General features: G+C 71.5%; 38 protein-coding genes and 3 pseudogenes (1 of these 41 running past the window's edge). 20 read left to right on the forward strand and 21 right to left on the reverse strand.

Going from position 1 to position 57,671, the window contains the following annotated elements; translation table 11 throughout:
* The 3 genes from ADL03_RS23870 to ADL03_RS23880 form a co-directional block, all read right to left on the reverse strand.
* Window positions 1-1,880 (reverse strand): type I polyketide synthase (locus ADL03_RS23870; protein WP_157529148.1); only part of this gene is annotated, 1,880 nt, incomplete at its 3' end.
* A 56-nt stretch (window positions 1,881-1,936) separates the two neighbouring features.
* Complete coding sequence (locus ADL03_RS23875; protein WP_053735769.1) at window positions 1,937-3,217, reverse strand: CdaR family transcriptional regulator; 1,281 nt, start codon at window positions 3,215-3,217, stop codon at window positions 1,937-1,939.
* An 8-nt stretch (window positions 3,218-3,225) separates the two neighbouring features.
* Window positions 3,226-4,794: an aspartate aminotransferase family protein gene (locus ADL03_RS23880; protein ID WP_053735770.1), complete on the reverse strand. Its 1,569-nt coding sequence runs from the start codon at window positions 4,792-4,794 to the stop codon at window positions 3,226-3,228.
* Between the two features lie 177 nt (window positions 4,795-4,971).
* Between ADL03_RS23880 and ADL03_RS23885 the strand changes: the two genes are divergently transcribed.
* The gene (locus tag ADL03_RS23885) at window positions 4,972-5,334 is read left to right on the forward strand and encodes a DUF4440 domain-containing protein (RefSeq protein WP_053735771.1); all 363 of its coding nucleotides are present in this window, start codon (window positions 4,972-4,974) and stop codon (window positions 5,332-5,334) included.
* A 63-nt stretch (window positions 5,335-5,397) separates the two neighbouring features.
* On the opposite strand, the gene ADL03_RS23890 is transcribed toward ADL03_RS23885, so the two are convergent.
* The 4 genes from ADL03_RS23890 to ADL03_RS23905 are packed head-to-tail and all read right to left on the reverse strand — an operon-like array spanning window position 5,398 to window position 8,917.
* Window positions 5,398-6,585: an acyl-CoA dehydrogenase family protein gene (locus ADL03_RS23890; RefSeq protein ID WP_053735772.1), complete on the reverse strand. Its 1,188-nt coding sequence runs from the start codon at window positions 6,583-6,585 to the stop codon at window positions 5,398-5,400.
* A gap of 52 nt (window positions 6,586-6,637) precedes the next feature.
* Window positions 6,638-7,099, reverse strand: coding sequence for a hypothetical protein (locus ADL03_RS23895; protein WP_053735773.1), 462 nt, complete (start codon window positions 7,097-7,099; stop codon window positions 6,638-6,640).
* A 3-nt stretch (window positions 7,100-7,102) separates the two neighbouring features.
* Entirely contained in the window at window positions 7,103-8,065 is a 963-nt protein-coding gene (locus ADL03_RS23900; protein ID WP_053735774.1) for a ribonucleotide-diphosphate reductase subunit beta, read from the reverse strand.
* Between the two features lie 54 nt (window positions 8,066-8,119).
* Window positions 8,120-8,917: an AfsR/SARP family transcriptional regulator gene (locus ADL03_RS23905; RefSeq protein WP_082373424.1), complete on the reverse strand. Its 798-nt coding sequence runs from the start codon at window positions 8,915-8,917 to the stop codon at window positions 8,120-8,122.
* A 272-nt stretch (window positions 8,918-9,189) separates the two neighbouring features.
* On the opposite strand from ADL03_RS23905, the gene ADL03_RS23910 reads away from it, so the two are divergent.
* Window positions 9,190-10,791: an FAD-binding oxidoreductase gene (locus ADL03_RS23910; RefSeq protein ID WP_053735776.1), complete on the forward strand. Its 1,602-nt coding sequence runs from the start codon at window positions 9,190-9,192 to the stop codon at window positions 10,789-10,791.
* Between the two features lie 22 nt (window positions 10,792-10,813).
* Here the strand turns inward: ADL03_RS23910 and ADL03_RS23915 are convergent, their stop codons facing one another.
* On the reverse strand, window positions 10,814-11,749 hold the full coding sequence (locus ADL03_RS23915; RefSeq protein ID WP_053735777.1) for an AraC family transcriptional regulator: 936 nt from the start codon (window positions 11,747-11,749) through the stop codon (window positions 10,814-10,816).
* A gap of 80 nt (window positions 11,750-11,829) precedes the next feature.
* Here ADL03_RS23915 and ADL03_RS23920 point away from each other — a divergent pair, with 80 nt between their 5' ends.
* Window positions 11,830-12,675 (forward strand): NAD(P)H-binding protein, encoded by an 846-nt coding sequence (locus ADL03_RS23920; RefSeq protein WP_053735778.1) that lies wholly within the window; start codon window positions 11,830-11,832, stop codon window positions 12,673-12,675.
* A 63-nt stretch (window positions 12,676-12,738) separates the two neighbouring features.
* Here ADL03_RS23920 and ADL03_RS23925 read toward each other — a convergent pair whose 3' ends face one another.
* From ADL03_RS23925 to ADL03_RS23935, 3 genes are read right to left on the reverse strand one after another with little or no spacing between them, the layout of a single operon-like run.
* On the reverse strand, window positions 12,739-13,779 hold the full coding sequence (locus tag ADL03_RS23925) for a sporulation protein (RefSeq protein WP_053735779.1): 1,041 nt from the start codon (window positions 13,777-13,779) through the stop codon (window positions 12,739-12,741).
* A gap of 28 nt (window positions 13,780-13,807) precedes the next feature.
* Window positions 13,808-14,860 (reverse strand): hemolysin family protein, encoded by a 1,053-nt coding sequence (locus tag ADL03_RS23930; protein ID WP_053735780.1) that lies wholly within the window; start codon window positions 14,858-14,860, stop codon window positions 13,808-13,810.
* Window positions 14,857-16,155: a hemolysin family protein gene (locus tag ADL03_RS23935; protein WP_053735781.1), complete on the reverse strand. Its 1,299-nt coding sequence runs from the start codon at window positions 16,153-16,155 to the stop codon at window positions 14,857-14,859. Before ADL03_RS23935 ends, ADL03_RS23930 begins: the two co-directional genes overlap by 4 nt.
* A gap of 131 nt (window positions 16,156-16,286) precedes the next feature.
* Here ADL03_RS23935 and ADL03_RS23940 point away from each other — a divergent pair, with 131 nt between their 5' ends.
* Window positions 16,287-16,685, forward strand: a complete 399-nt coding sequence (locus tag ADL03_RS23940; RefSeq protein ID WP_053735860.1) for a MerR family transcriptional regulator — start codon at window positions 16,287-16,289, stop codon at window positions 16,683-16,685.
* A 58-nt stretch (window positions 16,686-16,743) separates the two neighbouring features.
* Here ADL03_RS23940 and ADL03_RS23945 read toward each other — a convergent pair whose 3' ends face one another.
* Window positions 16,744-17,025, reverse strand: coding sequence for a DUF3040 domain-containing protein (locus ADL03_RS23945; RefSeq protein ID WP_053735782.1), 282 nt, complete (start codon window positions 17,023-17,025; stop codon window positions 16,744-16,746).
* A gap of 100 nt (window positions 17,026-17,125) precedes the next feature.
* Here ADL03_RS23945 and ADL03_RS23950 point away from each other — a divergent pair, with 100 nt between their 5' ends.
* Window positions 17,126-17,422, forward strand: coding sequence for a GlsB/YeaQ/YmgE family stress response membrane protein (locus ADL03_RS23950; RefSeq protein ID WP_197288602.1), 297 nt, complete (start codon window positions 17,126-17,128; stop codon window positions 17,420-17,422).
* Between the two features lie 197 nt (window positions 17,423-17,619).
* Here ADL03_RS23950 and ADL03_RS23955 read toward each other — a convergent pair whose 3' ends face one another.
* Window positions 17,620-18,180 carry a snapalysin family zinc-dependent metalloprotease gene (locus tag ADL03_RS23955; protein ID WP_053735783.1) on the reverse strand — a complete coding sequence of 187 codons (561 nt, stop codon included), beginning with the start codon at window positions 18,178-18,180 and terminating at the stop codon, window positions 17,620-17,622.
* 575 nt (window positions 18,181-18,755) lie between these two features.
* Here ADL03_RS23955 and ADL03_RS23960 point away from each other — a divergent pair.
* The 13 genes from ADL03_RS23960 to ADL03_RS24020 all read left to right on the forward strand — a co-directional run bounded on the left by ADL03_RS23960 (window position 18,756) and on the right by ADL03_RS24020 (window position 27,894).
* Window positions 18,756-19,037 carry a hypothetical protein gene (locus ADL03_RS23960; protein ID WP_053735784.1) on the forward strand — a complete coding sequence of 94 codons (282 nt, stop codon included), beginning with the start codon at window positions 18,756-18,758 and terminating at the stop codon, window positions 19,035-19,037.
* Between the two features lie 150 nt (window positions 19,038-19,187).
* Window positions 19,188-19,562, forward strand: coding sequence for an antibiotic biosynthesis monooxygenase (locus tag ADL03_RS23965; RefSeq protein ID WP_053735785.1), 375 nt, complete (start codon window positions 19,188-19,190; stop codon window positions 19,560-19,562).
* Window positions 19,559-20,167 (forward strand): SchA/CurD-like domain-containing protein, encoded by a 609-nt coding sequence (locus ADL03_RS23970; protein WP_053735786.1) that lies wholly within the window; start codon window positions 19,559-19,561, stop codon window positions 20,165-20,167. The genes ADL03_RS23965 and ADL03_RS23970 overlap by 4 nt, the downstream gene beginning before the upstream one ends.
* Window positions 20,164-20,553 carry a cupin domain-containing protein gene (locus tag ADL03_RS23975; protein WP_053735787.1) on the forward strand — a complete coding sequence of 130 codons (390 nt, stop codon included), beginning with the start codon at window positions 20,164-20,166 and terminating at the stop codon, window positions 20,551-20,553. Before ADL03_RS23970 ends, ADL03_RS23975 begins: the two co-directional genes overlap by 4 nt.
* Window positions 20,550-21,806: a beta-ketoacyl synthase gene (locus ADL03_RS23980; protein WP_053735788.1), complete on the forward strand. Its 1,257-nt coding sequence runs from the start codon at window positions 20,550-20,552 to the stop codon at window positions 21,804-21,806. The genes ADL03_RS23975 and ADL03_RS23980 overlap by 4 nt, the downstream gene beginning before the upstream one ends.
* Entirely contained in the window at window positions 21,803-23,059 is a 1,257-nt protein-coding gene (locus ADL03_RS23985) for a beta-ketoacyl synthase N-terminal-like domain-containing protein (protein WP_053735789.1), read from the forward strand. The genes ADL03_RS23980 and ADL03_RS23985 overlap by 4 nt, the downstream gene beginning before the upstream one ends.
* Window position 23,060: 1 nt before the next feature.
* Window positions 23,061-23,309: an acyl carrier protein gene (locus ADL03_RS23990; RefSeq protein ID WP_053735790.1), complete on the forward strand. Its 249-nt coding sequence runs from the start codon at window positions 23,061-23,063 to the stop codon at window positions 23,307-23,309.
* A complete protein-coding gene (locus ADL03_RS23995; RefSeq protein WP_053735791.1) occupies window positions 23,306-23,764 on the forward strand; it encodes an SRPBCC family protein in 459 nt (152 codons plus the stop codon). Before ADL03_RS23990 ends, ADL03_RS23995 begins: the two co-directional genes overlap by 4 nt.
* Entirely contained in the window at window positions 23,749-24,078 is a 330-nt protein-coding gene (locus tag ADL03_RS24000) for a TcmI family type II polyketide cyclase (protein ID WP_053735792.1), read from the forward strand. The genes ADL03_RS23995 and ADL03_RS24000 overlap by 16 nt, the downstream gene beginning before the upstream one ends.
* Complete coding sequence (locus ADL03_RS24005; RefSeq protein WP_053735793.1) at window positions 24,071-25,621, forward strand: FAD-dependent monooxygenase; 1,551 nt, start codon at window positions 24,071-24,073, stop codon at window positions 25,619-25,621. Before ADL03_RS24000 ends, ADL03_RS24005 begins: the two co-directional genes overlap by 8 nt.
* Window positions 25,618-26,283: a SchA/CurD-like domain-containing protein gene (locus tag ADL03_RS24010; protein ID WP_053735794.1), complete on the forward strand. Its 666-nt coding sequence runs from the start codon at window positions 25,618-25,620 to the stop codon at window positions 26,281-26,283. The genes ADL03_RS24005 and ADL03_RS24010 overlap by 4 nt, the downstream gene beginning before the upstream one ends.
* 131 nt (window positions 26,284-26,414) lie before the next feature.
* Window positions 26,415-27,554, forward strand: a complete 1,140-nt coding sequence (locus ADL03_RS24015) for a hypothetical protein (RefSeq protein ID WP_053735795.1) — start codon at window positions 26,415-26,417, stop codon at window positions 27,552-27,554.
* 115 nt (window positions 27,555-27,669) lie between these two features.
* Window positions 27,670-27,894 (forward strand): hypothetical protein, encoded by a 225-nt coding sequence (locus ADL03_RS24020; RefSeq protein ID WP_157529152.1) that lies wholly within the window; start codon window positions 27,670-27,672, stop codon window positions 27,892-27,894.
* 367 nt (window positions 27,895-28,261) lie between these two features.
* On the opposite strand, the gene ADL03_RS24025 is transcribed toward ADL03_RS24020, so the two are convergent.
* Window positions 28,262-28,870: a hypothetical protein gene (locus ADL03_RS24025; protein WP_053735797.1), complete on the reverse strand. Its 609-nt coding sequence runs from the start codon at window positions 28,868-28,870 to the stop codon at window positions 28,262-28,264.
* 690 nt (window positions 28,871-29,560) lie between these two features.
* Here ADL03_RS24025 and ADL03_RS24030 point away from each other — a divergent pair.
* On the forward strand, window positions 29,561-29,998 hold the full coding sequence (locus ADL03_RS24030) for a nuclear transport factor 2 family protein (protein WP_053735862.1): 438 nt from the start codon (window positions 29,561-29,563) through the stop codon (window positions 29,996-29,998).
* A gap of 26 nt (window positions 29,999-30,024) precedes the next feature.
* On the opposite strand, the gene ADL03_RS24035 is transcribed toward ADL03_RS24030, so the two are convergent.
* Both ADL03_RS24035 and ADL03_RS24040 read right to left on the reverse strand, forming a co-directional pair.
* Window positions 30,025-31,293 (reverse strand): glycosyltransferase, encoded by a 1,269-nt coding sequence (locus ADL03_RS24035; RefSeq protein ID WP_053735798.1) that lies wholly within the window; start codon window positions 31,291-31,293, stop codon window positions 30,025-30,027.
* Complete coding sequence (locus ADL03_RS24040) at window positions 31,290-33,527, reverse strand: glycoside hydrolase domain-containing protein (protein WP_369809020.1); 2,238 nt, start codon at window positions 33,525-33,527, stop codon at window positions 31,290-31,292. Before ADL03_RS24040 ends, ADL03_RS24035 begins: the two co-directional genes overlap by 4 nt.
* A 245-nt stretch (window positions 33,528-33,772) precedes the next feature.
* Here ADL03_RS24040 and ADL03_RS24045 point away from each other — a divergent pair.
* A pseudogene (locus tag ADL03_RS24045) lies at window positions 33,773-34,129 on the forward strand (Lsr2 family protein).
* 3 nt (window positions 34,130-34,132) lie between these two features.
* Here the strand turns inward: ADL03_RS24045 and ADL03_RS24050 are convergent.
* From ADL03_RS24050 to ADL03_RS24060, 5 genes and pseudogenes are all read right to left on the reverse strand, one after another.
* Window positions 34,133-35,362, reverse strand: a complete 1,230-nt coding sequence (locus ADL03_RS24050) for an MFS transporter (protein WP_053735800.1) — start codon at window positions 35,360-35,362, stop codon at window positions 34,133-34,135.
* Window positions 35,359-40,872: a non-ribosomal peptide synthetase gene (locus ADL03_RS48635; RefSeq protein WP_197288603.1), complete on the reverse strand. Its 5,514-nt coding sequence runs from the start codon at window positions 40,870-40,872 to the stop codon at window positions 35,359-35,361. The genes ADL03_RS24050 and ADL03_RS48635 overlap by 4 nt, the downstream gene beginning before the upstream one ends.
* Window positions 40,873-40,924: 52 nt before the next feature.
* Window positions 40,925-48,406, reverse strand: a pseudogene (locus ADL03_RS50260) (amino acid adenylation domain-containing protein); the annotation flags it as partial.
* Window positions 48,407-48,533: 127 nt separating this feature from the next.
* Window positions 48,534-54,947, reverse strand: a pseudogene (locus ADL03_RS50265) (amino acid adenylation domain-containing protein); the annotation flags it as partial.
* 14 nt (window positions 54,948-54,961) lie between these two features.
* A protein-coding gene (locus ADL03_RS24060) for a non-ribosomal peptide synthetase (protein WP_053735801.1) crosses the window boundary here: on the reverse strand, window positions 54,962-57,671 show its end. 11,063 nt of this gene lie beyond the right edge of the window; the window shows 2,710 of its 13,773 coding nt (coding positions 11,064-13,773); its start codon lies off the right edge, out of view; its stop codon occupies window positions 54,962-54,964.

The following is a 57,671-nucleotide window of genomic DNA, read 5'->3' on the forward strand; positions in this document are numbered from 1 at the left end:
AACGACACCGGCTGCACCACATCAACCCGATCCAAACCCGGCGCACCCGCCACACACCGCACCACATCCACCACAGACCAGTCCACAAAGGACGACAACACCTCGTCACACTCAACCAACACCGACCGGAACACCGACGACGACTCCAACAACCCCGCCGCCATCCCCACCCACTGCGCACCCTGACCCGGAAACACGAACACGGCCCGGCCGGACCGCGCCCGGTGCACCTCGGCACGACCGTCGGCGACCGCCGCCAGCGCCGCGGTCAGCGTCTCCCGGTCGCCGGCCACCGCGGCACGGTGCTCGAACCGGTCGCGCGCCGTCGCCAGGGTGAGGCTCACGTCCGCCGGGTGCAGGCCGGGGAAGCGGGTGACGTGCTCGGCCAGCCGCGCGGCCTGGGCGCGCACCGCTTCCTCGCTGTGCCCGGACACCACCCACGGCACGACATCCGGAAGATCACCGACCACGACCGACTCGACCGCCGGCGCCTGCTCCAGCACCACGTGCGCGTTCGTGCCACTGATCCCGAACGACGACACACCCGCCCGGCGAGGCCGACCCACCTCCGGCCACGCACGCGCCTCCGTCAGCAACCGCACCCCGCCAGACGACCACTCCACCTGACGCGTCGGCTCATCCACGTGCAAAGTGCCGGGCAGGACACCGTGACGCATCGCCTGCACCATCTTGATCACACCACCCACACCGGCCGCCGCCTGCGTGGCCTGCGTGTGCCCGATGTTCGACTTCAACGATCCCAGCCACAGTGGACGGTCCGCCGCACGACCCCGACCGTACGTCGCCAGCAACGCCTGCGCCTCGATCGGATCACCCAGCGGCGTACCCGTTCCATGTGCCTCGACAACGTCCACATCGGACACCGACAACCCCGCGGCCTCCAGCGCCGCACGGATCACGCGCTGCTGTGACGGACCGTTGGGCGCGCTGAGCTGGCTGCTCTTGCCGTCCTGGTTCACCGCGCTGCCCCGGACCACAGCGAGCACCGGGTAGCCGAGTCGCTGTGCGTCCGACAGCCGGGCGAGCACGAGCGTGCCGACGCCCTCCGACCAGCTCGTGCCGTCGGCGGAGTCGGCGAAGGACTTGCACCGGCCGTCCTTCGCCAGTCCCCGCTGCCTGCTGAAGTCGATGAAGAAGCCCGGTGTCGACAGCACCGCGACGCCGCCCGCCAGCGCCAGGCCGCACTCACGGCCGCGCAGTGCCTGCGCCGCGAGGTGGATGGCCACCAGCGACGACGAGCACGCGGTGTCCACCGTGACGGCGGGCCCCTCCAGCCCGAGGGTGTAGGAGATGCGGCCGGAGGCGACGCTGAGCTGGTTGCCGGTGACGAGGTAGCCGTCGGCGGCCGCGACCGCGGGGTTCAGCAGGCTGGGTCCGTACTCCTGCGCCATGATCCCGACGAACACCCCGGTGTCGCTGCCGCGCAGGCTGCCGGGCGCGATGCCCGCGTCCTCCAGCGCCGTGTACGCGGACTCGAGCAGCAGCCGTTGCTGGGGGTCCATCGCCTGGGCCTCGCGCGGCGAGATGCCGAAGAACTCGGCGTCGAACTCGTCCGCGTCGTGCAGGAAGCCGCTTTCCCTCACGTAGGACGTGCCCGGCCGGTCAGGATCCGGGTCGTACAGCGCGTCGAGGTCCCAGCCCCTGTTCACGGGGAAGCCGGTGACCGCGTCCCGCCCGTCGGCGACCAGCCGCCAGAGCTCGTCGGGGTCGCGCACGTCGCCGGGGTAGCGGCAGCTCATGCCGACGATCGCGATGGGCTCACCGGCCGCGGCGTCCAGCTCGCGGATGCGCTCGCGGGCGTTCTTGAGCTGCACGGTGACCTTGTTGAGGTAGTCGCGCAGCTTCTCGGCTTCCGCCACGGCGGTTCACCTTCCTCGTGCTCGTGCGGGCTGGGGTGCTCGTGGTCCGGCGGTGGTCAGGCCGTCGCCGCGCCGGGTGGCCCCGGATCGCCGGTGCCCAGCACCTCCGCCAGGTGCAGGGCGGCGTGCAGCTGGAGGCGGTTGTCGGCCAGCGGGCTGCCGCGCAGCTGTTCGGCCTTCTTCACCCGGTACAGCACGGTGTTCTTCGCGACGTGCAGGTGCCGGGCCGCGACCGCGGGGCTGCGGTCCTCGTCGAGGTAGCTCTTGAGTGTCGCCCGCAGCACCCGCGCGGCCGGGGTGTCCGCGGCCAGCGGGCCGAGCTGGCGTTCCACGAAGGCGGCCGCGGTGGTCTCGTCCGCGGCCATCAGCGCGACGAGCTCCAGCGCGCGGTACTCGTGCACCGCGGTCGTACCGGACCTCGACCCGAGCCGGGCCGCCGTCTCGGCCTGCAGGTGCGAGGAGCGCATCCCGCCCGGTCCGGCGGCGGGAAGTCCCACCGCGGCGCGCACGTCCGGGGGCAGCGGCACGTCGGCCAGCACCGCGTCCGCCACCGGTTGCGCGCCCCACGCCCACAACCCCGTGGCGCCCACCGGTACCAGCAGCCGCGCCACGCAACCCGCACGGGCGAGCAGGTCCAGCGCGGCGCGCTCCAGGTCCGCGTCGCACCGGTCCGCCCGTTCCGACCACACCAGCACGGCGAGGTGGCGGCGGGTGATGTCGTAGCCGAGCAGGCGGGTGGCCTTGTCCGCGTGCACGGACTCACCGCGCACCAGCGCCCGGACGAGCTCCCTGCGGCGCGCGACCAGCCCGCCGTGCCAGGTCTCCCGAGCCCGCAGGAACCCGGCCGACACCAGGGTGCACAGGGTGTGCACGGCGTCGAACAACGCCTCGGACAGCTCGTACATCACCGTGACGGGCTCGTGCGCCTCGTCCAGTTCGCCGCACCGGCCCATCAGGTCCTGGGTGATCCGGGCGTGCGCCATCCGGACGAGCGCCAGCGAGCAGTCCAGCTCGAACCCGCGTTCCACGTGCGTTCGCACCGCGGCCTCGACGCAGCGGGAGAACTGGTCCGGCAGCTGCCGGGCCCCGTCCAGCCGCAGCGCGCACCACAGCGCGACCAGCTCCAGGAACGCGTGGTCCTCCGGCACGAGCCGGACGCCCGACCCGGCCAGCTCGGTGGTGACGGCCGTCCGCAGGCCGCGGCCGGTGGACACGGCCCAGCCGACGACGTCCGGCCCGCAGTGGGCGACCGCTTCGTCGATCACCTCGGCACGACAGGCGGGTTCGTCGTGCGTGCCGGACGTGGCGGAGAGCAGCAGCCGTGCGGTGTTCGCCATCGCGCCCCCTAGAAGACTCGCCTGCCGGCGAACGCGGTGAGCCCCTGGTCGTCGCCCGCGCGCAGCAAGGCGCACAGCGCGCGCAGTCCCGTGGCCAACCGGTCGATCTCCTCGTCGGTCACGTGCACGGAGGGCTGCAACCGCAGGGTGTTCGGGGCGCTGCCGGTCGGGAACAGCCTGATGCGGTGCTCGTGCAGCAGGTAGCCGCTGGCGAGGAACCCGAACTGGCCGGCGGCCTGCAGCTGCGCGGCCAGCGCGGAGTCCGACGTGGACAGATCGTTGAACTCGATGCCTTGCAGCAGACCGAGTCCACGCACGTCGGCGACGATGTCGGGGTAGTCCGCCCGCACCGCCCGCAGCGCGGAGGCCAGCCGTGCGCCGCGCTCGGCCGCCTTGCGGTAGAGCGCGCCACCGTCGGCCTCCAGCAGCTCCAGCACCGCGGCGGCCACGGAGGTGGACAGGCCGTCCTTGGCGAACGTCGAACTGTGCACCATCTCGAACTCCGGCCGGTACCGGGAGGCCCGCACCAGGGTCGCGGAGAGCTTGACCAGCCCGCCGCCGAGGCTCTTGGACAGCACGTAGTAGTCGCCCAGCAGGCCGATCTGCGAGGAGGCGAAGAAGGTCCCGGTGCGGCCGGTGCCGCTCTGGATCTCGTCCACGACGACCGGGCACCCGAACTCGGCGGCCAGCGCCTGCACCTGCTTGGCGAACTCCGCGGTCAGCGGCACGATGCCGCCCTCGCCCTGCACCGGTTCCAGCAGCAGTGCGCCGAACACGGGCACGTCGCGCCGCACGACCTCGGCTCGCGTGCCGGTGACCGCCAGGTCGTACGCGGCGACCCGCGCGTCTTCGAAGACCGCCCGCAGCGCGTCCTGGTCGCCGGTCGGGGCGAAGACCGCCTGCACGCCGAGCGACGCGAACGGCAGCCGGTAGTCGCCGTTGTGGGTGAGCTGGATGGACCCCATCAGCTTGCCGTGGAACCCGCCCGTGAGCGCGATGAGCCGGGGCGGGGAGGCGAACGCGGTCTCGTTGTGCCGGCGCACTTCCGCGACCACGTCGTCGAGGCTCGTCCCGGCCGGCAGCCCCAGGAGCGAGGCGTCGACCTCGGCGGGCGCCGCGGCCGGCGCGAGACCGAGGTGCTCCTCGATCTCGGCCCGCAGCGCGCCCACCCGCAGCACGCGGTCGAGCTCCGCGTGCTTCACCGCGACCTCGATGCCCTCGGCGCCGCTGTTGGCGAACACCCCGAAGTACGGTTCGTCGGTGTGGAACTCCCGGTGCAGCACCCGGTTCAGCGTCTGCACGACCTCATGCGCCTGCGGCCGCAGCGACAGCTGCGTCAGCACAGGTGCCTGACGCTGGAGGAGCTCGGTGAGGTGGGCGACGAGCTCCGGGTTGTTGTGCCCCAGCAGCAGGGCGCCGAACCCGCCGAGGAAGTCCGTCACCGGGATCTCGGCACCGTCCACGCCCTTCGCGTACACCGTGTTGCCGACGGCCCGCACGTATTCGACGTCCAAGCCGACCGCACCCGTCGCCTTGTGCAGGACGCCATCGACCAGCTCGCTGACTTCGGACGTCATGAACCCTCCTCGTTCGTCGGCCTCAATTGATTCTTTCGAACGCCACTAACCGGCCGCTAACGATTCCCAGAGCGATTTCTCGGGTTAGTGGGCGATTAGCGCGAAATTATGGTGGAGAGCGAACGGGACTTTAACCTTGCGGCAGCGGAAACCATTCCGAGCACGGAGGAGCGGCGGATGTTCGCGGAAATCCAGCAGAAGTACAAGGACGCGTTCAACGCGGGTGACGTCGACGGGGTGCTCGCCACCTTCATCGACGACGGCGCCACGGTGGTCGAACGCGGACTCGCCCTGCCCAAGAGCGGTGACCTGCGCGAGGCGCTGGCGGGCTACTTCGCCGAGTCCAAGCCCCAGGTCGACTTCGAGTTCGTCCACACCTACCTCGCCGGCGACATCGCGCTGGTGGTGACCGACTGGTCGCTGGACGAACTCGGCGAGGACGGCGCCCGGCACACGCAGAGCGGGCGTGCCACCGACGTGCTGGTGCGCGAGGACGGCCAGTGGAAGTTCGCCATCGACAACCGGTTCGGCTCCAGCTGACCTGCCGACGCCACACGGCTCGCCCACCGACCGCGGTGGGCGAGCCGTGTCGTGTGCGGCCGCTCAGTGGATGACCGAGACGGGTTCCTCGGTGCCCAGCAGCGTCCGGCTGTAGTCCTCGAACGCCACGAACTTGTTGAAGTGGATGTGGTGGCTGCCCACCTCGAAGTCCCGCCAGTACCGCTGCAACGGGTTGGCGCTGGCGAAACCGCCGGTGCCGCCCAGGTCGAGGATCCTCATCAACGCCTGGCGCGCGGCTTCCAGCGCCGAGACGCCGTGCCTGCGCGCCCTTGTGCGTTCCTCGCGCGACATGGAGCCTGCCGCCCTGGCCCTGTCGTAGATGTCCGACGCGGTCAGCATGTGCTGGTAGGACGTGTCCACCAGGTGCGTGGCCTCGCCGAGCCACTGGCGCGCGACCGGCGAGTCCAGCGAGGTGGCGTAGGTGGTGTCGATGAGCGGCTTGCCCTTCTCCAGGATCGCCCGCACGACGTCCAGCGCACCGTGCACGGCACCGACGAGCGAGGCGATGGACCGGTGCGCCACCGCGGCGAACGTCTCCAGGCTGGGGAAGTTCGTCAGACTGCCCTGCGGGGTGACCTCGTGCTTGATGACCCGGCTGTCCGGCACGAACAGCCCGTCGTACTCGACGGTGTGGCTGCCGGTGGCCTGCATGCCCGCGACGTGCCAGGTGCGGTCGATGCGGCCGTCCCCGGGCGGGGCCGCCATGGAGATCAGCTCACCGGTGGGCTCCCCGTCGGCGACGACCGGCACGACCGCGAGGATCATCCAGTCGCCGATCTCGCAGCCGGAGATCGTCGGGAAACGGCCGGAGACCCGGTAGCCACCGTCCGCACGGGTCGCGGTGGCACCGTGGTGCCCGCCGTTGGCGCACACGTACACGTCCGGCGAGGCGCCGAACATCTCCTTGGCGCCCTCCGCCGAGACGAGACTGGACAGCGTCTCGGCCGCGCCGGTGATGCTGACCAGCCAGCCCGCGGAGGCGTCACCCCTGCCGATCGCGGCGATGACCGCGGTCTGCGTCCGGATGTCCAGCTCGTCACCACCCAGCCACCTGGGCACGCTCATGCGGAAGAACCCGTTGTCGCGCAACGCGTCCGCGCACTCCGCCACGATGCCGCGGTCCTCCTCGCCGCGTGCCGCGTTGGCGCGCAGGAGTGGGATCAGGCCGTGGGCCTTGTCGACCAGCTCTTGAACTTCGGGCGCATATCCCAAATCCAGGTCCGTGGACACGCCGTTCTCCCCTTCAGGTCGTGTGGATTTCCACTCATCGGTGGCAGGGCGCTCACTCGAAGCTGGTGGGCACCTTCTCGAGCACGGCCAGGCACTCGATGAAGAAGAAGACGGCACGGAAGAACATCAGGATGTTGCCGTGGACCAGCCGCAACTGCTTGTCCACCACCATCCGCTGGTGGTTCAGCTCGCCGGCGAGGAACCGCCGCCAGGTGTCCCCGGTCCCGACGATCACGAAGTCGGCGGACACCGGCTCGCCCGGCGCGACGATCCCGGACTTGGCGCACTTGCCCTTCTCCCAGGTCAGGTGGAGGTAGGTGGTGCGGCCGTCGCGCTCCTGCACGCCCAGCGCCCAGGTGTGGGAGTACACGCCGCGGGTGGCGTTGATCCACTCCCAGTAGCTCTCCTGCTTGCGGGCCAGGGTCTCCTCGCTGGGACCGCGGTCGAGCCGCTCCCGCACGGTCTCCGCCCACTCCTCGCTCAGGAAGCTGTGGGTCTGCGTCGTCGTGGTCATCGGTCAGCCTCCCGCGATCTCGGGCTGGATGTTGTTCACCATCTCCTGGATGTCCGGCGGCAACGAGATGCCCACGTCGGACAGCTTGTTGTTGACCTGCCGGATCATGAACTGGACGACCTCCTCCTCGGAGAAGCCCAGCGGCTCCAGCGGGGCGGGGACGCTCGCGCCGCCGTTCATCGCCAGCTCGGTGCGCAACGTCTCGTGGATCTCGTGCAGCAACCGGGGGTCCTCCTGCACCGAGTCGCGCAGGAACCGCATGCCGAACTGGACGTGCCTGGCCTCGTCACGGCAGGAGGCGATGAACCCGGTGTAGTAGCCGGGCAGGTAACCCTTGTTGCGGCAGTAGCTCAGGGTCAGCTTCATGATCGTCAGGGCGAGCACGCCCTCGATCCACAGGAAGTAGGCGGTGGCGAAGCGCACCCGCTTGGCCGGGTCCGCCGGGTCGAGGCGCAGGTCCTCCGTCAGGTAGGACAGCAGGCCGAACGCGCCCACGAACGTCTCGGGCACGTGCGGGAACGACGATTCCAGCAGGTCCTCGACCGACTCGCCGGGCAGGCCGACGACCTCGCGGTAGAACCGGTCGAAGAACAGGGTGTGCCTGGCCTCGTCCTCCAGCTGCGTGGTGAGGTACATCTTGGCCTCTTCGCTGCCGGTGAGCATGAAGATCGGCAGCTCGACCTCGACCTGGCGCTCGGCGTGGTGGAACGCGGCGGCGATCTCGGTGAACGCCTTGCGCTCCACCTCGGTCATCTTGGTCCGCCAGTCGATGACGTCCTGGCTGAAGTCGAGGTCGTAGGCGTTCCAGCGGTGGGTGAAGTACCGCTTGTAGAGATCGATGTAGTCCGGGAGCTTCTTCAGGTCCTTGTGGACGTAGTCGATCATGTCATCGATGCTGACGTCCTTCATCGTCCCCAGTGTCGCGTTCTCCACGGCAGCGAGCGCGGCCGATGACATCTGCGCCATCCGGTTGTCTCCGTTTCTCTTCCGTCTTGCCGGGTTTCACGAAGCGGGCAGGTGTCAGCCGTGCCCGCAGGTGCCGGGAACCAGGTCGGTCGCGGTCACCGCGGTGAGGTCGTGGTTGAGGATGGCGAGCTCGAGCTCCCGCAGCGGGGGGCTCGGTTCCAGGCCGAGCTGACCGATCAGCGCGGCCCTCGTCGTGCGGTACAGGGTCAGCGCGTCGGCCTGCCGCCCGGTCTCGTACAGAGCTCGCATCAGCCGCGCACAGACCTGTTCGTTCAGCGGATCGCCGGCCAGCAGGTGCTCCAGGTCGCCGATCACGTCCGCGCTGCGTCCCAGCGCCAGGTCCGCGTCGACCCGGTCGACGAGCACCGCCGTCCGCTCCTCCGGCAGCGCCCGCAGCTCCGGCCAGTCGTACCCGTGTTCCACCAGGTCGGCGAGCACAGGACCCCGCCACAGCCGCGACGCGGCGTGCAGCGTGGCAGACGCCTGCTCCCAGCGGCCCGCGCGCAGCTCGGTGCGACCGAGAGCGGCCAGGCGCCGGAACGTCGCGAGGTCCAGCAGGTCCTCGTCGACGAGCAGCGCGTAGCCCGGCCCCACCCTGGACAGCTCCGCGCGGTAGGTGTGCCGCGCGGTGGCGAAGATGCCGCGCAACCGGAAGACCGTGTTGTGCAGCACCTGGCGTGCGGTGGGCGGGACCCGTGCCGGCCAGACGGCGTCGATCAGCCTGCTCATCGGCACCATCTCGTTGGCGTGCAGCAGCAGGTATCCCAGGGTCGCCCCCTGCCGCACCCCGCTCACCCGCACGGAACGGTCGCCGTCGCGCACCCGCAGCGGGCCCAACACGTGAAATCGCATGCATCCCCCAAGGCGCGCACAGCTCTGACCACCCCGAAGCGGGAATTCACCTTCCGAGATTCGCGGTATTGCCACCGACCAGAACCATAGGAGCGAACACCGGCTCACTCCAGGTCAGCGCGGGCTCAGGAAGCTGCACTTCCATTTCCGGAAGTCCACGACCCTCCCGGACGAGTACGCTGAGAAATACTTTCGTCTCCGGATTCCCGAATCAGTCCCGCCTGCGGGCGGCATTTCTTCCTGCTCGCCGATTCCGAGGGAGGACCTCGTCCATGACCGACCAGTCACGCCGGAAACTGCTGCTGGGTGCGGCTGCGGTGCCCGTCGCCGCGGCTGTTTCCCCGTTGCTGCCCGGCACCGCCATCGCCGACGACGACGTGGAGGCGCCGAACACGGTGGTCACCCCGGGCGACCGCCAGTACGCCGACCTGGTGATCGGCTCCAACGCCCGGTTCGTCGCCTCGCCGCGCCAGGTGCACGTGCCGGGCTCGGCCGCCCAGGTCGTGCGGTCCGTGCAGGCCGCGGTGGACGCTGGCCTCAAGGTCGTCGTGCGCAGCGGCGGACACTGCTCGGAGGACTTCGTGCACTCGCCGTCCGCGCAGGTGATCATCGACCTCTCGGAGCTGAACGAGGTCGGCTTCGACCCGGTGCGCGGTGCGTTCTTCGTGGAGCCGGGCGCCGGGCTCGGCGAGGTCTACCGCACGCTCTACAAGAAGTGGGGCGTCACGGTCCCCGGCGGCCTCACGCCCACCGTGGGCGCGGGCGGCCACGTCGCCGGTGGCGGGTACGGCAGGCTGAGCAGGCAGTACGGCAGCTCGATCGACCACCTGTGCGGCGTGGAGGTCGTGGTCGTAGACACGACCGGGAGGGCCAGAACGGTCACCGCCACCAACCAGCCGTCCGATCCGCACCGCGACCTGTGGTGGGCGCACACCGGCGGTGGTGGCGGGAACTTCGGCGTGGTGACCAGGTACTGGTTCCGCTCCCCCGGCGCCACCGGGAACGACCCGTCCACCCTGCTGCCCAAGCCGCCGAAGACGGTGGTGGACAGCCTGGTGCGGTGGTCATGGGCGGACATGAGCCGGGAGGCTTTCCGCAGGCTGCTGCGCAACCACGGTCGCTGGCACGAGCTGAACAGCGCGCCGGGTTCCCCCCACTCGAGCTTCTACAGCCTGTTCACGGTGCTGCGCAAGAACTCCGGCGTGCTCGACCTGAACACCACCCTGGACGGCACGCTCCCGGACGCGGACCGGTTGCTCGCCGGCTACCTCGCCGCGCTGAACGACGGCGTCGGTGTCCCGTTCACCCACGACGTGCGCCGCGACCCGTGGCTCAAGTCCACGCTGCTCTCCCGCACCCCGGACACGTTCAGCGGCACGCGCGCGAAGCTGAAGGCGGCCTACCTGCGCAAGGCGTTGCCGGACCGCGAGCTCGACGTCATCTACGACCGCCTGACCGGCACCGGCTACACCAACCCCGTGGCGGGCCTGCTGATCACGTCGTACGGCGGCCAGGTCAACGCGGTGCCGTCCACCGCCACCGCGCAGCCCCAGCGCGACTCGGTCAACAAGGTCGTCTACGTGAACAGCTGGAACGACCCCGCCGAGGACGCCGAACACCTGCGGTGGATCAGGGAGTTCTACCGCGACGTGCACGCGGGCACCGGCGGCGTCCCGGTCCCCGGCGAGCTCTACGACGGCTCGTACATCAACTACGCGGACGTCGACCTCGCCGATCCCGCCTGGAACACCTCGGGCGTGCCCTGGCACGCGTTGTACTACAAGGGGAACTACGCGCGGCTCCAGCAGGTGAAGGCCAGGTGGGACCCGCGCGACGTGTTCAACCACGCGCTGTCGGTGCGACTGCCGAGGTGAGCGCGGACCGGCGTGGCGGAGCTCAGCTCGCCCGCCACGCCGGTTCCGGGTTGCGGTGGTCGCTCGGCCGCGTGCCGCGCAGCCGCTTGAACGCCACGCTCAGCGCGAAAGCGTTGGCGTAGCCCACCTTTCGCGCGATCGTGCCCACCGTGTGGTCGGTCTCCCTGAGCATGTCCGCGGCCAGGGCGATCCGCCAGTTCGCGAGGTAGGCCATGGGCGACTCGCCGACCGAGGCGGTGAACCGCCGGGCGAGCGCCGCCCGGGAGACCCCCACCTCCGCCGCCAGGTTCGCCACCGTCCACGGGTGCGCCGGCGCGTCGTGCATCAGCCGCAACGCTTCGCCCACCACCGGTTCCTCCAGCGCCCGGCACCACGCGGGTGCGTCGGCCGCCGGGTTGTCGAACCAGCTGCGCAGCGCGGACACGAGCATGAGGTCCAGCATCCGGTCCAGCACCAGCTGGTGCCCCGGCCGGTCCCTGGCCACCTCCTCGGCCAGCACCTCCGCGGACGGGTAGGCGGTGTCCGCCGCGGACACGACCAGCACCGGCGGCAACGACCGGAGCAGCCGTTCGCTGAGCTCTCCCCTGCGCTCGAACGCCCCGCTGAGCAGCACGGCCGCCTGGTCGTCCGGCGTACCGCAGGTCCGGTCCCTGACCGACTCCACCCCCACCGCGGTCGGGCAGAAGTCGGAGCTGGTCACCTCCAGCGTGGGCGTGGTCGCGGGGTCGTCGGCCACGACGTAGGGCACGTCGCCGCGCACGACCGCGACGTCACCCGCCCGCACCAGCACCGGCTCGCCCGCGTCGGGGACGATCCAGGCGTGGCCGCGCAGCATCGTGGCGAGCGTGAGCGGGGCGCCGCTGGCCATCCGCAGCGCCCACGGCGGCCGCATGACCGCTCGCCGGAAGACGGCGCCACGCGCCCTCACGTCCGCCAACAGCTCCGAAACGGCATCCACACCGCCAGCTTAGACGATCAGACATCAAACAGAGCGCATAGACCATGGATGCTCTCGCCTCCACCCGCTTGGATGGAGTCATGTCTGATCAACCCATTCTCGTCACCGGGGCCACCGGGAAGTCCGGCAGCCGCGTCGTCAAACAGCTGCGCGCCAAGGGCCTGCCGGTCCGCGCGGCCGCCCGGCACGGTGAGCACGTCTTCGACTGGACCGACAGCGGCACGTGGGACGCCGCGCTCGAAGGCGCCCAGTCGGCCTACATCGTGCAGCTCGACGGCACGGTTCTCGTCCGCCAGTTCGTCGAGCGGGCGGTGAAGCACGGTCTGCGGCGAGTGGTGCTGGCTTCCGGGCGCGGCATCGACAACCCGGACTACGCGGAGGACAGCAGCGGCATCCTGGACGGCCTCCTCGACAGCGAGGCGTCCGTGCGGGAGAGCGGCCTGGAGTGGTCCATCACCAGGCCCGGCTGGTTCGCGCAGAACTTCAGCGAGGGCTTCTTCGCCGACTCGATCCGCGCCGGTGAGCTGCGCCTGCCCGCGGGCGACGGCGCTGCCAGCTTCGTCGACGCCGAGGACATCGCCGCGGTCGTCGTCGCGGCGCTGACCGAGGACAAGCACAACGGGCAGATCTACGAGCTGTCCGGCCCCAAGGCCGTCACGCTGGCCGAGGCGGTGGCCACGATCTCCGAGCACGCCGGTCGCGAGATCCGCTACGTTCCGCTCTCCGTCGAGGACTTCGTCGCGGAGATGGTCGAGGCCGGCCTGTCGGCCGAGGACGCGAAGGCCTACGCCGACATGGTCGAGCCGATCCGCAACGGCACCGACGCCTACCTCTCCGACGGTGTGCAGCGCGCACTCGGCCGCCCGGCGCGGACCTTCGAGGAGTTCGCCAGGTCGACCGCCGAAGCGGGCGGCTGGTCGGTCTGACCGCCCCTCATCCGGTGCCGTGACGGTTGTCGCCGGTCACGGCACCGGAGCATAACGGTCAGGTCACTCCTCGCCGAAGGCGAAGTCGCCGCCGTCGTCTTCGAAGACCTCTTCCACGACCTCGCCGAGCACCATGCCGCCGACCACACCGGCCGCACCCGCGGCAACCATGCCGCCGATGCCCGGCCCGCTGCGGTGACCGTGATGACCGCCGTGGTGACCGTGCTGGTCGTAGCCGTGGTGGCCGCCGTAGCCGGGCTGGGCGTGGCCGTATCCGGGCTGGCCGCCGAACGCCGGGTTGTAGCCGCCGCCGTGACCGCCACCGAAGGCGTGGCCGCGCTGGGCGACCTGGGCGAGCCAGCCGTTGATGGCCGACGCCCAGTCGGTGCCCTGTGCCTCCTGGTGCGACGCGCGGAAGTGGCCGAACGCGTCACCGCCCGAGGAGAACATGCCGCCACGCTTGTCGGCTTCGAGGATCACGTACAGCTCGTGCGGGTTCGCCACGAACGTCAGCTCGACCTGGCTGACCGCGCCGGCGAACTGGGCCGGCGGGAAGAACTCGATCTCCTGGTAGAAGCCGAGCTCCTGCGGCACGCCGTGCAGGCGGCCCGCCTCGACGTCCGCGCTGCGGAACGAGAAGCCGAGCTGGCCGAAGGCGTTGAGCACCGCGTCCTGCGAGGGCAGCGGGTGCACGAGAACCGGGTCGAGGTCGCCCTTGTCCGGGGCGCCCGCGATCACGAGCTCGGTGCGCACGCCGACGGTCATGCCGGGCAGCTGGCCGCCGCCGACCGCGGTGATCGGCGTCTCCCACGGGATCGGCAGCTGGAACGGGACGGCCACGAGCTGGCCGGCCGGAACGCGCACACCCTGCTGCACGACCACACGGAAGAACTCCGAGACACCGCCGTACTCGTGGTCGCCGTGCTCCACCTCGACCCGCGTCACCAGCGACAGCACGACCTGGCCGATCTCAGCGTCCGAGCTGCCGCCCTGGATGCGCACCTGGCCGGTGACCACCTGGCCGGGCGCGGCATGCGGCGAGTCCAGCACGGTGTCGACGGACGGTCCGCCGACACCAAATGCGCCGAGCATCCGCTTGAACAAGTCTCCTCCTGAGGGGACTGGGTGTGAGTTAGTTCTGGCGCACCGCAACGCGCGGTGCGTCGGTCTCGTCGTCGAAGTCGCCGATGAGCTCTTCGAGCAGGTCTTCCAGCGCGGCGATGCCGATCACGCGGTCGTCGTCGGACACGAGCGCGAGCTGCGCCCGGTCCGCCTTCATCGCGGTGACCGCGGCGGCGACCGGCATCGAAGCGGACAACGTCAGCACCGGGGCCATGAGTTCCCGCGCCTCGGGGTTGTTGCCCGCGTCCGTGGCGCGCATGGCCTCCCGGATGTGCACCAGGCCGACGAACTCGCCGCGCAGGTTCCGCACCGGGAAGCGGGAGCGTCCACAGTGGAGGCTGCGGCGCTCGATCGCGCGGGCGGTGGTGTTCTCGGTGACCGTCGAGGTCTCCCCGATCGCCACCATGACCTCGCGCAACGTGGTCTTCTGCACCTGGAGCATGCGGGTCAGCAGCCGCTGCTGCCCCTCCGGGATGAGCCCGTGCTCACCGGACTGGCGCACCAGCATGCGCAGGTCGTCGGGCCGGTGTGCCTGCGCCAGCTCGTCCTGCGGTTCGACCTTCAGCAGGCGCAGCAGGCTGTTCGTCGTCGAGTTCAGTCCACTGAGGATCCAGCGGACCGAGTGCGCGAACGCGCGGAACGGCAGCGCCAGCAGCAGCGCCGACCGCTCGGGGTGCGAGATCGCCCACGACTTCGGCGCCATCTCGCCGACGACCATGTGCAGGAACACCACCAGCACCAGGCTGATCGTGAACGCGATGCCGTACGCGACCGCGTCCGGCAGGCCGGTCAGCCGCAGCAGCGGGTCGAGCAGGTCGGCCACCGCCGGCTTGGCCAGCGCGCCGAGGCCGAGCGTGCACAGCGTGATGCCCAGTTGCGCGCCCGCGAGCATCAACGACAGCTCGCGCACGCCCGCGACCGCGGCCCGCGCCGCACGGGAGGTCTCGGCCTCCTGCTCCAGGCGGTGCCGCTTGGCCGCGATCAGCGCGAACTCGGCGGCGACGAAGAAGGCGTTGAGGGCCAACAGGACCAGCGAGATGCCGAGGGCTGTTCCGGTACTCATCGAGCGTCCTCCCGCACCCGCGCGGTCAGCATCACGGTGTCGGGCACGTTGCGCGTCACGGCGCAGACGAGCAGCACGACGTCGCCAGCCTCGATCTCGTCGCCCACCTCGGCGATCCGGCCGAGCCGGTGCAGCACGAAGCCGGACACCGTGTCGTAGGCGTCGTCGTCGGGCAGCGCGATGCCGGTCGCGTCCTCGATCTCGTCAAGGCGCATGCGGCCGGGCACCTGCCACCTGGTGTCGTCGACGCGTTCGATGGCGTCCTCGATCAGGTCGTCCTCGTCGTGGATCTCGCCGACGAGCTCCTCCGCGAGGTCCTCCAGCGAGATGATCCCGGCGAAGCCGCCGAACTCGTCCAGCACGCACGCCAGCTGCCGCCGTTCGGTGCGCAGCCGCTCCAGCACGGCGGGCAGCGGCAACGTCGCGGGCACCACCAGTGCGGAGGAGGCGATGTCGCCGATCGGCGTGACGGGGCGCTGTTCGGGCGTCAGGGTCAGCACCTCGGCCAGTCCGACCACGCCGCGGATGTCGTCGAGGTCGTCACCGGTCACGGGGAACCGCGAGTGGCCGGTGTCGAGCAGCCGGACCACGCGGGAGGCGGGTTCGTCGAACCGCACCGACTGCACGTTCACCCGCGGCGTCATCGCCTGCTCGGCGACCAGTTCCCGGAAGTCCAGGCCGTGGTCGAGCAGCCGGGCGAGCTCGGGGTCCAGGTGGCCCTGGTCACCCGCGTCCTCCACGATCTGCTTGAGGTCCTCCGGCGTCGCGCCCTGGGGAAGCTCCTCCACCGGCTCGATGCCGATGGACCGCAGCAGCCTGTTGGCGGCCGCGTCGAACAGGCGGATCACCGGGCCGGCGATCTTGAGGTAGACCAGCGTCGAGGAGCTCAGCCACGTGGCGAGCGCTTCCGGCTTGGCGATCGCGAGGTTCTTCGGCAGCAGCTCGCCCAGCACCATCTGCACGACGGTCGCGAAGATCAGCGCCACGGCCATCGCCAGCGGCACGCCGAACGACTCGGGCAACCCGAGCAGGTCCGCCAGTCCCGTGCCGAGCAGCGGCTCGGCCACGTACCCGACCAGCAGCGCCGTGACGGTGATGCCGAACTGGGCGCCGGAGAGCATGAACGACAGCTTCTGCGTCACCCGCAGCGCGCGTTCGGCGGCTTTGTCGCCGGCTTCGGCCATCTGCTGGAGCCGACCGCGGTCGACCGCCATGTACGCGAACTCCTGGGCCACGAAGTAGCCGGTCGCAGCGGTGAGCGCAACGATCGCGAGGAGACCGGAGAAGATCAACATGCCGCACCCGCGACACGGAAGTCATTGCGCCGGGCTCGCCCCGGCGTACTACTGCAGCCGTCTACGTCGGCTTCATCAGGCATGGGTCAACAGTAGCACGTGGCACTGTATGGTTGGCGGAGGAGGTGAACGTGAGCGAAGCACTGCTCAGGATCGGCGAGCTGGCCGCGCGAGCCGGCGTCAGCATCCGCACCGTCGACTACTACACGACGCTGGGCCTGATCAGCCCCGCTCAGCGCACCGCGTCGAACTACCGCCTCTACTCCCCCGCCGACGTGGACCGCATCCACCTGGTTCAACGCCTGGAGGTCCACGGTGTTCCCCTGGAGGAGATCACCGCCGCGCTGAGCACGAGGTCCGGCGACGTCGCGATGATCCTCAGCCAGATCGACACCGACCTGCAGACGCTGCAGACGGCGGCGGACGGCGCGGCACCGGAGATGCAGGGCCTGCTGGCGGTCATCGCGACGCGCGTGCACTCGCTGATCACCATCGCGCTGCAGATCCCGCCCGACACGATGCTGCCCTGACTGCTCCCGCACAGGCGCACCGAGGTGACGGCGTGGCGAACCTCACCGCCGGGCAGCGCTACTCCCGGTGCGCACGCCAGGCCCGGACCCCGAACCAGGCGAACACCGCGAGGACCACACCAGCACCGAGCGCGACGAGCACCACGGAGGACAGCGTCACGCCGGCCATGACGACGACCAGGCCGACCACGTAAAGCGCCAGCACCCCGGCCGTGACCAGGGTCCGGCGCGGCACCCTGGGCGCAGGGCGGTTGAGCTTGGCGGCCAGCTTCGGGTCGTCCTGGGCCAGCCGGCGTTCGATCTCGTCCAGTTCCTGCTGCTCGTGGTCCGGCAGTTTCACGTGCGCTCCTCCCGGTGGCTGTGTGCGGCTTCTCCACAACCAACGCACAGATCCGGCTGAGGTTCCCACGGTTGAGTGATCACACAGTTGGGTAACTGCGTTGAGCAAGGCAATCGACTACCTGGAGGCTCACGTGATCGGGTTCATCGTCGCCGGACTGATCATCGGCGCGCTCGCCCGACTGATCAAGCCCGGCAAGCAGAACCTCGGCATCGTCGCGACGCTGCTGCTGGGGCTCGTCGGCTCCGTCATCGGCGGCACCATCGCCAACCTGCTCGGCACCGGCGACATCTTCGAGCTCAACGTGCTGGGCTTCATCATCGCCGTGATCGCCTCCGTGCTGCTGATCGGCGTGGCCGAGGCCATCGCCGGCCGCAACCGCACGAGCGTGCGGTAGCACCCGAGACTCAACGGCCCCGGTCACCCGTGCGGTGATCGGGGCCGCGGTGTTTCACGACGACGTGACGCCCGTCGCGCAACCGGGCTCGTCCGCTACCGTCCACTTCGGACCGTGAAGGCACGAGCCCGTGCGCATCGGACGAGAACAGGCGAGGCCTGGGTCCACCGGAGACCCAGGCCTCGCGTCGTCCGCGCTCAGGCGTGGACGGGAACCTGCTCGTAAATGGTCTTCCACTCGTAGGTGCCGACGAACCCGTTGGCCCACAGGGAGTTCACCCGAGCCGCCTCGGTGGCGTTCGGCGAGGCGACGGTGCACGACGTGCCAGGACCGCCGCCCGACATCAGCTCCGAGCACGGGCCGCTGTAGTGGTCGGGCAGACCGAGGGCGTGCCCGGTCTCGTGAGCGGTGATGCGGGTGACGTAGTACTGCCGCGCCTGGGTGTAGTCGATGAAGATGGTGCCGCTGCCGTGGCCGTTGGTGGAGGCGTACGAACCACGCGGGTCGTTGCCCTCCCGGTAGCGCAGGGTGGCCGCACTGCGGTTCTCCACCAGCTTCACGTTGCTCACCCGAGCGTTCCAGTTCGCGGCACCCTGCCGGATGGCGCTCGCGAACGTGGGTGCGCTGCTGGTGTCGTAGTAGACGGTGACCGCCGCCGCGGTGATCGGGGCCTCGCTCGCCGACGCCTGGCCCGTCAGGGGCGCGACGACGGTCGTGGCCGCGGCGAGCGCGACGGACAGGACGACTTTCCTGAACATGAGATCTCCTCGCTTGCAGGGTGCGAAGAATGGAACCTCGAGGTTCCGCCACCCAACGTAAGGAAGGTCGCCGCACCCACTCGCCCGCCATTGGCGTGAACGCGGATCAGCGCTCTTGACGGTTGACGTTGCCCATCATTGGGACGAACACGGTGAAAGATACACAAAAAGGGGCGAATCGTCGTCACGGTGTGTCAGGAACCCCGCCGACCGGTGGTGCGCGCTCGCGGTGTTCACAACCGTCCTTTCGCGACGGACCGGACCTGAAGCTACCCCGATGTCCGATCGGTACCACGGGATGACGCGCGCCGTGACTGGATGAACGGTCTTCGGCGGCGATCACACCGGGGTGGCGGATCCGGTGCCCGATCGGGCACCGGATCCGGTGGCGGTCTACAGGCCGCGCACGGCGCCGGGCGGCTTCCTCCCTCGGACGGGCGGCGTCGCGCTCGATCGAGCGGTGGGCGAGCCGCATCGGCTTGGCGGATGCACCCTGAGGTACTCGGTGGCGGCCAACGCCCGGCCGGGCGTTGGCGAGGCGCCGTGTTCGGCGTGAACCAGGAGAGGACGATCCGATGTCGCGTTTGCTTCGTGCGGCCGGCCTGACCGGCATGGCGTTCGCCGCCACAGCTCTGTTCCCGTTGACGGCGCCGGCGGCTCAGGCCGATCCCGGGATCTGCATCGACCACGTGATGGAGAACGGGTACAAGGCGACCGACAACGTGCTCAAGGCGTGCAAGATCGCGAAGACGGGCAAGGAAGAGGACGCCAGGACGTGTCGCCGGATGCTGCACTTCGAGGGCGTGCGGCGCGCGGTGGCTTCGCACGCCTGCGAGATCGCCTCCTACCCGGACTAGTCCTTCTGACCGAATCCCGAGGTTTGTCCTCCCGATCGGGTGGTCGTTCGACTGATCGGCTTCCCCGACTTGCCGTCGGACACGGACAAATCAACCCTCGATCACTACGAGGTCGCCTGTTCAACCTGTGCACACCCCGGAGGAGACGAGATGACGTCGACGGCGGAACACCAGGCGTCCGAGCGCAACCGGCTGCGGGTGATCTTCCGCCTACGCGTGCCGGACGCGGAGCGGGACCGCTTCCTCGACGCCTACCGGCGGATCAGGTACCAGGTGTCGCAAGTGGAGGGTTACCTCGGTGACCAGCTGTGCCAGTCGGAGGGTGACCCCGAGGACTGGGTGATCACCAGCGAGTGGGCGAGCGCCGCGCACTTCCACGCGTGGGAACGCGGCGCCGACCACCGGCTGCTGGCGGCCCCGCTGATCGCGTGCACGACGGAGCGGCAGTCCTCGCGTTACCTCGTCCGCCTGACCACCACGCCGGGTGCCGAACCCGATCGACAGTTGCTGGAGGTGAAGTCGTGAACCGCTACGCGTTGACGTTCCCGGTCCGGCCGGGGTCGGAGGCGGCGGTGGCCGAGATCCTGGGCGGCTACGCCGGACCCCCTCCCGGCCGGCCGCAGGCCGCGCGCCCGCTGCTGGACCGCACGTCGGTCTTCATGGTCGGCCCGGTGGTGGTGCGGGTCGTGGACATCACCTGCCCGCCGGGGGAGGCGATCCGGCACCTGGCCGCACAGCCGCAGATCCAGGCCGTGGAGCAGCGGTTGCGGCCGCACCTGGTGCAGGACCGCGACCTGTCCGACCCCGACGGCCGGCGGCGTTTCCTGGCCGGCTCGGTGATGCGGCTGGTCGCCTCCCGCAACGGCCACCCCGGCCACCTGCCCCGTGCGGCGGTGCTCTACCGGGCGTTGCCGGGCCGCGCTGACGAGGTGGCCAGGCTGCTCGCGTCCGGAGGATCGGAGTCCGACTGCGGCACAACGGTTTTCCGGCGCAGGGACACGGTCGTGCACCTGGTGGAGTCGACGGATCGCACGCCTGTCGTGCCGCTCGTGAACGGGCTGGCACCGCTGGTGCGCGAGGCCTGCCCGATGACCCTGGTGACCGACCGCGTGGTGGGGGCGGTCGCATGACCGGCCAGCTGCACCGCGCGATGAGCGTGGACGACGCCGCGCCCAACACCCGCCGCGGTGGCGACATCCGCGTCCTGCTCGGCCCCGCGACGGTCGGCGCCACCTCCGGGTTCATGGGTGTCGTGCTGGTCGGTCCGGGCGAACAGGTGAACGAGCACTACCACCCGTACTCCGAGGAGTTCCTCTACGTCGTCGAGGGCTCGGTGGTGCTGGACCTGGACGACGTGCCGCACGAGGTGCACGCGGACCAGGCGATCCTGGTGCCCATCGGGGTGCGCCACCGCCTCCGCAACACCGGGACGTCGCCGGCGCGCGTGCTGTTCCAGCTGTCCCCGTTGGCGCCCCGGCCGGAGCTGGGGCACGTCGACACGGAGCAGGCGTCGTGACGCGCCGGGTGGCGGTCACCGGCCTGGGGGTGGTGGCACCGGGCGGCATCGGGACGAACACCTTCTGGGAGCTGCTGACCTCCGGCCGCACCGTCACCCGGCCGATCAGCCTGTTCGACCCGGAGGGGTTCCGGTCGAGGATCGCCGCCGAGTGCGACTTCGACCCCGCGCACGCGGGCCTGACCAGCGCGGAGATCACCCGCATGGACCGCTACGTCCAGTTCGCCGCCGTCGCCGCCGACGAGGCGTGGCGGCAGGCGCAGGTGGCCGTCGCGGACCCGTGGCGGCTGGGTGTGTGCATGGGTTCCGCCGTGGGCGGCACGACGCTGCTGGAGCAGGACTACGTGGCCACCTCGCGCCGCGGGCAGCGGTGGGTGGTCGACGCGGACGCGGCCTCGCCGTTCCTGCACTGCGCCCTGTCCCCCGCCACGCTGGCCGCGGAGGTCGCCGACCGGGTCGGCGCCTGCGGGCCGGTGCGGACGGTGTCCAGCGGGTGCACGGCCGGGCTCGACGCGGTGGGCCACGCCGCCCGTCTCATCGAGGACGGCCAGGCCGACGTGGTGCTGGCGGGGGCTTCGGAGTCCCCGATCTCCCCCATCACGGTGGCGTGCTTCGACGCGATCCGCGCGACCTCGACGCGCAACGACGACCCCGCGCACGCGGCCCGCCCGTTCGACCGCGACCGGGACGGGTTCGTGCTCGGCGAGGGCGCGGCCGTGCTGGTGCTGGAGGAGCTCGGCCACGCCCGGCGCCGGGGCGCGGAGGTGCTGGCGCAGGTCGAGGGCTTCGCCACCCGCAGCAACGCCCACCACATGACCGGCCTGACGACGGAGGGCGTCGAGATGGCCGAGGCCGCGCGGCGCGCGCTCGACCACGCCCAGGTGGATCCGGCGGAGATCGGGTACGTCAACGCGCACGGCTCGGGCACCCGGCAGAACGACCGGCACGAGACCGCCGCGTTCCACCGGCTGCTGGGTGAGCGCGCGCACCAGGTGCCGGTCAGCTCGATCAAGTCGATGATCGGCCACTCGCTGGGCGCGATCGGCTCCATCGAACTGGCCGCCTGCGCGCTGGCCCTCGTCCACGGCGTGATCCCGCCGACCGCCAACCTGGACACGCCGGACCCCGAGTGCGACCTCGACTACGTGCCGCACACCGCCCGGGAGCGCCGGCTGGACGTGGTGCTGTCGGTCGGCAGCGGCTTCGGCGGGTTCCAGTCCGCCGTGGTGCTGACGAGGGCGGGGCGGCCGTGAGCCCCGCGCTGACCGGTTCGGCGCCCGTCGTGACCGGTCTCGGTGTGATCGCCCCGAGCGGTCTCGGCGTGGCCGAGTTCTGGCCCGCCGTGCGCGACGGGCACGTGGCGCTCGCACCGATCGGGCGGTTCGAGCCCAACCCCTACCCCGTCACCGTGGCGGGCGAGGTGACCGGGTTCGAACCGGCCGGGTGGGTCGAACCGCGGATCGCCGTGCAGACCGACCGGTTCACCCACTTCGCCCTCGCCGCCGCCGACTTGGCGCTGCGCGACGCCGCGCTGGACCCGGCCGCGGTGGAGCCCTTCGAGTTCGGCGTGCTGACGGCCAGCTACAGCGGCGGTGTGGAGTTCGGCCAGCGGGAGATCGAACGGTTGTGGCGCAACGGACCCGAGCACGTGGGCCCCTACCAGTCGATCGCCTGGTTCTACGCGGCGTGCTCCGGCCAGATCTCCATCGGCAACGGCCTGCGCGGCCCATCCGGGGTGCTGGTCGCGGACGAGTCGGGTGGCTTGGACGTCCTCGCCGCCGCCGGGGGCGAGCTGCGGCGAGGCGCGCGGGCCATGCTCGTCGGCGGCGCGGAAGCCCCGTTCTGCCCGTACGCGATGTGCTGCCAGTTCGGTCTGGGGCTGCTCAGCACGTCCGGTGACCCGGCCACGGCCTACCAGCCGTTCACCGAGCGGGCCGTCGGGTTCGCACCGGCCGAGGGCGGTGCCATGCTCGTCGTGGAGGACGCCGGCGCCGCGCACCGCCGGGGCGCCGCCGTGAAAGCGGTGGTGGCGGGGCACTGCGCGACCTACACCGGCCGGCAGCGGTTCGACCGGTCGGCGCAGGGACTGCTCCGGGCCGCCACGGGCGCGCTGGCCGAGGCGGGCCAGACCCCTGACGACGTGGACGCGGTGTTCCTCGACGCGATGGCCGACCCGCGTGCCGACGCCGCCGAAGCCGAGGCGGTGCGCCTGCTGCTGGGCGAGCGCGCGAGCCGCGTGCCGGTGACCGCGCCCAAAGCCGGGTACGGGCGCTGCTACGCCGCCGCGGCCGTGCTCGACGTCGCCGCCGCGGTGCTGGCCCTCGAACACGGCCTCGTGCCGCCCACCCCCGGCGTGGACGGGTGCCGGTTCGACCTCGACCTGGTCACCGGTGCCGCCCGCCCGGCCGACCTGCGCACCGTCCTGGTGCTGTCCCGCGGTGTGTACGGCGGGAACTCGGCGCTCGTGCTGCGCCACCCGGAATCACCGATCAGCGGAGGTGTGTGACGTGGACACCCGACTTTCCCCCGATGACCTGGCAACGCTGATCAGCCGGTGCACCGGCGTTCCGGTGACCGGCGATCAGGTCACCGATCCCGACCGCACCTTCGACGAGCTCGGCGTGGACTCCCTGGGCCTGATGGGCGTGCTGGCCGAGCTGCAGCGCGACCACGGCGTGTCCAGGGACGCCGAGCTGCTGCCGCACCAGTCGCCGCGCGAGCTGCTGGCCCTGCTGCCCGGAAAGGCCCGAGGATGAGCGCGCACACCGAGAACGAGATCGTCATCGACGCGCCGATGGAGCTGGTGTGGGAACGCACCAACGACGTCGAGCGCTGGCCGGAGCTGTTCAGCGAGTACGCCTCGGTCGAGGTGCTCGAACGCGACGGCGACCGCGTGCTGTTCCGCCTCACCATGCACCCGGACGCGACCGGCAAGGTGTGGAGCTGGGTGTCCGAGCGCGTCGCGGACCGCACCTCCAGGACGGTCACCGCCCGGCGCGTCGAGACCGGGCCGTTCGAGCGGATGCACATCCACTGGACCTACGAACAGCTCGACACGGGCGTGCGCATGCGCTGGGTGCAGGACTTCGCGATGAAACCCGACGCGCCCGTGGACGACGCCGCCATGACCAAGCGCATCAACGACAACAGCCGCGTCCAGATGGCGTTGATCAAGCGAAAGGTCGAGGAGTTCGCATGCACCGCACCCTGATCGTCGCCCGCATGGTCCCCGAGGCAACCGGCGAGGTCGCCGCCGTGTTCGCCGACTCCGACCACCACTCGGACCTGCCGGAGGCGCTCGGCGTGCGGGCGCGCAGCCTGTTCCGGTTCGGCGAGCTCTACCTGCACCTGCTGGAGAGCGACCGCCCGCTGGCGGAGGCGGTGGCCGCGCACCGCGACGACCCCCGGTTCCGGCGGATCAGCCAGGACCTGAGCCCGTTCATCTCCGCCTACGACCCCGGCACGTGGCGCGGGCCCAAGGACGCGATGGCGCAGGAGTTCTACCGCTGGGAGCGCCATGCCTGAGACCCCGGTGCTGATCGCGGGCGGCGGCGTGGGTGGCCTGTCTGCGGCCGTGTTCCTCGCCTGGTACGGCGTGCCGGCCATGCTGGTGGAGCGCCACCCCGAGCCGTCGACCGATCCCAGGGCCCGCGCGCTCAACCCGCGCACGATGGAGCTCTACCGCGCCGTGGGCCTGGAGGAGGCCATCGGGCAGGTGCGGTCACCGATCGCCGACCACACCATTGTCGCGCACGCCGAAACCGTGGCGGGACCGGAACTGCGGCGGCTGCCCAACCGCCTCGACACCGGCCCCGACCCGCTGAGCCCCTGCCGGTGGGCCGCGATCGACCAGAACCAGCTCGAACCACTGCTGCGCGCACACGCCGTCGAGGTCGGCGCGGACGTGCGCTACCACCACGAGGTGGTGGCGGTGGACAACAGGCCCGACGGTGTGGTCGCGGTGGTGCGTGACCACCGCACCGGGCGGGACGAGCGGGTTCGTGCCGACCACCTCGTCGTGGCGGACGGCGCGCACAGTCCCGTCCGCCGCATGCTCGGCATCGGGCAGGAGAGCTCGGAGCTGTTGGCGCGCAAGGTCAACGTCTACTTCGAGGCCGACCTCCGCGAACCGCTGGACGGGCGCAAGATCGTCGCGCTGACGGTGCGCAACCCGGCCGTGCACGGGTTCCTCACGTCCATCGACGGCGCGAAGCGGTGGCGGTTCGCCGTCTCCCTGCGGCCGGGCGACGATGTCGCCGACTTCACCGAGGAGCGCTGCGTGCACCTGCTGCGCACGGCCATCGGCGTCGGCGACCTCCCGGTCGTGATCGACCGCGTGTCCGACGCGCCGTGGGAGATCTCCGGCCAGGTCGCCGACCGCATGTGCGCCGGCCGGGCGTTCATCGCCGGCGACGCCGCCCACGTGATGCCGCCCGTGGGCACGTTCGGTGTGGCGACCGCTGTGCAGGACGTCTTCAACCTGGCGTGGAAGATCGCCCTGCACCACCGCGGCGTGGCCGGCCCCGGCCTGCTGGCCACCTACGAGACCGAACGCCTCCCCGTGGCCCGGCACACCACCGCGCTGACCGTCGAGCGGTACGGTCTGCTCAACGGGAAGCCGGGCAACCCGCGCGAGAGCGCCATCCGCCAGCGGGCGGCGATGTTCGGCTACACCTACCCCGAGGGCGCTGTCGTCCCGGACGGCACCGCCGTTCCCACGCCGGTGGAAGACCCCGACCACCCCACCGCCGCACCAGGCTGCCGCGCACCGCACATCGCCCTGGAGCGCAACGGAACCACACTGTCCACTCTTGACCTCATGGGACGCGGCCTGGTCCTCGTCACCGGTCCCGGCCGGCGGGGCGCGAACCTCTCGGACGCACGGATCGAGCACCACCGCATCGGCGACACCCTGCACGACCCGACCGGCGAGTTCGCCCGCCGCTACGGCATCACCGACGACGGCGCCGTCCTGATCCGCCCGGACGGGTTCATCGCGTGGCGCAGCCCGGCCACACCCCGTCCCGACGTCCTGTCGGCCGTGGTCGACCAGGTGCTGTTCCGATGAACGCGCGGCCTCTCTGCGGCCACCGCGGTGGCTTCCCGGCGGTCACGATGACCGGGGGCCGGACCGTGGACCGCTACGCGTTCACGTTCCCGGTGCGGGCCGGCTCGGAGGAGGTCGTGGCCGAGATCCTCTCCAGCTATGCGGCCCTGTCCGTGTGCGGGCCGGGGCGAGCGCTGCTGGAACGCACATCGGTCTTCATGGCAGGGCGTGTCGTGGTGCGGGTCGCGGACATCACCTGCCCTCCCTGGGAAGCCGTCCGGCACCTGGCGGCGCAACCCCGGATCCAGGCGCTGGAACAGCGGCTGCGGCCGCACCTGGTCTACGACCGCGACGTGACCGACGAGGCGAGCCTGCGTCGTTTCCTTGCTACCGCGGTGATGCGGGTGGCGTCCGGCAACGGCCGCACCGGCCGGCTGCCGCGCAGGGCCGTCCTGTACGAGTCGCTGCCCCGGCACGCCGGCGAGCTGGCCCGACGGCTCGCCGGCGTCACCGCCCTGTCCGGTGGAACCACCGTGTTCCGGCGGCGCGACCTGGTGGTGCACCTGATCGAGTCGGACGACGAGGCACCACCGGTGCCGCTGGTCGGCCTGGTCACGCCGTTCGCGACGCTGGCACGGCCGATGACCCTGGTGACCGACCGTTCGGTGGGAGCCGTGGCCTGACCGCCCACCGCTTCGACCACTTGGACGGGTGACTGCGCTTTTCAGGTGAAGGATCGTGGGGCCGCACGGCGAAGCCGCTTTACTCGACGCGGAAGCGCGACGAGGCCGAACGGCGGATCCTGGAGCGGACCATGAGATCAGCAGGGCACAGACGGTTGTTCATAGTCACCGCGGCGTTGCTCGCGTCGGCGCTCGTACCGGTCTCCGCCGGTGCGGCGACGCCGATCACCGAGTACGGCCCGGTTCCCTCGTCACTGCCGATCGGGGGTGTGTGCGAGGTGGAGTTCGACCACAGCGGAAACCTGTGGGTCGAGCAGTACCTGAGCAGCCAGGTCGCCCGGTTCGACCCGGCCACCGGGCAGTTCGCCAACTTCTCCACGCCGATGCCGCTGTCGGTGCCCGGCGGCATGGACCTCGACGCGGCGGGCGATCTGTGGATGCCCCAGGTGACGGGCAACAGCCTGCTCCGCGTCGACACCGCCGACGGCTCCATGACCGAGCTCCCGCTGCCGTGGGCAGACGCCTTCACCCTCCAACCCCTGGGACTCCCGCTGCACAGCGGCCTCGGACTGGCCAACGACCTCGCCCGCGGACCCGACGACGCCCTGTGGTTCACGCTCGGCGGACTGGACTCCATCGGCCGCTACGACCCGACGACCGGCCAGTGGAGCAGGTACCGCGTGCCCGGCGAGATCCTCGGCCAGGTCGGCGCGCTGTTCGGCATCATCAAACCGGGCCCCGGCCGCACCGTCGTGTTCGACCTGCCGCAGCTGAACAAGGTCGCCACCCTCGACGTCGACACCCACCTGTTCACCCAGTACACGATGCCGACGCCGGCGTCCTTCCCGGTCGGCGTGCGCACGGCCGCGGACGGCACGATCTGGGTCGGCGAAGCCCTCGGCATGAAGATCGCCCGCATCAACCCCGCAACCGGGCAGATCACTGAGTACCCGCTGCTGGGTGTGGGCGGCCTGCTCACCGGCATCCTCGGCGGACTGGGTGTGGGCAGCATCGGCAACCCGCTGCCCATGCCGGGCCCCATCGCCGAGGCGAGCGACGGCAACATCTACTTCTCGGTCAGCTTCCCGGCGTTGTTCGGGCTGGGCAACCAGATCGCCCGGTTCAACCCCGTGACCCACGAGGTCCGGATGTGGAGCACACCTTCGTCGGCCTCCTACCCGTGTGACATCAACGTCCACCAGCCCGGCGCGGTGTGGTTCGGCCTGCTGACCACCAACAGGGTCGGCAAGCTCGACATCGCCGCCACCTGACCGACACCCGGAATCAGCTTGTCGCTCGGAGGAGTGAAGCACGGGTCCTGCACAGCCAGCCGGGTAGCCGGGAGGAGCAACACCGCCCAACCAAGAAGAGGATGAAGGAGTGGTCATGAGGCGACGGATGTTGACGATGCTGGCCTCTGCGGCGCTGGCATTCGGTGCGGTAGTGGGTGCTGCCGGGTCCGCCAGCGCGGATGCGGACATCTCGGTTGCCGAATGCCTGGTCGGTGGCGGTCTGCCGGTCCCCCTCTCCCAGGACGGCCAGAACATCGTGTGTCTGGGTGGCGCACACAACGGTCAGAAGGTGCGCCTTCCCCAACAACCCGGCGCGTGAGCCACGATCATCAGCCGCCGTGGTCGGTGGCACGTGGTCACGCATCGACGTGAAGGCTGTGACCGTCGACCGAGCCGGGCATCTGGGCCCAGCACCGCAAGTCGGTGCCGGTGACGCCGGGCCGGCGTTCCCAGGTAGCGCTGCGGCACGCCGAGCGTGATCACGGCCTCACCCCACGCGCCGACCACGGCGGCCGGTGAGCAGATCTCGGTGTCTCGCCACCGGACCTGTGTCCCGTTGCCGGATGAGGTCCAGGTCCTCCGCCACGACGGCTGCTCGTTCGACTGCGTTCCGAGCTTCGCCAAGCCGCCGAGCACGCTGAACAGCGTGCCCAGCGGCCGTACGCAGCTTGTTGACGTTCCCCTGTTCAGCGTCCCTTTCGCAGCAGCTTCCAGAGCAGCAGCACCAACGCCGCCGCGCCGGCCGCGACTACCGCCGGGTGCTGGCGGGCCTGCCGGACACCCTGCTCGACGCGCTGTTGCACAGGCTCGGGCAGCGCCTCGACCGCACCGATGGCGGTCACACCGACCTGCGTGGCCATGACGCCGGCCTTCTCGCTGACCTGGCCCGCGATGACGGTCGCCTTCTCGCTCACCTTCTCGGCCACCGCGCCGGCCTTCTGGCTCGCCTTCTCACTCACCTGGGCCGTCACGGCGGTCGCCTTCTCGCGGACCGCGTCGACCTGCTCCGCCACCACGCCCGCCTTCTCGGCAACAACACCAGCGGCACGGGTCTCGTTGGCTTTCTCTCCCGCCTTGCTCACCGCGTTGCCCGCAGCGCCGGTCGCGGCTGCCCCCTTGGCCTGCCTGGCGGTCTGCTTCACCGCGTCGACTCCCTCGCGCGCCTTGTGCTCGACCGGTCCGGGCACCTTCGCCTCGTGCGCAAGCACATCCACGGTGTCACTGTGTTCCCGCCGCGTCTGCCTCGCTTCGGCGCGCAGCTCGGCTGCGTCGCCGGGGACGTTCTTGTCGCTCATCGATGTGCCCTTTCACTGACGGTGGCGCTGTCTTGCTGGGGTGCTGCGGTCGTGGTGCTCAACTTGATCTACCTCTACCCAGAAGTGCGCCGGTGTACGCCTGATGATCGGAGCAACCCCGTTGCGCATGGCGCACGCACCGGGTACACCCACTGAACTACTGCGCGGTGTTGTCGCTGTTCCCGGCATCTTTGCTGGTCTCGCTGCTTGGCCCTGCTCGGGCCGAGCGCGATCGAGAACCGGCAGAAGTTCAAGACCGGTGGGCTGCCGGCGATCGTCGGTCTGCTCACCGCACTGTGGTCGGCCCCCGGGATGCACAGGCGCGTTCAGGCGCGCTTCGAACTCGATCATGACATCGAGGAAGGCTGCCCGCTCTGCAGGTCATCGCCGCGACGCCGGAGCAGACACCGGCGTCCACCCGCCGGTGGTGTCCCACCTGGAGTACCGCTTCACCGCGCGTGGCGGTGGCTCAAGGTTCACGGCGTAGCTCGCGCCGTACGAGAGCTTCTCGAACTGGCTCCTGGGATCTGCCGCCTGATGGACTTGTTCATGCGAGTGCTTCTTACGAGATCTCCGCGCTGCGAAAGGAACTTGGTGAGGCGTCTTACACGGTACCTACACGCGCAACACCGACCACGACGACCGATTGCCGCCAGCACACGGTGACACGAAGAGTCCACAATGGTCCTCATGATCTCGTCAACGGGAACGGATGCCGTGTCCGTGCTCAAGGCCATGTACGCGGCAGAAGCCGAATACCTAACGGCCGGAGGTCCGGGGAACGCGTCGTTCGCGCCGCTCGCACCCTTCTTCGCACCCGATGTCGTGCTGCACCAGGCTGAAGCGCTCCCCTACGGCGGAGTCTGGCGTGGCCATGAAGGCGTGGAGCAGTTCTTCCTCGCCATGAGCGGAACCTGGGACACGTTCGACATGGTCGAGCAGACGTTCCTCAACGACACCAGCCCGCTCGTCGTCCTGACCCACGTGCACGCACGTGCCCGTGCCACGGGCCGTGAGCTCGACTTCCCGATCCTCCAGACGATCACCGTGGAGAACGGGCGCATCACCGAGGTACATCCGTTCTACTGGGACACCGCCGCGATCGCGCGGGCGTGCTCGACGAGATAAGCGCACTGGACAAGGGAAGCGCGGGTTCATCCCGTCAGGGCGATGGCCGTGGCGAAGAGGCCGTCGAACACCCGGACCCGGTCGAACGACAGGGCGTGCTCGCGGGCCCGGTCCGCCATGAGCTGCCGTTCCTCGGCCGGCATGTCGAGCACCACCCGGTCGATCGCGGCGGCGATCTGGATGGCGTTGCCTGCCTCCACGAGGATGGCCGTCCCGCCCACCGCCTCGCCGACGCCTCCGGTGGTGGTCGTGATGACCGGGCCGCCGCCCGCGAGCATCTTCTCGGTCAGTGCGATGCCGAAAGTTTCGACGAAGTCGGGTTCCGGTTTGGTCGGCAGGGCGTACACGGCGCAGCCGTTCATCAGCAGCGGCTTCTCGTCGTCTTCCACGTCGGTGAGGAACAGGATCCGGTCGTTGTGGCGGGTGATCGCCCGGAGGTGCTCCAACTCGGGGCCGTTGCCGGCGATCACGAGCTTCAGCCGTGACCGCGACTGGCAGCGGGCGAACGCGTCCACGAGGTCGTAGACGCCTTTGGCGCGGGTCACGCGGGACAGGAACAGCACGTACCCGTCGCGTTCCAGGCCGCGGCGCCGCAGGGCGGTGTCCACGCGTGCCGGGTCGAGGTCGAGGTACGCCTCGGTGTCGATCGGTGGGTAGCTGACCGTTATCCGGCGGGTGCACTGGACGGCGAACCGGGTTCCGCAGTGCGTGTCGACGGCTTCCGCGCAGGCGATGATCTCCTGCCGGGTGTACTCCGACACGGCGATCACCTGGTCGTTGGCGAGGAACCGGGTGAACAGGACCACCGCTGCGCCGAACCGCCGCTCGGTCAGGCACGAGCGGATCACGTTGGTGACGTCCGAGCCGACCGCCTTCGCGATGGTGTGGACGTCGGGTGCGTAGCCGGCGGCACGGGCCGCGTCGACGGCGTCGCGCACCACCGCGTCGTGAGGGGCGAGGTACATCGACACGCACGTGGTCGGGACCGGTTCGGCGAGCAGTTCGACCAGGCGGCCGGTCAGCCCGGCCAGGTGCCGGCCGTCGGGTACGCGGTAGTCGCCGACCGGGTCCGGGCGTTCCACGGTGATGCCCTTGCTGTAGGGCATGATCCGGTCCAGCGGTTTGAGCGGCAGGCCTGCCGCCTGGAGCACGGAGATCGGCCACGTCAGCAGGCGGACATCGTCGAAGCCGCGGGTGAGTGCGGCCTCGGCCAAGTTGCGGGCTTCCCCTGAGTGGCCGCAGATGACCGGGTCGGCGCGGACCACGATGACGAGACGGCGGCTTGGCCTGCTCATGTGCGAGCCCTCTTTCCGAGCGGGTCGGACACCGATGGCGGCAGGACTTTGCGTCCCCATTCCGAGGGGTGCGGGCCGAGTTCGAGCAGCAGCCGGCCGCCGGCGTGGACGTCGGAGGCGCGCAGGTGCGCGGCGTCCAGTGGTTTGCCGTCCAGGCGGGCGGACTGCACGTACTGCGGCGGCGGGTTCTCGTCCAGGCCGTCGGAGCTGATGGACGTCTCGCGGTGCCCGCGTGTCTCGATGACGAAGTCGCGGTCGCCGATGTGCAGGGTGGCGTGGCTGAACGCGGGGGCGTTGACGAGGAACAGGTTCTGCCCGGCGACCGGGAACAGGCCCAGCGAGGCCCACACGTACCACGAGCTCAGCCCGCCCGAGTCGTCGTTGCCCGGCAGGCCGCCGGGGCCGGTGCCGAACTGCCACGTCAGTGCCGCGTGCACGATCTCGGCGGTGCGGTCCGGCCGGGCCGCGTAGTGGTAGGACCACGGCGCTTCCATGTCCGGCTCGTTGTTCAGGCCCTCGAACCGGTTGAGCAGGTAGCCGGCCGCCATCTCCGCCGAGCTGGGCCGCTTGCCGGGCTGCGCCACACGGGGGGCGTCGTAGCCGAAGAACGCGTCAAGGGTGCTGACGAACGCTTCGTTCCCGCCGACCATCGCGATCCTCGCGGCCATGTCGTGCAGCAGCCGGAACGAGTAGTTCCACTTGCCGCCCTCGTAGAACGACGAGTCGACGAGCAGGCCGGTGTCCGGGTCGAACGCGTTGGACCACAGGCGGCTGCGCGCGTCGAGGTCGTCGGCGAGCTGGACGTCGTTCAGGCTGCGGGCGACGCCGGCGGTGCAGTGGCAGGCGTAGGCGAGGTCGAGCGTGTGCGAGATCGGGTGCACGACGCCGTGTTCGTAGAAGTCCTCGCCGTACATGCGGCGCAGGTCGTCGTACATGTGCACCAGCGCCCAGGCCCAGTCCAGGTCGCCGAGGCCGAGGGCGTGCGCGTCGGCCAGGGCGGTGTGGACCAGCGCGCTGGCTTGGCGGAAGAACCGGTCCGCGCCGCGTGCCATCCGGTACCCGATCGGGAAGTTGCCCTCCTCCTCGCAGACCCGGATCAGCGACTCCAGGAGGTCGACCGCGCGGTCCGGGCAGATGGCCATGAGCAACGGCAGCTGGGTCTTGTAGATGTCCCACATCGTGCAGATGTCGAACACGAAGGGCCCCGAGGACGGCCAGAACGGGCTTTCGTCGTCGGCGAAGCACGGCTTGATCAGCGAGTGGTACATGGCCGTCGCGAAAACCTGCCGACGGGCGGGTGACCCGCCCTCGACCTCCACCCGGTCCACGTGGTCGCGCCACCGGGCCGTGGTCTGCGCCCGGACGACGTCGAACGCCTGCGGGCCGTCACCGCATTCGCGGTACAGGTTCTCCCTGGCCTGCTCACAACCGCGCAGGGAGAACCCGATCTGGATCTCGACGCTCTGCCCGGCGGTGGTGGGGCCCATGTAGAGCAACCCGAACGGGCGCAGCGTGGTCTGCCTGATGCGGTCGAAGTCGAGCCGCGTGCCGCCCTCGATGAGCCGGCGGTCGTGCCAGAGCATCTGCCGCCAGCCGGGGCTCTCGACCTTGAGGTACACCGACAGCGGCACGCCTTCGACGACCACCGTTCCCTGGGCGCGGCCGTTGCCGAGACTTTCGACGTGCGCCCGCAACGGCACCGTGCGGCCGAGGTCGATGCCCAGGCCGCCGCAGGACAGGTCGACGACGATCCGCGCGCTGCGGTGCTCGGGGAACACGTAGCGGTGCACGGCGACCTTGGCGCCGACCGTGACCTCGCACCGGATGCCGGTGTCGAGGGTGGCCGCGTAGTACCCGGCTTCTGCGGTCTCGTCGTGCAGCGGCCAGGCCTCGCCGAGGACGTCCAGCTGCTGCACCATCGGGGTCACGCGCACGTAGTTGTAGTACTTGCGGATCGCGCCGGTGCCGGACTGCTGGAAGTGGGTGAACCCGGAGGCCTGGAGCCGGTCGAACAGCTCCTCCGGCTGCCCCTCGGTGTTCTTCGCGTAGAGGCCGTACCCGGTCGGGTAGGCACCGGAGTACGCGCAGGCGGACACCATGCCGAGCGGGGACGTCGCGCCGGGGTGGGTGTTGCCGACCTGCGCTTTCGGCCACCACCAGGTGGCCGCCAGCCCCTGCGCCGCGGGCAGTGAGGTGGCAGCCGTTCCGATGAATGGATCAATCTCGTCGAGGATGCGGCGACGCTATGTCAGGGCGGGCACCTCGTTGGTTTCAGCGACATGAACATGTGTGTCGACCTGGCTTCGCGCGCGGTCGCCACGTCGTCGAGGCAGTGCACGGCGAGGGCGGATATCCAAGAAATTCATGTTACAAGAAGAGGAACAGCCATTCACCCAGTGTCGGCGAAGTGCGCAATGGGCACCCTTCGACCGCTGATCAACCGTCTCGCCGGACCACGACGAACCTTGTGGGGCAATGAATGGCAAAACAGTTTCACGTCCACCTCGTCGACGATCTGGATGGCACCGCGGCGGAGGACATCGAGACGGTCCAGTTCGGTCTCGACGGCGTCACGTACCTGATCGACCTCAGTGCGCGGAACGCGGACAACCTGCGCACGAGCCTGCGTGACTTCATCAGCAACGCCCGCCGCACGGGTGGCCGGGTCGAATAGGAGGCCACCTGTGCGACGGGAGAATCGCGCACGAGAGAACGGACGCGCGCTATCCGGCGGTGGGCGCGGGAAAACGGATTCGAGCTGTCGGATCGTGGCCGGATTCCGGACCGGGTCATCGACGAGTTCGAGAAAGCGAATTCTCCCGCGCGAACGCGCTGAAGCTCAGGACGATCCGGTCAGCTCCTCGCTCTGTTCCCGGGAGAACCGGCGCAGGGTCGGGTTCAGGGTGGCGAACACCGTCAGCAACGCCGAGCCGGCCGCGCACGTGAGGATGGCCTGCGTGGGGGTCAGGAAGTCCACCAGCAGGCCGCCGACGGCGGGGCCGGCGATCGCGGCGATGCCCAGCGCCACGCCCATCACGCTGCTGAGCCTGCCGCGCAGCTCGTCGGGGGTGAGCAGGAGCTGGTAGGTGGTGATGGTGGTGTTCGCGGTGGGGGCCAGGAACGCGGCGGCCGCGAACAGCACGCCGGTGGGGATGCCCGCGTCGACGAACAGCGCGATCGGGATCAGGGCGGTGATGGCCCAGAACACGCCGACGATGGCGCGGTGGGGGCGCAGCACGCGGTGCAGGCGCGGGGCCACCAGTGCGCCCAGGATGCCGCCGGCACCGAGCATCGCGCCCATGATGCCGATCTGGCCGGCCGGCACGCCCTCCTGGTGCGCGATGGCGATCATCAGCAGGTAGAACGCCTGGAAGAACAGGTTGAGGCCGACCGCGCAGAAGGCGACCACCCGCACCACCGGCTGGGTCCACACCCAGCGCAGGCCCTCCCCCACCTCGCGGTGGAAACGGCTGAGCGGCGCGGGTTCCCGTTCGCGCGGGGGGACGCGGATGAACAGCAGCGACAGGAACGTCGCCACGTGCGTCACCGCCTCCACGGCGAACGGCAGCCAACGGCCCAGGCCGAACAGCAGGCCGCCCACCGCCGTGCCGGAGAGCTGGCCGAGGTAGCCGCGTGCGGCGTTCATCGCGACCGCGTCGGGGAGCTGGCGTTCGGGCACGATGGCGGGGAGCACGGCGTCTTCCGCCGGTTCCGACAGCGCCCTGCAGACGCCGAGCACGATGACGACCAGCACGACGTGTTCGACGCCGATGGCGTGCCACCACAGGCCGGCCACCAGGAACGCCACGGCGAGCGCCTGCACGGCTTCGCAGACCAGCATCACCGTCCTGCGGTTCCAGCGGTCGACCAGTGCTCCGGCGGGCAGGCCGACGACGAGCTGGGCGGCGGCGGAGGCGCCCAGCACGAAGCCCGAGGTGGCGGCCGAGTCGGTGAGCACGAGCACCAGCAGGGGCAGCGCGATGGTGGACGCGCTGGCCCCCGCCTCGGACAGCGCCTGACCGGCCCACAGCAGGCGGTAGTCGCGGTTGCGCGACAGCGACGTGGTCATCGGTCACCCCGGCAGTCCGCGGCGATCCCGCGCAGCGCGTCGAGGAAGTCCTCCGCCACGCGACGCACCGTGGCCTCCTCGTGGCGGTCCGGCTGGTAGTGCCAGGTGAAGCGGAGCTCACCACCTGCCACGCCGCCGACCACCTCCAGGAGGTGCGGCCCGCGGTCGGTCGGGTCGGTGTCCTGCCCGACGGGGTCGAGGACGGTCCGGTAGAGGCCGCCGTCGGCGTTGTCGGCGGTGCTGCCGGACTGGCCGAGGTAGTTGAACACCACCTGCGGTCCGGGAGCGGCGAGGCGCTCGCGCACCTCCGGGGTGCCCAGCTGCTGCAACGCCCCGAAGCCGAAGCCGTTGCCCGGCACCGTGCGCAGCTGCCTGCGCACGGCCTTGACCAGGTCGCGCCACGACGCCCCGTCGGCGGGCAGCGCCAGCCTGACCGGGTAGAGCGTGGTGAACCAGCCGACCGTGCGGGACAGGTCCGCGCCGAGGACGTCCTCACGGCCGTGGCCCTCCATGTCGAGGGACACCGTCCGTTCGCCGGTGAACCGGGACAGGGCGCAGGCCAGTGCGGCGAGCAGGACGTCGTTGATCCGGGTGCGGTAGGCCGTGGGCGCGTCGTGCAGCAACGCGTCGGTGTCCTCCGCTCCGAGCACGATGTGCACCTCGGCCGCCGGCGTGCCCGGTGCCGGCCGGTCGTGGTCGACGGGCAGCGGGGCCGCGTCGAGTGCGGCGGCCCAGTGGTCCAGCTCGTGGTCCAGCGCTCCCCCGGCGACGTGCCGGGCCAGTCCGTCGGCCCAGTCGCGGAACGACGTCGACTTCGCACCCAGGTCCACCGACTCGCCGCGCACGGCCTGCCGGTAGGCGGTGTCGAGGTCGTCGAGCAGGATCCGCCAGGACACGCCGTCCACGACGAGGTGGTGCACCGTGAGGAACAGCAACGGTGCCGGCATGTCGTCGGCGTGGAACAGCACGACCCGGTACAGCGGGCCCGCGGCGAGGTCGAAGCCCGCGTGGGCCTCGTCGGCGATCTTCTCCAGGTGTGCCTGGCGTTCCGGCTCGCCGATCGAGCTGAGGTCGTGGCGTTCCAGCACACCGCCCGGCTCGACCGGCGCGTTGTGCTGGCGCCACTCGCCGTCGACGTGCTCGAAACGCATGCGCAGCGCGTCGTGGTGTGCCACCACGGCCACCAGACCGCTCTCCAGCGCGGCCTCGTCCACGTCCGGGGTCAGTTCCAGCAGCATGGACTGGGCGAAGTGGTGCGGCGCGACCGTGCGGGTCTCGAAGAACCACCGCTGGATCGGCGTGAGCGTGACGTCACCGACGACCTCGGCGGTGTTCACCGGTTCGGTCTCGATCTCGGTGACGAACGGCGCGAGCGCCTCGATGGTCTGGTTGCGGAACAACGACTTCGTGGTCAGTGCGAGCCCGGCCTTCCTGGCGCGGGACACGACCTGGATCACCAGGATGGAGTCGCCGCCCAGCTCGAAGAAGTTGTCCCGCACGCCGACGCGGTCGGCGCCCAGCACGTCCGCCCAGACCTCGGCGAGCGCGCGTTCCACGGGCGTGCGCGGCGGTACGTGCGCACCGCTGTCGTCGGCGGCCGGTGCCGGAGCGGGCAGTGCCGCCCGGTCGAGCTTGCCGTTGGGCGTCACCGGCAGGACCGGTAGCGCGACGAACGCGGACGGCACCATGTACGCGGGCAGCCGGTCGGCGAGGAACGCGCGCAGCTCGGCGGTTCCCACCTCGGTGTCGGCGACGTGGTAGGCGACCAGGCGGGCGTGGCCCTGGCCGTTGTCCGACGCCACCACGGCCGCCTCGGTCACGTGCGGGTGGTGCAGGAGCGCGGACTCGACCTCGCCCGGTTCGACGCGGTGGCCGCGGATCTTGACCTGGTCGTCGATGCGGCCCAGGTACTCGATCACGCCGTCCGCGCGCCTGCGGACCAGGTCGCCGGAGCGGTACATCCGCTCCCCCGGCGCGCCGAACGGGCACGCCACGAACAGTGCCGCGGTGAGGCCCGGCCGGTTGAGGTAGCCCCGCGCGAGGCCGTCGCCCGCGATGCACAGCTCACCCGGCACGCCGAGCGGCACCGGCCGCAGCTGGTCGTCCACGACGTACAGCCTGGTGTTCCAGGCGGGGTGGCCGATCGGGACCGCTCCGGGGGCCAGCGGCTCGCCGGGTTCGACGCGGTGCTCCATGCAGCCGACGGTGGTCTCGGTCGGGCCGTACTCGTTGATGACGGTCGCCGTCGGGTTCGCCCGCCGCCACTCGTCGACGACCGCGCCCAGCAGCTGCTCGCCGCCGACGACCAGGTCACCGGTCGGCGACAGCTGGGCCGGCACCGCACCCAGCAGGGACAGGTGGCTCGGCGTGGCCTTGAGGAACGCCGTCTGCTCCACCGGGACGGCGTCCTCGTCCAGCTCGCTCACCACGATGCGGCCGCCGGCCAGCAGCGGGCCGAACAGCGTCGTGACGGTGAGGTCGAACGACACCGGCGAGTGCAGCACCGCCGCGCCGCGCAGGCCCTGGTAGACCTCGGTGGCCCAGGCCAGGTAGTTGACCACCGACCGGTGCTCGACCACCACGCCCTTGGGGCGGCCGGTCGACCCGGACGTGTAGATCACGTACGCCGGGTCGCGAGTGGACAGTGGTGCGATCCGGTCGTGGTCGCCGGGGTTGTCGTCCCGGCCGCCGGTGGTGCGCACGAGCTCCGGGTCGTCCAGGACCAGCACCGGCCGGGCGTCGTCCAGCACGAACGCCACCCGGTCGGCGGGCTGGTCCGGTTCGATCGGCACGTACGCGGCACCCGTCTTGAGCACCGCCAGCACCGCGACGAGCAGGTCGGCGGAGCGCGGCAACGAGATCGCGACGTACCGGCCGGGGCCGACGCCCTGAGCGATCAGGTTGTGCGCCAGGCGGTTGGCGCGGACGTTGAGCTCGGCGTACGTCCACGCCGTGCCGCCGTCCACGACCGCCGTGGCGTCCGGCGTCCGTTCCACCTGGAGCTCGACCAGATGTGTGATGGTGGCGTCGGGCACGGCGTGGGCCGTGTCGTTCCACGCGTGCAGGACGTTGCGCTGCTCTTCCTCGTCCATCAGCGGCAGGTCGGCCAGCGACCGGTCGGGGTTCGCGACCACGCCGGTCAGCAGCACGCGCAGGTGCCCGGCCATGCGTTCGACGGTCGCGGCGTCGAACAGGTCGGTGTTGTAGTTGACCGCCGCGTGCAGGGCGTCGTCGTCCTGCTGGAACTCGAAGGTGAGGTCGAAGTTGGCCGCCACCACCGGCAGCGGCAGGTCCTCGACGTGCAGGCCCGGCAGGTCCGGCGCGGCGTCGGGGGTGTTCTGCAGGATCACCATCGCCTGGAACAACGGCGTGCGGCTGGTGTCGCGGTCGGGCCGCAGCTCGTCCACCACGCGCTCGAACGGCACGTCCTGGTGGGCGAACGCGTCCAGCACGGTGCCCCGCACCTCGCCGAGGAGGTCGCGGAACGAGGCACTGCCGTCCACAGTGGACCGCAGCACGAGGGTGTTGACGAAGAACCCGACCAGGTTCTCCAGTTCCGCGCGCTCCCGGCCGGAGGCCACCGTGCCCACGGCGATGTCGTCCTGCCGCGACCAGCGGGCGAACAGCACCTGGCACGCGGCGACCAGCGCCATGAACAGGGTGCCGTCCTGGCCGCGTGCCAGCGACGTGAGCCCGTCGGCGACCTCCACCGGCAGGGTGAACAGGTGCACCGCGCCGTGGTTGGTGCGGACCGCGGGCCGTGGCCGGTCGGTCGGCAGCTCCAGCGGGGTGACGCCGGCCAGCCGGTCACGCCAGAACGCCAGCTGCTCGTCGGCGAGCGACCCGGTGAGCCGTTCCCGTTGCCACGCCGCGTAGTCCGCGTACTGGATCGGCAGGTCGGGCAGCGTGCCGCCGCGGTAGAGCAGGTTGAGCTCACCGGTGAGCACGCCGTTGGACCAGCCGTCGGTCACGATGTGGTGCGCCAGCAACAGCAGCACGTGGTCGTCCTCGGCGACGCGCAGCAGCACCGGACGCAGCAGCGGGCCGCGGGCGAGGTCGAACGGCCGGGTGCTCTCCCGCACCAGCACCTCGTGGAGGCCGTCCTCACCGCCGGGGACGTCGAGCACCGGCACCTCGACGCGGTGCGGCGGGTGCACGACCTGCACACCGTGACCGTCCGCGCTGTCGAAGGTGGTGCGCAACGACTCGTGCCGTGCGATCAGGGCGGTCAGCGCCGTGTTCAGGGCGCCGACGTCCAGGTGACCGCGCAGCCGCAGGAGCGACGGCGACAGGTAGTCGGTGCTCTCCGGCTCGAACTGGTCGAGGAACCACAGCCGCTGCTGCGCGAACGACAACGGCAACGCGCCGTCGCGCGGCACCCGCGGGATGACGTCGCCGGCCGCGCCCGTCCCGGTCCCGATCTCCTCGACCAGCCGGGCGACCGTGGGTGAGCTGAACAGCACCCGCGGCGACACCGGCGCGTCCAGCTCGGTGCGCAGCCGGGACACGACCCGGATGCTCAGGATCGAGTCGCCGCCGAGCTCGAAGAAGTTGTCGTCGAGCCCGACCCGGGGCACGCCCAGCACGTCGGCCCAGATGCGGCAGACCCGCTCCTCGAGCGGGGTGCGCGGGGCGCGGTAGGCCGAGGCGTCAGCGCGCAGGTCCGGTGCCGGCAGCGCGCGGCGGTCGACCTTTCCGTTGGCGTTCAGCGGAATCGCGTCGAGTGCGACGAATGCCGACGGCACGAGGTAGTCGGGCAGCCGTGCGGCCAGCCACGTCCGCAGGTCGGCTGTTCCGGTGCCGGTGACGTAGGCGACGAGCCTTTGGTGGCCGTCGTCGCGGCGTGCGATGACCACGGCCTCACGCACGTCGGGGTGCTGGGCCAGCACCGCTTCGACCTCGCCGGGTTCGATGCGGTAGCCGCGGATCTTGACCTGGTCGTCGGTGCGGCCCAGGTAGTCGACGGTGCCGTCGGCCAGCCAGCGTGCGCGGTCGCCGGTGCGGTACATGCGCTCGCCGGGTCCGCCGAACGGGTCGGCGAGGAACCGGTCGGCGGTCAGGCCGGGACGGTTGAGGTAGCCGCGGGCCAGCTGGGCGCCCGCCAGGTACAACTCGCCGGGCACACCGACGGGTACCGGCCGCAGGTCGTCGTCCAGGACGTAGGCCCGCACGTTGAGCAGCGGGCGTCCCACCGTGACCGGGGAATCGGGCGTGACGCGGCACGAGAGCGCGTCCACAGTGGACTCGGTCGGGCCGTAGAAGTTGTAGCTGTCGGTGCCGGGCACGTCGGCCAAACGCTGCCACAACGACCGGCTGAGCGCTTCTCCGCCCAGCATCAGCACCCTGGGCCGGTGCTCGCCGGCCAGCAGACCGGCCTCCAGCAGCTGGCTCAGGTAGGACGGGGTGAGGTCGAGGAAGTCGATCCGCCGGCCGATCACGTACCGGACGAGTGCCGGCGGGTCGAGGCGCACGTCGTCGTCCAGCAGGTGCAGCTCGTGGCCATCGGCCATCAGCACAATGCCTTCCAGCGACGTGTCGAACGAGAACACCGCCGAACGAGAACACCGCCGACAACGCCACCCGCAACCGCTCACCCGCAGCGAAACCCTGCCGGTGGTTCACCAGCAAATTCACCAGGCTTCGGTGCTCGACCACCACACCCTTGGGCCGCCCGGTCGAACCGGACGTGTAGATCACGTACGCCGCCTGGTCCGAGCCCACCGGTTCGAGGTCGGCCGGGTCGTGACCGTCGGCCTCGGGCAGCGTTCCGCGCACCACGAGCACCGGGTTCGCGTCCGCCAGCAGGAACTCCACGCGGTCCGCGGGCAGCGCGGGATCGACCGGCAGATAGACACCACCGGCCTTCCAGATCGCCAGCAACGCCACCACGAACTCGACCGAGCGCGGCAACGACAACGCCACCAGCCGCTCCGGTCCCACGCCTGACGCGACGAAGGACCGTGCCACGCGGTTCGCCCACGCGTTCAGCTCCGCGAACGACAACGACCGTTCCCCCACCACCAGCGCCACGGCGTCGGGCGTGGTCCGCGCCTGGCGTTCGAACACCTCAAGAACCGACGCCTCCGGCACCTCACCGGCCGTCGCGTTCCACTCCACGAGCACCTGGTGACGTTCGCCGGACGACATCAGCGGCAGCTCGGCGAGCGTGCGGTCCGGGTCGGTCGCCAACTCCTCCAGCAACGCCACGAGGTGCGCGGCGAGGCGCTCGACGGTGCCGGCGTCGAACAGGCGCGGGTCGTAGTCCAGTTCGAGCCGCAGGCGGTCGCCGAGGTTGGCGCTGAGGGCGAGCGGGAAGTTGGTGGTGTCGGCGCCCGCGACGTCGAGGACCCGCACGCCCTGCTCGTCGTCGAGCAGCTCGTCCACCGGGTAGTTCTCGAACACCACAGCGCTGTCGAACAACGACGACCCCGCGGGCACATCGCTCCACGACCGCAGCTCCGCCAGCGACACGAAGTCGAACCGCCGTGACTCGGTCTGCGCCGCCTGCACCTCGCGCAGCCACGGCAACAGCGACGCGTTCGGGTCGACGTGCACGCGGGCGGGAACGGTGTTGATGAACATGCCGACCATCGACCCGATTCCCGGCAGTTCCGCCGGGCGGCCGGACACGGTCGTGCCGAACACGACGTCGGACTCACCGCTGTAACGCGCCAGCAGCAACGCCCACGCGCCCTGCACCACCGTGTTGGCCGTGAGCCCGGCGGAGCGGGCGACCCGGTTCAGGCCGGCCGACCGGTCGGCGTCCAGTGCCAGGTGGACGGACGCGCTGGACTCGGCGCGGTGCGCCTGCACGGGAGAGCGGTCCCACGGCAGCGGGGTCGGCGCCTCGACGCCGGCGAGCACCTGGCGCCAGTGCTGTTCGGCGGCCGCGCTGTCCTGCTCGGCGAGCCACCGCAGGTAGTCGCGGAACGGCCGCCGCGGCGCGAGTTCCGGCTCCTGGCCGCGGACGAGGGCGGTGTACTGCTCGCAGATCTCGACCAGTACCTGCGCGAAGCTCCACCCGTCCAGCAGGATGTGGTGGGCGGTCCAGAAGAGCGTGACCTCGTCGTCGGTGAGCCGGGCGACGGCCAGGCGCAGCAGCGGCGGCGTGGTGAGGTCGAGCTCCTCGGTGCCGACCGTGCCGTGCGCGGCCTCCTGGTCCTCGGCGGACAGGTGCCGCCAGTCGTGCTGGGTGATCGGCACGTCCACGTGCTGGCGCACGACCTGCACCGGCGCCTCGACGCCTTCCCAGACCACGCCACCGCGCAGCACCGGTGTGCGCGCCACCACCCGGCGGCACGCCTCGGCCAGCGCGTCCGGGTCGGACACGCCGGACAGCCGCAGCCGGAAGCGGTTCGAGTACGCCGTCGAGGTGTCGTCCACCAGGGTGTGGAACAGCATGCCGGTCTGCAGCGGGGTCAGCGGGTAGACGTCCTCGACCTCGTCGCCGGTCCCGACCAGCCGGTCCACGGCCGCCTGGTCCAGTCGTGCCAACGGGAAGTCCGACGGCGTGCGACCACCGGCACCTGGTTCCGCGCAGTGCGCCACGATCTCCGTCAGCCCGCGCACCACCGCGTCGGCGACGGTGCGCACGGTCGACTCGTCGTGCAGCTGCTCGGAGTAGAACCAGGACAGCACCAGTTCGCCGTCCTCCACGCCGCCGACGACGTCGAGCTGGAACGGGCGCGTGCTGCCGGCGGCCGCGTCGGCTCCCGGCGTGTCCAGGCGGGCCCGGACCAGGCCCTCCTGCGCAGCGGCCACGTCGAACCGGCCGTGGTAGTTGAAGCTGACCGGCGGCAGCGCGGTCCCGGCGAGGCCGTCGGCCGTGCTGAGCTGGCGCAGCGCCTCGAACCCGAACCCGCGGCCGGGCACGGCGCGCAGCTGTTCCTTCACCGACTTCAGCACCGCGCCCCAGTCGCCGGCGGGCACGGTCAGCGCGACCGGGTACTGCGTGGTGAACCAGCCGACCGTGCGCGAGGTGTCGACGCCGTCGAGCACGTCCTCCCGGCCGTGGCCCTCCATCGTGACCGCGACGCGGTCGCGCCCGGTCCACTGCGACAGGGCCCGGCCCAGCGCGCTGAGCAGCACGTCGTTGACCTGCGTGCGGTAGGTGTCGGGCACGGTGTGCAGCAGGGCGTCGGTGTGTTCGCGGTCGAGCCGCACCGACACCACGCGCGTCGAACCGGCGGTGTTGGGCCCGTCGCGGTCCACCGGCACCTCGCCCGCCCCGTCGAGCGCGGCGGTCCAGTGCGGCAGCTGGTCTTCGAACGCGCCCGACCGCACGTGCCCGGCCAGGCGGTGGGCCCACTGGGTGAACCGGGTGCCGACCGGCGCCAGGTCGATCCGTTCGCCCGCCACGGCCTGGCGGTAGGCGGTCTCCAGGTCGCCGAGCAGGATGCGCCAGGACACCCCGTCCATGACCAGGTGGTGGACCACAAGGAACAGCCGCCTGCCGGAGAACAGCAACGCGCGCATCACCGGGCCGCGCGTGATGTCCAATCCCGCCTGTGCGGCCGCGATGACCGCCTCTTCGTCCTCAGTGGACAGGTCGTGGTGTTCGAGCTCGACCTCGGCCTCGGTGACGTCCTGCACCCAGTCGCCGTCCACGCGGGTGAAGCGCGTGCGCAGCGCCTCGTGGTGGGCCACGACCGCGTCCAGGGCACGTCCCAGCGCCACCGGGTCGGTGTCCTCCGCCAGTTCCAGGTGCAACGACATGGTGAAGTGGTGCGGGTCGTCGTGGTGGGAGTCGAGGTACCAGCGCTGGATCGGCGTGAGCGGTGCCGGGCCGGCGATCTGCGGCAGCTCGGCGGTCTCCGGCACGCGGGTGCGCACGACGGTGGCCAGCTCGGCGATGGTCTGGTGGGTGAACACGTCCTTGGTGACCAGTTCCAGGCCCGCCTGGCGGGCCCGGGACACGATCTGGATGCTCAGGATCGAGTCGCCGCCCAGGCCGAAGAAGTTGTCGTGCACGCCGACGCGGTCCACGCGCAGCGCCTCGGCCCAGATCCGGGCCAGCTCCCGTTCCACGGCGGTGCGCGGCGGCACGTGGTCACGCGTGCTCCCGGCGCTCGCGTCGGGCACGGGCAGGGCGCGGCGGTTCACCTTGCCGCTGTCGGTCGTGGGCAGCTCGTCGAGCGGCACGAACAGCGACGGCACCAGGTAGTCCGGCAGCTGCCGCTTCAGGCGCGTGCGCAGGTCGTCCACGTCGACCGCGCCCACGACGTACCCGACGAGGCGGTGCAGACCGGGCGCGACCTCCTGCGCCACGACCACGGCCTCCGTCACCTCGGGCACGTCGAGCAGGGCGGCCTCGACCTCTCCGGGTTCGACCCGGTAGCCGCGGATCTTGACCTGGTCGTCGGCCCTGCCCCGGTACTCCAGCACGCCGTCGGCGGTCCACCTGGCCAGGTCGCCGGTGCGGTACATCCGGCTGCCGGACGGCCCGAACGGGTCGGCGGTGAACCGGTCCGCGGTCAGGCCCGGCCGGTGCAGGTAGCCGCGGGCCACCTGGTCACCGGCCAGGTGCAGCTCGCCGGGCACACCGATCGGCTGCGGCCGCAGATCGGCGTCGAGCACGTAGGCCCGGAGGCCCCGGCCCGGCGTGCCGATCACCGGCCGGTCCTGGTCGGTGATCGTCGTCCACACGGAGTCCACGGTGCACTCGGTGGGGCCGTAGAGGTTGATCCCGGTGACGCCGTCGGTGTCGGCCAGCGCGCGCCACAGCGGTTCGGCGATGGCCTCGCCGCCCAGCGCGACCAGTCGCGGCCGGTGCCGGTCCTGGGCCAGCAGCCCCTCGGGCAGGAGCTGCTGGAAGTAGGACGGCGTGCAGCTGAGGAAGTCGATGCGGTGCCGCACGATGTGCTCCACCACGGCCCGCGGGTCGAGCCGGACGGAGTCGTCGAGCAGGTGCAGCTCGTGGCCCGCGGCCAGCAGCAGCAGGCCCTCCCAGGAGGCGTCGAAGGTGTAGGCGGCGGTGGCGATGCCGCGCAGGCGCGTTCCGTCGCCGGGCAGCAGGCGGGCGTGGTGGTCGGCGACGAGCGCGGAGAGGTTGCGGTGCTCGACCACGACACCCTTGGGGCGGCCGGTGGAGCCGGACGTGTAGATCACGTACGCGGCGTGCTCCGGACGCAACGGTGCCGTGCGGTCGGCGTCGGTCGGGTCGGTGACCGGGCGGGTGGCCACGGCGGGGTCGTCCAGTCGCACCAGCGGCACCCCGCCGGCGACGCTGTCGTCCGCGGCCACGACGAGCACCGGGCGGGCGTCGTCCAGCACCACCGCGATCCGCTCGGCCGGGTGCTCGGGGTCAACGGGCAGGTACGCGCCGCCCGCCTTGAGCACGGCCAGCACGGCGAACACCAGCTCGGCCGACCGGGGCAGCGCGAGCGCCACGAGCGACTCGGGGCCGACGCCCGCGGCGATCAGGTGGTGGGCGATCCGGTTGGCGTGGGCGTTGACCTCGGCGAAGGTCCACGACCGGTCGCCCTCGACCAGGGCCGTCGCGTCCGGCGTGCGAGCGGCACAGCTCTGGAAGACCTCGTGGTAGGCCGGTGCCGGGCCGCCGGTGCCGGTGTCGTTCCACTCGTGCAGCACGTGCCGCAGCTCGTCGTCGGTGAGCAGCGGCAGGTCGGCCACGGCGCGGGCGGGGTCGGCGGTCGCGCCGTCGAGCAGGACGCCGACGTGGGCGACCATCCGCTCGGCGGTGGCGGCGTCGAACAGCGCGGTGTCGTAGGTCAGCACCGCTTCGAGGCGGCCGTCGACCTCCTGGAACTGGAACGACACGTCGAAGCCCGCCGCGACCGACGGCGGCGGCAGCTCCTCGACGCGCAGACCGGGCAGCCGCGGTTCGTCGTCGGTGGTGTTCTGCAGCACGACCATCGCCTGGAACAGCGGGGTGCGGCTGGGGTCGCGCACGGGGTGCACCTCGTCCACGACCCGCTCGAACGGCACGTCCTGGTGGGCGAAGGCGTCCAGGACGGTCTCGCGGACCTGGTCCAGCAGCTGCGCGAAGCCCTGGTGCGGGTCGACGTCGGACCGCAGCACCAGCGTGTTGACGAAGAAGCCGACCAGGCCCTCCAGCTCGGTGCGGTCACGGCCGGAGACGACCGTGCCGACGGCGACGTCCCGCTGGCCGGACCAGCGGGCGAACAGCACCTGGCAGGCGGCGAGCAGCGCCATGAACAGCGTGCCGTCGTGGTCGCGGGCCAGCGCCTTGAGCCGGTCGGTGACCTCGGCGGGCACCTGGAAGTGCACCAGCGCGCCCTGCTTGCCGCGGGTGGCCGGCCGTGGCCGGTCGGTGGGCAGCTCCAGCGGCCGCACGCCGTCGAGCGCACGGCGCCAGTGCGCCAAGTGCTCCTCCAGCGCCTCCTCCGTGGACGTGGTCCGCTGCCACACCGCGTAGTCGGCGTACTGCACGGGCAGCTCCGGCAGCTTCGCCTCCGTGCCGCACGTCGCGGCCTCGTAGCAGGCGCCCAGCTCACCGAGCAGCACGCCGTTGGACCAGCCGTCGGTGACGATGTGGTGCAGCACCAGGGAGAGCACGTGGTCATCCGCGCCCAGCCGCGCCAGCAGCACCCGCACCAGCGGACCGTGCCGCAGGTCGAACGGCGTGGTCGTCTCGCGGGTCAGGACCTGCGCCAGCCCGTCCTCGGTCACGTCGACCACCGGCACCTCGATCGGCCGGGGCGGGTGCACGACCTGCACACCGCGCCCGTCGACGGTCTCGAACGTGGTGCGCAGCGACTCGTGCCGTGCGACCAGCGCGGTCAGTGCCGCGTTCAGCGCGTCCACGTCCAGGGGTCCGCGCAGCCGCAGGATCGACGGCGTCAGGTACTCCACGCCACCGGGTTCGAACTCGTCCAGGAACCACAGCCGTTGCTGCGCGAAGGACAGCGGCAGGCCACCGTCGCGCGGCACCACGGGGATCGCGTCCAGGTGGGCCTTCGCCGAGTCCGCGACCAGCGCGGCGATCCCGGCGACGGTCGGGTGGGTGAACAGCGCGCGCGGTGACATCTCGACGTCGAACGCGGCCCGCAGCCGGGAGATCACCCGGATGCTGAGGATCGAGTCGCCGCCGAGCTCGAAGAAGTTGTCCCGCACGCCGATGCCCGGCACGCCGAGCACCTCGGACCAGATGTCGGCCACGTCGCGTTCCACGTCCGTGCGCGGTGCCACGTGGTCGGTGCGCGCCGCGGCGAAGTCGGGCGCGGGCAGGGCGCGGCGGTCGACCTTTCCGTTGGCGTTCAGCGGGATCGCGTCCAGCTCGACGAACGCCGAGGGCACCAGGTAGTCGGGCAGCCGTTCGCCCAGCCACGCCCGCAGGTCCGCTGTTCCGGCGCCGGTGACGTAGGCGACGAGCCGCTGGTGGCCGTCGTCGCGGCGTGCGATGACCACGGCCTCGCGGACGTCGGGGTGCTGGGTCAGCACGACCTCGACCTCGCCGGGCTCGATGCGGTAGCCGCGGATCTTGACCTGGTCGTCGGTGCGGCCCAGGTAGTCCAGCCTGCCGTCGGCCAGCCACCGGGCCCGGTCGCCGGTGCGGTACATGCGCTCGCCCGGCCCGCCGAACGGGTCGGCGAGGAACCGGTCGGCGGTCAGGCCCGCTCGACCGAGGTAGCCGCGAGCGAGCTGCGCGCCCGCCAGGTACAACTCTCCAGGCACACCGACGGGAACCGGCCGCAGGTCGTCGTCCAGGACGTAGGCCCGCACGTTGAGCAGCGGACGTCCCACCGTGACCGGGGAATCGGGCGTGACACGGCACGAGAGCGCGTCCACTGTGGACTCGGTCGGGCCGTAGAAGTTGTAGCTCGCCGTGCCGGGCACGTCGGCCAGCCGCCGCCACAGGTCCTCACCGATCGCCTCTCCGCCCAGCATCAGCACCCTGGGCCGGTGCTCGCCGGCCAGCAGACCGGCCTCCACGAGCTGCCGCGCGTACGACGGCGTCAGGTCGAGGAAGTCGATCCGCCGGTCCGAGACGTAGGCCACCAGGGCGGACGGGTCGAGGCGCACGTCGTCGTCCAGCAGGTGCAGCTCGTGGCCATCGGCCATCAGCACAATGCCTTCCAGCGACGTGTCGAACGAGAACACCGCCGACCGACAACGCCACCCGCAACCGCTCACCCGCGGCGAAACCCTGCCGGTGGTTCACCAGCAGGTTCACCAGACTGCGGTGCTCGACCACCACACCCTTGGGGCGTCCGGTCGAACCGGACGTGTAGATCACATAGGCCGCCTGGTCCGGACCCACCGGCCGCAGGTCGTCCGAGCCGTAGTCGCCGGCGTCCGGAAGCGCGTCACGCACGACCAGCACCGGGTTCGCGTCCGCCAGCAGGAACTCCACGCGGTCCGCGGGCAGCGCGGGATCGACCGGCAGGTACACGCCACCGGCCTTCCAGATCGCCAGCAACGCCACCACGAACTCCACCGAACGCGGCAACGACAACGCCACCAGCCGCTCCGGCCCCACACCCGCGACCACGAAAACCCGCGCGACCCGGTTCGCCCACGCGTTCAGCTCCGCGAACGACAACGACCGGTCCCCCACCACCAACGCGACAGCGTCCGGCGTGGTCCGCGCCTGGCGTTCGAACACCTCCAGAACCGACGCCTCCGACACCTCACCGGCCGTCGCGTTCCACTCCACGAGCACCTGGCGGCGTTCGTCGGACGTCATCAGCGGCAGCTCCGAGACCGGTCGCCCGGAGTCGGCGGCGATGGCGTCGACCAGCAGCAGCAGGCGGTCGGCGAGCCGGTGGGCCGTGTCGGCGTCGAACAGGTGCGGGTCGTAGGCGAGGTCGAGGTGCAGCCGGTCGTCGAGGACGGCGCTGAGGGTGAGCGCGAAGTTGGTCGTGTCCCTGGCCCGCACGTCGGTGGCCTGGATGCCGCCGACCTCGGTGACGTCGTTGAGCGGGTAGTTCTCGAACACCACGGCGCTGTCGAACAACGACGACCCCGCGGGCACGTCACTCCACGACCGCAGCTCCGCCAGCGACACGAAGTCGAACCGGCGTGACTCGGTCTGCGCCGCCTGCAGCTCGCGCAGCCAGGTCGCGGTGTCGGCGTCGGCGCGCACGGCGACCCTGGCCGGCACGGTGTTGATGAACAGGCCGACCATCTGCTCCACGCCCGGCAGCTCGCCGGGGCGGCCGGAGACGGTCGTGCCGAACACGACGTCGGACTCACCGCTGTAGCGGGCCAGCAGCAACGCCCACGCACCCTGCACCACGGTGTTGACCGTGAGGCCGTGGCTGCGGGCCGTGTGGCGCAGGCGGTCGGTCTGCTCGGCGGTGAGCGCCACGGGCACCGCCGTGGACGACTCGGTGGCGTGGTTGCGCGCGGGTGAGCGGTCGCAGGGCAGCGCGGTGGGCGCGGAGAAGCCCGCCAGCACCTCGCGCCAGTGCCGTTCGGCGTCGGACCGGTCCTGCGCGTCCAGCCAGCGCAGGTAGTCGCGGAACGGCCGCCGCGTCACGACCTCCGGCGCACGGCCCTCGGTGATCGCCCGGTACTGCTCGCACACCTCGGCGAACACCTGCGCGAGGCTCCAGCCGTCCAGCAGCACGTGGTGGAACGTCCAGACGAGCAGCACCTCGTCGTCGGAGAGCCGGGCCAGGTCGATCCGCATCAACGGCGCACGGCGCAGGTCGAGGTCCTGTGCCGCCAGGACTTCGAGCCTACTTTCACGGTCCTCTTCGGATAGTCCCCGCCAGTCGTGGTGCGAGCACGGCAGCTCCACGCGGGAGCGGACGACCTGCACCGGCCGTTCGACGCCGTCCCAGACCAGCGCGCCGCGCAGCACCGGCGTGCGGTCCACGACGCGTTGCCACGCGGTGGCGAGGGCGTGCTGGTCGGCGACGCCGGTCAGCCGCAGGCGCACCTGGTCGAAGTAGGCCGTGGACGACGGGTCCGCCAGGCCGTGGAACAGCATCCCCTCCTGCAACGGGGTCAGCGGGTAGACGTCCTCGACCTCGTCGCCTGTCCCGACAAGACGGTCCACCGCTGCCTGGTCCAGTCGTGCCAACGGGAAGTCCGACGGCGTGCGACCACCGGCACCCGGCTCCGCGCAATGCGCCACGATCTCCGCCAACCCGCGCACCACGGCCTCGGCGACGGATCGCACGGTCGACTCGTCGTGCACGCGCCCGGAGTAGAGCCAGGTGAGCTCGAGCTCGCCGTTCTCCACCAGGCCGACGACGTCGACCAGGTACGCGCGGGCGTTGCCGGACGCGGTGTCCCGGCCGAGCGGGGCGCGGCGGGCCCGGTAGAGCCCGTCGGCGTCGGCCGCGACGTCCCACTGCCCGTGGTAGTTGAAGCTGATCAACGGGTGCGGGTCGTCCCGCAGCACGGCCGCCGGGGAGCCGGGAGCGGCCAGGTAGCGCAGCGCCGCGTAGCTCTGACCACGGCGCGGCAACGCGCGCACCTGCTCTTTGACCGACTTCAGCACACCACCCCACTCCCCCGCAGGCACGTGCAGTGCGAGGGGGAACTGGCTGGTGAACCAGCCGACGGTGCGGGAGATGTCGAGGTCGTCGGGCACGTCCTCACGCCCGTGGCCCTCCAGGCCGACGAGCACGCGGTCGTGGCCGGTCCACTCGGCCAGCGCCCGGCCGAGCGCGCTGAGCAGCACGTCGTTGACCTGCGTGCGGTAGACGCCCGGCACCTGGTGCAGCAACGCGTCGGTGTCGGCACGGCCGAGCCGCACGGTGACCGCGCGGACGTCCTGCGCCGGGTCGCCGTCCTCGTGGTCCACGGGCAGCTCGGCGGGGGCGGACGCGGCGAAGCCGGCCCAGTGGTCGAGGTCGGCGTCCAGCTCGCCCGCGTTCACGCGGTCGGCGAGGCGGCGGGCCCACGTGGCGAACGCGGTGGCCACGGGTTCGAGCACGACCGGTTCGCCGCGCACCACCTGGTCGTAGGCCGTCTCCAGGTCGCCGAGCAGCACCCGCCAGGACACGCCGTCCACGACGAGGTGGTGCACGGTCAGGAACAGCCGTGAGCGGCCGTCGCCGAGGCGGAACAGCAGGGCGCGCACGAGCGGGCCGGCTTCGAGGTCGAGGCTCGACTGGGCGGCCAGTGCTTCGGCCTGCGCGGTCTCCTCCTGGGCGGCCTCGTCCAGCCCGGAGAGGTCGCGCACCCGCATGACGCCGGTCGGCGCGGTGGGCGCGAGGTCCTGGACCCACCGGTCGCCATCGCGGGTGAAGCGGGCGCGCAGTGCGTCGTGGTGCGCCACAACGGCGTCCACGGCGGTGGCCAGCGCCCGCTCGTCCACGCCAGGCGCCAGTTCCACGTGCGTGGACATGGTGAAGTGGTGCGGGCTCGCGGGCGTGGTGTCGAAGAACCACTCCTGGATCGGCGTCAGCGGCGCGGGACCCGCCGCCGGTGCGTCCGGTACCTGGTCGGCCACGGCGGTCACCGTCGCGGCCAGCTCGGCGACGGTCGGGTGCAGGAAGACGTCCCTGGACGACAACCGCAGACCCGCCTTGCGGGCGCGCGCGACGAGCTGGATGCTGAGGATGGAGTCGCCGCCGAGCTCGAAGAAGTTGTCCTCGATCCCGACGCGGTCGATGCGCAGCACCTCGGCCCAGACGCGGGCCAGCTCCCGTTCGACGGGCGTGGTGGGCTCGACGTGGCGGTCCGCGCCGTCCTGGCGGGCCTCGGGTGCGGGCAGCGCGCGGCGGTCGACCTTCCCGTTGGCGCTCAGCGGAAGCGCGTCCAGCGCGACGAACGCCGACGGCACCATGTAGTCGGGCAGCTCGCGGGTGAGCCACGTGCGCAGCTCGGCGTGCGCCGGGACCGTGCCCGCCGCGGGCACGAGGTAGGTGACCAGCTGCTTGCGGCCGTCGTCGGTGCGGGCCACGGTGATCGACTGGGCGATGGCGGGGTGGCGCACGAGCAGGGCGTCGATCTCACCGGTCTCGACCCGGAAACCGCGGATCTTCACCTGGTCGTCGGTGCGGCCGACGAACTCCACCACGCCGTTCGCGCGCCACCGGGCGACGTCACCGGTGCGGTACATGCGGGTGCCGGGCGGGCCGAACGGGTCGGGCAGGAAGCGCTCGGCGGTCAGACCGGGCTGGCCGAGGTAGCCGCGGGCCACGCCGGCGCCCGCGAGGAACAGCTCGCCGGGCACGCCCACGGGCACCGGCCGCAACCCCTCGTCCAGCACGTAGGCGGCCATGCCGTCCAGCGGGCGGCCGATGGGGATCACGTCCGGGACGGTGGCGGTCATCGGGAACGACGTGGCGAACGTCGTGGTCTCGGTCGGGCCGTAGCCGTCGATCACGGTCAGGCCGGGGCACGCTCCGAGCACGCCACGGACGGCGGCGGCGGGGACGACGTCACCGCCGGTCCACACCTCACGCAGCCCGGCGAACGCGTCGGGCGCCTCCTGGGCGACGAGCCGGAACAGGCCCGCGGTCAGCCAGATCGCGGACACGCCGTGCGTGGTGACGGCGTGCCGGATCACGTCGGCGTCCACGTCGCCCGGCCGTGCGACGACGACCTGGCCGCCGCGCAGCAAAGGCACCCACAGCTCGTAGGTGGAGGCGTCGAACGCCGACGGCGAGTGCAGCAGCACGCGGTCGTGCGCGCCGCCGTCGAAGCGGGAGTCCAGCGCCAGCGCCACCACGTCGCGGTGCCGCACGGCCACACCCTTGGGCGTGCCGGTGGACCCGGAGGTGTGCATGACATAGGCGAGCTGGTCGGGGTGCACGACGACCGCGGGGTCGGCCGCGCCGGACCGGTCGCCGTCGAGCAGCACGACCTGTCCGGTGTGGACGGACGTGGCGACGTTCTCACCGGCGGGATCGGTGATGAGGAAGGTGATCGCGGAGTCGGTGAGCACGCGTCTCATCCGCTCGGCGGGTGCGCGGCCGTCGAGGGGCACGTACGCCGCGCCGGCCTTGACCACGGCCAGCTCGGCGACGACCAGGTCGGCGGAGCGCTCCACGAGCAGCCCCACCGGGTCCTCCGGCCGCACGCCGAGGCCGATGAGCCGGCGGGCGAGGTGGTTGGCCTGGGCGTCCAGCTCGGCGTAGGTCAGGACCACGTCGTCGGACACGACCGCGGGCGCGTCCGGCGTCCGGCGCACCTGCTCGGCGAACAGGCCGGCGATCGTGCCCTCGACCGGTGCGCGGTGAGCGTCGTTCCACCCGGTCAGGACCTGGTCGCGCTCGTCGTCCGACAGCCACGGCAGCTCGCCCAGCGGCCGGTGCGGATCGGCCGCCACGCTGCCCAGCAGCAGCACGAGGTGGTCGGCGAAGCGGGCGACCGTGGCGGCGTCGAACAGGTCGGTGTTGAACTCCAGCAGGCCTTCCAGCAGGCCGTCGCGCTCCTGGAACTCGATGGTCAGGTCGAAGATGGCGTCACGGCGGGACAGCCCGACCCGTTCGACGTCCAAACCGGGCAGCCGCGGCGGGGTGCGCTCGGCGTTCTGCAGCAGCACCATCACGTCGAACAGCGGGTTGCGGCTGACGTCGCGGTCCGTGCGCAGGGCGTCGACCAGGTGCTCCAGCGGGACCTCGTCGTGGGCGAACGCCTCCTTGACGTTCTCCTTGACCTGGTCGAGGAACTCGGTGAAGGCGGCGCTGTTGTCCACTGTGGACCGGAGTACGACGGTGTTGACGAAGAACCCGACCAGCCGCTCCAGGCCGGGGCGGCCGCGGCCGGTGGTGACGGTGCCCACGGCCACGTCGTCCTGCCCGGCGTAGCGGGCCAGCAACGCCTGGCAGCCGGCCAGCAGCACGGAGAACAGGATCGTGCCGCGCTCGTGGGCCAGCTCGCGCAACGCCGCGGTGGTCGAGGCGGGAACGGTGAACGCGTGCGCCGCGCCGTTGCTGGTGCGCACCGGCGGCCGGGGCCGGTCGGTGGGCAGCTCCAGCGGGGTGGTGCCGCTCAGCCGCCGCGTCCAGTGGTCGAGTTGACCGCGCAACGCGTCACCGGACAGCCGTTCCCTTTGCCACGCGGCGAAGTCGGCGTACTGGATCGGCAGAGCGGGCAGCGCGGCCTCGCGTCCGTCGACAGCCGCGCCGTACAGCTCGCCCAGCTCCTCGGTCAGCACGCCCATCGACCAGCCGTCGGTGACGACGTGGTGGGCGGTGACCAGCAGCACGTGCTCGTCCTGTGCGAGCCGCACCAGCAACGCCCGCACCAGCGGGCCGCGCCGCAGGTCGAACGGGCGGGAGTACTCCTCGGTCAGCAGCTCGTCCAGCGCGCCGGGGTCGTGCGGCTCGGTGACGGGCAGGGCGAGCTCGTACGGCGGGTGCACGACCTGCACGCCCACGCCGTCGGCCTCGTCGAGCGTGGTGCGCAGCGACTCGTGCCGGGCCACCAGGGCGTTCAGCGCCGTGGTCAGCGCGGGCACGTCCAGCCGCCCGGTCAGGCGCAGCGCCAGCGCGCTGTTGTAGCCGGAGCCGCCGGGCTGGAAGCGGTCGAGGAACCACAGGCGCTGCTGCGGGAACGACAGCGGCAACGGCCGGGACCGGTCAGCCGGCCGGATTGCGGCGGTCTGCTCGGAACGGCCGGACAGGCGGCGGCGCATCTGCTCCCGCAGGTGCGGGGGCAGTGCGGCGATGCGGTCCTCAATCGACGACGACATGGTGTGGTGTCTCCTCACAGGTCCGGGGTGGCGCCGTCATCGAAGGCGACTCGTTCGAGCTCGATCAGGATCTTCTCCTCGACCAGCCGCGACAGTTCGGTGACCGTGCGGGCGGTGAGGACGTCGTGCGGTGTCAGGGGAACGTCGAACGCGGCGCGGCAGCGTGAGGTGACGAGCAGGCTGCGCATGGAGTCGCCGCCGAGTGCGATGAAGTCGTCCTCGGCGCCGACGCGGTCCACGCCCAGTGCCTCCGCCCAGATCCCGGCCATCACCTCTTCGGTGTCGGTGCGGGGCGCCACGTACGTGGCGGTGGAGGCGGGGGCCGCGGGTGCGGGCAGCGCGTTGCGGTCGACCTTCCCGTTGGCGCTCAACGGAAGCGCGTCGAGCACGACGAACACCGAGGGCACCATGTAGTCGGGCAGGGTCCGCCCGGCGAACGCGGCCAGCTCCGCAGGGTCCGGTTCGCGACCGGGGTCGGCGGGCACCACGTAGGCCACGAGCTGCTTGCCGCCTTGCGCGTCCTCGCGGACGACCACGACCAGGCCGCCCACGTCCGGGTGCCGGGCCAGGACCGCCTCGACCTCGCCGAGCTCGATGCGGAACCCGCGCAGCTTCACCTGGTCGTCGGCGCGGCCGGCGAACTCCAGCACGCCACCCTGCAGCCACCGCACGACGTCGCCGGTGCGGTACATCCGCTCCCCCGGCGTGCCGAACGGGCAGGCCACGAACCGGGAGGCGGTCAGCCCCGGCCGGTCTAGGTAGCCGCGGGCCAGGCCGGCACCGGCGAGGTACAGCTCGCCGGGCACGCCGACCGGCACCGGCCGCAGCCGGTCGTCCAGCACGTAAGCGGACATGCCGTCCAGCGGCGAGCCGATGGGCACGGTGTCCGGCACCTGGCTCTGGCCGGTCATCCGGTGGGCGGTGGCGAACGTCGTGGTCTCGGTCGGTCCGTAGCCGTCGACCACGACCAGGCCGGGGCAGGCCGCCATGACCCGGCGGACCGCGGTCGCGGGCACGACGTCGCCGCCGGTCCACACCTCGCTCACGCCCGCCAGGCAGTCCGGCGAGTCCTGGGCCAGCACGCGGAACAGGCCAGCGGTCAGCCAGAGCGCGGTCACGCCGTGCGCGGTGATCACCTCGCGCAGCGCGGCGGCGTCGAGGTCCTGCGGTGGCGCGACGACCACCCGGCCGCCCCGCAGCAGCGGCACCCACAGCTCGTAGGTGGACGCGTCGAACGCCAGCGGCGAGTGCACCAGCACGGTGCGGTGGGCCGGGCCGTCGAACCGGGAGTCGAGCGCCAGCGCCACCACGTCCCGGTGCCGCACCGCCACGCCCTTCGGCGTGCCGGTGGAGCCGGAGGTGAACTCGACGTACGCGAGACCGTCGGCGTGCCCGGCCACCTCGGGCCGTTCCCGCGAGCCGTCCGAGCTCGCACCGTCCAGCAGGACGACGTCACCACCGTGGGCCTCGCGGGCGGTGGCCTCCCAGGCGGCGTCGGTGAGCAGCACGCCGGCCCCGGCCTGCTCCAGCACCAGCCGCAGCCGCTCGACCGGCGCGCGGCCGTCCAGCGGCAGGTACGCGCCGCCCGCCTTGAGCACGGCGAGCACCGCGACCACCACGTCGGCCGAGCGGCGCAAGAGCAGTCCGACCCGGTCCTCGGCACGCACGCCCAGCGCGATCAGCCGGTGCGCCAACCGGTTCGCGCGCACGTCCAGCTCGGCGTAGGTGAGCGACGTGCCGTCCGCGACGACGGCGGTCGCGTCGGGCGTCCGGTCCGCCTGGGTGGCGAACAGCTCGGCCACCGTCGCCTCGGGCAGGCCGCGTTCAACGCGCTCGGGCAGGACGAGCCGCCGTTCGGCGTCGTCGAGGAGGTCGACCTCGCCCACCGCACGACCGGGGTCGGCGGTGAGGCCGTGCAGGACCGCGCTCAGGTGCCCGCCGATCCGCTCGACCGTGCCGGGGTCGAACAGGGCCGGGTCGTAGCTGAGCCGGAACTCCAGCTCCGCGCCGGGACGGACACCGAGGCTGAGCGGGAAGTTGGTCGTCTCCACGGCGTCCAGGTCGCGCAGCACGACGCCGTGGGTCGCGGCCTCGTCGATCGGGTAGTTCTCGAACACCACGATGCTGCCGAACAGGTCGACCCCGCCCGGAACATCGCTGTACGCCTGGAGGTCCGCGAGCGCCACGTGCTCGAACCGCCGTGCCTCTGCCTGGTCGGCCTGCAGCCGCCGCAGCCACTGTGCGACCGGCTCGTCCGGCACGACCCGCGTGCGCACGGGCAGGGTGTTGATGAACATGCCGGTGATGGCGTCGGCACCGGGCAGGTCGGCCGGGCGGCCGGACACCGTCGAGCCGAAGCACACGTCGTCCTGCCCGCTGTAGCGCGACAGCAGCAGCGCCCACGCGCCCTGCACGACGGCGTTGAGCGTCAACCCGTTGCGCTGGGCGAACTCCCGCAGCCCGTCACCGGGCAGCGTGACCGTGGCCCACTCGGCGGAGCGGGTGGCGTGGCCGGGTGCGGCGGTCCGGTCGAGCGGCAGCGGTGTCGGGGCGTCGAACCCGCCCAGCACCCGCCGCCAGTGCTCCTCGGCCTCCCTCGGGTCCTGTGTGGACAGCCAGCGCAGGTAGTCGCCGAACGGCCGCCGTGCGGGCAGGTCGGGTTCGCGGCCCGCGCTGAACGCGGCGTAGCAGGTGAAGACGTCGGTCAGCACCTGGAACGTGCTC

This window comes from Nocardia sp. NRRL S-836, from assembly GCF_001279525.1.
Lineage (GTDB): Bacteria > Actinomycetota > Actinomycetes > Mycobacteriales > Pseudonocardiaceae > Lentzea.

Coding starts and splice junctions, on each gene's coding strand:
- ADL03_RS23975 (WP_053735787.1), top strand. CDS start 20,164: ATGACCGGCCAGCTGCACCGCGCGATGAGCGTGGACGACGCCGCGCCC.
- ADL03_RS23955 (WP_053735783.1), bottom strand. CDS start 18,180: ATGTTCAGGAAAGTCGTCCTGTCCGTCGCGCTCGCCGCGGCCACGACC.
- ADL03_RS23995 (WP_053735791.1), top strand. CDS start 23,306: ATGAGCGCGCACACCGAGAACGAGATCGTCATCGACGCGCCGATGGAG.
- ADL03_RS23960 (WP_053735784.1), top strand. CDS start 18,756: ATGTCGCGTTTGCTTCGTGCGGCCGGCCTGACCGGCATGGCGTTCGCC.
- ADL03_RS23900 (WP_053735774.1), bottom strand. CDS start 8,065: ATGGCGCAGATGTCATCGGCCGCGCTCGCTGCCGTGGAGAACGCGACA.
- ADL03_RS23930 (WP_053735780.1), bottom strand. CDS start 14,860: ATGAGTACCGGAACAGCCCTCGGCATCTCGCTGGTCCTGTTGGCCCTC.
- ADL03_RS23905 (WP_082373424.1), bottom strand. CDS start 8,917: ATGCGATTTCACGTGTTGGGCCCGCTGCGGGTGCGCGACGGCGACCGT.
- ADL03_RS23895 (WP_053735773.1), bottom strand. CDS start 7,099: ATGACCACGACGACGCAGACCCACAGCTTCCTGAGCGAGGAGTGGGCG.
- ADL03_RS24015 (WP_053735795.1), top strand. CDS start 26,415: ATGAGATCAGCAGGGCACAGACGGTTGTTCATAGTCACCGCGGCGTTG.
- ADL03_RS24030 (WP_053735862.1), top strand. CDS start 29,561: ATGATCTCGTCAACGGGAACGGATGCCGTGTCCGTGCTCAAGGCCATG.
- ADL03_RS24010 (WP_053735794.1), top strand. CDS start 25,618: ATGAACGCGCGGCCTCTCTGCGGCCACCGCGGTGGCTTCCCGGCGGTC.
- ADL03_RS23880 (WP_053735770.1), bottom strand. CDS start 4,794: ATGACGTCCGAAGTCAGCGAGCTGGTCGATGGCGTCCTGCACAAGGCG.
- ADL03_RS23920 (WP_053735778.1), top strand. CDS start 11,830: ATGTCTGATCAACCCATTCTCGTCACCGGGGCCACCGGGAAGTCCGGC.
- ADL03_RS24025 (WP_053735797.1), bottom strand. CDS start 28,870: ATGAGCGACAAGAACGTCCCCGGCGACGCAGCCGAGCTGCGCGCCGAA.
- ADL03_RS23910 (WP_053735776.1), top strand. CDS start 9,190: ATGACCGACCAGTCACGCCGGAAACTGCTGCTGGGTGCGGCTGCGGTG.
- ADL03_RS24000 (WP_053735792.1), top strand. CDS start 23,749: ATGCACCGCACCCTGATCGTCGCCCGCATGGTCCCCGAGGCAACCGGC.
- ADL03_RS48635 (WP_197288603.1), bottom strand. CDS start 40,872: ATGGCCGATGGCCACGAGCTGCACCTGCTGGACGACGACGTGCGCCTC.
- ADL03_RS24050 (WP_053735800.1), bottom strand. CDS start 35,362: ATGACCACGTCGCTGTCGCGCAACCGCGACTACCGCCTGCTGTGGGCC.
- ADL03_RS23935 (WP_053735781.1), bottom strand. CDS start 16,155: ATGTTGATCTTCTCCGGTCTCCTCGCGATCGTTGCGCTCACCGCTGCG.
- ADL03_RS24005 (WP_053735793.1), top strand. CDS start 24,071: ATGCCTGAGACCCCGGTGCTGATCGCGGGCGGCGGCGTGGGTGGCCTG.
- ADL03_RS24020 (WP_157529152.1), top strand. CDS start 27,670: ATGAGGCGACGGATGTTGACGATGCTGGCCTCTGCGGCGCTGGCATTC.
- ADL03_RS23875 (WP_053735769.1), bottom strand. CDS start 3,217: ATGGCGAACACCGCACGGCTGCTGCTCTCCGCCACGTCCGGCACGCAC.
- ADL03_RS23885 (WP_053735771.1), top strand. CDS start 4,972: ATGTTCGCGGAAATCCAGCAGAAGTACAAGGACGCGTTCAACGCGGGT.
- ADL03_RS23965 (WP_053735785.1), top strand. CDS start 19,188: ATGACGTCGACGGCGGAACACCAGGCGTCCGAGCGCAACCGGCTGCGG.
- ADL03_RS24035 (WP_053735798.1), bottom strand. CDS start 31,293: ATGAGCAGGCCAAGCCGCCGTCTCGTCATCGTGGTCCGCGCCGACCCG.